56 protein-coding genes and 1 pseudogene (2 of these 57 only partly in view) are annotated in these 56,085 nt (G+C 64.6%); 44 read left to right on the top strand and 13 right to left on the bottom strand.

Annotated elements, in window-relative coordinates; genetic code table 11:
- On the top strand, positions 1 to 92 hold the 3' portion of the coding sequence (locus MRY80_RS01420; protein WP_293287163.1) for a GatB/YqeY domain-containing protein. Its footprint begins 361 nt before the window's first position; 92 of the gene's 453 nt are visible here — the last part of the coding sequence; its start codon lies off the left edge, out of view; it ends in the stop codon at positions 90 to 92.
- A gap of 40 nt (positions 93 to 132) precedes the next feature.
- Here the strand turns inward: MRY80_RS01420 and MRY80_RS01415 are convergent, their stop codons facing one another.
- From MRY80_RS01415 to MRY80_RS01405, 3 genes are read right to left on the bottom strand one after another with little or no spacing between them, the layout of a single operon-like run.
- Complete coding sequence (locus tag MRY80_RS01415) at positions 133 to 951, bottom strand: alpha/beta hydrolase (RefSeq protein WP_293287161.1); 819 nt, start codon at positions 949 to 951, stop codon at positions 133 to 135.
- A 20-nt stretch (positions 952 to 971) separates the two neighbouring features.
- Complete coding sequence (locus MRY80_RS01410; protein ID WP_293287159.1) at positions 972 to 1,706, bottom strand: LrgB family protein; 735 nt, start codon at positions 1,704 to 1,706, stop codon at positions 972 to 974.
- Positions 1,696 to 2,058, bottom strand: a complete 363-nt coding sequence (locus MRY80_RS01405) for a CidA/LrgA family protein (RefSeq protein WP_293287157.1) — start codon at positions 2,056 to 2,058, stop codon at positions 1,696 to 1,698. The genes MRY80_RS01410 and MRY80_RS01405 overlap by 11 nt, the downstream gene beginning before the upstream one ends.
- 167 nt (positions 2,059 to 2,225) lie before the next feature.
- Between MRY80_RS01405 and dnaG the strand changes: the two genes are divergently transcribed.
- The 6 genes from dnaG (at position 2,226) to MRY80_RS01375 (ending at position 8,743) form a co-directional block, all read left to right on the top strand.
- Entirely contained in the window at positions 2,226 to 4,145 is a 1,920-nt protein-coding gene (gene dnaG / locus MRY80_RS01400) for a DNA primase (RefSeq protein WP_293287155.1), read from the top strand.
- 311 nt (positions 4,146 to 4,456) lie between these two features.
- Positions 4,457 to 6,502 carry an RNA polymerase sigma factor RpoD gene (gene rpoD / locus MRY80_RS01395; RefSeq protein ID WP_293287153.1) on the top strand — a complete coding sequence of 682 codons (2,046 nt, stop codon included), beginning with the start codon at positions 4,457 to 4,459 and terminating at the stop codon, positions 6,500 to 6,502.
- 9 nt (positions 6,503 to 6,511) lie between these two features.
- Positions 6,512 to 6,778: a DUF4160 domain-containing protein gene (locus tag MRY80_RS01390; protein ID WP_293287151.1), complete on the top strand. Its 267-nt coding sequence runs from the start codon at positions 6,512 to 6,514 to the stop codon at positions 6,776 to 6,778.
- Positions 6,775 to 7,047, top strand: coding sequence for a DUF2442 domain-containing protein (locus tag MRY80_RS01385; RefSeq protein ID WP_293287149.1), 273 nt, complete (start codon positions 6,775 to 6,777; stop codon positions 7,045 to 7,047). The genes MRY80_RS01390 and MRY80_RS01385 overlap by 4 nt, the downstream gene beginning before the upstream one ends.
- A gap of 110 nt (positions 7,048 to 7,157) precedes the next feature.
- Complete coding sequence (locus tag MRY80_RS01380; protein WP_293287147.1) at positions 7,158 to 7,976, top strand: transglutaminase family protein; 819 nt, start codon at positions 7,158 to 7,160, stop codon at positions 7,974 to 7,976.
- Between the two features lie 26 nt (positions 7,977 to 8,002).
- Positions 8,003 to 8,743: a class I SAM-dependent methyltransferase gene (locus MRY80_RS01375; protein WP_293287145.1), complete on the top strand. Its 741-nt coding sequence runs from the start codon at positions 8,003 to 8,005 to the stop codon at positions 8,741 to 8,743.
- A 3-nt stretch (positions 8,744 to 8,746) separates the two neighbouring features.
- On the opposite strand, the gene MRY80_RS01370 is transcribed toward MRY80_RS01375, so the two are convergent.
- Positions 8,747 to 9,499 (bottom strand): SDR family oxidoreductase, encoded by a 753-nt coding sequence (locus MRY80_RS01370; protein WP_293287143.1) that lies wholly within the window; start codon positions 9,497 to 9,499, stop codon positions 8,747 to 8,749.
- A gap of 293 nt (positions 9,500 to 9,792) precedes the next feature.
- Between MRY80_RS01370 and MRY80_RS01365 the strand changes: the two genes are divergently transcribed.
- The 3 genes from MRY80_RS01365 (at position 9,793) to MRY80_RS01355 (ending at position 12,554) form a co-directional block, all read left to right on the top strand.
- Positions 9,793 to 10,776: a DUF930 domain-containing protein gene (locus tag MRY80_RS01365; RefSeq protein ID WP_293287141.1), complete on the top strand. Its 984-nt coding sequence runs from the start codon at positions 9,793 to 9,795 to the stop codon at positions 10,774 to 10,776.
- Between the two features lie 176 nt (positions 10,777 to 10,952).
- Positions 10,953 to 12,173, top strand: coding sequence for a Mur ligase family protein (locus tag MRY80_RS01360; RefSeq protein WP_293287139.1), 1,221 nt, complete (start codon positions 10,953 to 10,955; stop codon positions 12,171 to 12,173).
- 147 nt (positions 12,174 to 12,320) lie between these two features.
- Positions 12,321 to 12,554 carry a hypothetical protein gene (locus tag MRY80_RS01355; RefSeq protein ID WP_293287137.1) on the top strand — a complete coding sequence of 78 codons (234 nt, stop codon included), beginning with the start codon at positions 12,321 to 12,323 and terminating at the stop codon, positions 12,552 to 12,554.
- Between the two features lie 22 nt (positions 12,555 to 12,576).
- Here MRY80_RS01355 and MRY80_RS01350 read toward each other — a convergent pair whose 3' ends face one another.
- The 4 genes from MRY80_RS01350 to MRY80_RS01335 all read right to left on the bottom strand — a co-directional run bounded on the left by MRY80_RS01350 (position 12,577) and on the right by MRY80_RS01335 (position 15,858).
- Positions 12,577 to 13,179, bottom strand: coding sequence for a GNAT family N-acetyltransferase (locus tag MRY80_RS01350; protein WP_293287135.1), 603 nt, complete (start codon positions 13,177 to 13,179; stop codon positions 12,577 to 12,579).
- A 193-nt stretch (positions 13,180 to 13,372) separates the two neighbouring features.
- Positions 13,373 to 14,002 (bottom strand): LysE family translocator, encoded by a 630-nt coding sequence (locus MRY80_RS01345; protein WP_293287133.1) that lies wholly within the window; start codon positions 14,000 to 14,002, stop codon positions 13,373 to 13,375.
- A gap of 78 nt (positions 14,003 to 14,080) precedes the next feature.
- Entirely contained in the window at positions 14,081 to 15,307 is a 1,227-nt protein-coding gene (locus MRY80_RS01340) for a porin (protein WP_293287131.1), read from the bottom strand.
- 125 nt (positions 15,308 to 15,432) lie between these two features.
- The gene (locus tag MRY80_RS01335; RefSeq protein WP_293287129.1) at positions 15,433 to 15,858 is read right to left on the bottom strand and encodes a helix-turn-helix transcriptional regulator; all 426 of its coding nucleotides are present in this window, start codon (positions 15,856 to 15,858) and stop codon (positions 15,433 to 15,435) included.
- A 97-nt stretch (positions 15,859 to 15,955) separates the two neighbouring features.
- On the opposite strand from MRY80_RS01335, the gene MRY80_RS01330 reads away from it, so the two are divergent.
- On the top strand, positions 15,956 to 16,990 hold the full coding sequence (locus MRY80_RS01330) for an alpha/beta hydrolase fold domain-containing protein (protein WP_293287127.1): 1,035 nt from the start codon (positions 15,956 to 15,958) through the stop codon (positions 16,988 to 16,990).
- 67 nt (positions 16,991 to 17,057) lie between these two features.
- Here MRY80_RS01330 and ung read toward each other — a convergent pair whose 3' ends face one another.
- The 3 genes from ung to MRY80_RS01315 all read right to left on the bottom strand — a co-directional run bounded on the left by ung (position 17,058) and on the right by MRY80_RS01315 (position 18,781).
- Positions 17,058 to 17,741: a uracil-DNA glycosylase gene (gene ung, locus MRY80_RS01325; RefSeq protein ID WP_293287125.1), complete on the bottom strand. Its 684-nt coding sequence runs from the start codon at positions 17,739 to 17,741 to the stop codon at positions 17,058 to 17,060.
- 73 nt (positions 17,742 to 17,814) lie between these two features.
- Positions 17,815 to 18,294, bottom strand: coding sequence for a flavodoxin (locus MRY80_RS01320; RefSeq protein WP_293287123.1), 480 nt, complete (start codon positions 18,292 to 18,294; stop codon positions 17,815 to 17,817).
- Between the two features lie 19 nt (positions 18,295 to 18,313).
- Complete coding sequence (locus MRY80_RS01315) at positions 18,314 to 18,781, bottom strand: GyrI-like domain-containing protein (protein ID WP_293287121.1); 468 nt, start codon at positions 18,779 to 18,781, stop codon at positions 18,314 to 18,316.
- A 179-nt stretch (positions 18,782 to 18,960) separates the two neighbouring features.
- Here MRY80_RS01315 and MRY80_RS01310 point away from each other — a divergent pair, with 179 nt between their 5' ends.
- The 5 genes from MRY80_RS01310 to ppdK all read left to right on the top strand — a co-directional run bounded on the left by MRY80_RS01310 (position 18,961) and on the right by ppdK (position 27,120).
- Positions 18,961 to 19,572, top strand: coding sequence for a LysE family translocator (locus tag MRY80_RS01310; RefSeq protein ID WP_293287119.1), 612 nt, complete (start codon positions 18,961 to 18,963; stop codon positions 19,570 to 19,572).
- Positions 19,569 to 19,991, top strand: coding sequence for a secondary thiamine-phosphate synthase enzyme YjbQ (locus tag MRY80_RS01305; protein ID WP_293287117.1), 423 nt, complete (start codon positions 19,569 to 19,571; stop codon positions 19,989 to 19,991). The genes MRY80_RS01310 and MRY80_RS01305 overlap by 4 nt, the downstream gene beginning before the upstream one ends.
- 127 nt (positions 19,992 to 20,118) lie before the next feature.
- Positions 20,119 to 20,778: a DsbA family protein gene (locus MRY80_RS01300; RefSeq protein WP_293287115.1), complete on the top strand. Its 660-nt coding sequence runs from the start codon at positions 20,119 to 20,121 to the stop codon at positions 20,776 to 20,778.
- A gap of 63 nt (positions 20,779 to 20,841) precedes the next feature.
- On the top strand, positions 20,842 to 24,303 hold the full coding sequence (smc, locus tag MRY80_RS01295) for a chromosome segregation protein SMC (protein WP_293287113.1): 3,462 nt from the start codon (positions 20,842 to 20,844) through the stop codon (positions 24,301 to 24,303).
- 144 nt (positions 24,304 to 24,447) lie between these two features.
- Complete coding sequence (gene ppdK / locus MRY80_RS01290) at positions 24,448 to 27,120, top strand: pyruvate, phosphate dikinase (protein WP_293287111.1); 2,673 nt, start codon at positions 24,448 to 24,450, stop codon at positions 27,118 to 27,120.
- A 10-nt stretch (positions 27,121 to 27,130) separates the two neighbouring features.
- On the opposite strand, the gene MRY80_RS01285 is transcribed toward ppdK, so the two are convergent.
- Complete coding sequence (locus MRY80_RS01285) at positions 27,131 to 27,529, bottom strand: hypothetical protein (RefSeq protein ID WP_293287109.1); 399 nt, start codon at positions 27,527 to 27,529, stop codon at positions 27,131 to 27,133.
- Between the two features lie 220 nt (positions 27,530 to 27,749).
- Here MRY80_RS01285 and MRY80_RS01280 point away from each other — a divergent pair, with 220 nt between their 5' ends.
- On the top strand, positions 27,750 to 28,481 hold the full coding sequence (locus MRY80_RS01280; protein ID WP_293287107.1) for a DUF1499 domain-containing protein: 732 nt from the start codon (positions 27,750 to 27,752) through the stop codon (positions 28,479 to 28,481).
- 7 nt (positions 28,482 to 28,488) lie between these two features.
- On the opposite strand, the gene MRY80_RS01275 is transcribed toward MRY80_RS01280, so the two are convergent.
- Complete coding sequence (locus tag MRY80_RS01275; RefSeq protein ID WP_293287105.1) at positions 28,489 to 29,397, bottom strand: MBL fold metallo-hydrolase; 909 nt, start codon at positions 29,395 to 29,397, stop codon at positions 28,489 to 28,491.
- 131 nt (positions 29,398 to 29,528) lie between these two features.
- Here MRY80_RS01275 and MRY80_RS01270 point away from each other — a divergent pair, with 131 nt between their 5' ends.
- The 27 genes and pseudogenes from MRY80_RS01270 to MRY80_RS01140 all read left to right on the top strand — a co-directional run.
- Positions 29,529 to 30,116, top strand: coding sequence for a biotin transporter BioY (locus MRY80_RS01270; protein ID WP_293287103.1), 588 nt, complete (start codon positions 29,529 to 29,531; stop codon positions 30,114 to 30,116).
- Positions 30,117 to 30,208: 92 nt separating this feature from the next.
- Positions 30,209 to 31,138: an allantoinase PuuE gene (puuE, locus tag MRY80_RS01265; protein WP_293287101.1), complete on the top strand. Its 930-nt coding sequence runs from the start codon at positions 30,209 to 30,211 to the stop codon at positions 31,136 to 31,138.
- Positions 31,135 to 31,641, top strand: a complete 507-nt coding sequence (locus MRY80_RS01260; RefSeq protein WP_293287100.1) for an ureidoglycolate lyase — start codon at positions 31,135 to 31,137, stop codon at positions 31,639 to 31,641. The genes puuE and MRY80_RS01260 overlap by 4 nt, the downstream gene beginning before the upstream one ends.
- A 14-nt stretch (positions 31,642 to 31,655) precedes the next feature.
- Positions 31,656 to 33,071, top strand: coding sequence for a xanthine dehydrogenase small subunit (xdhA, locus tag MRY80_RS01255; RefSeq protein WP_293287098.1), 1,416 nt, complete (start codon positions 31,656 to 31,658; stop codon positions 33,069 to 33,071).
- Positions 33,068 to 35,404 (top strand): xanthine dehydrogenase molybdopterin binding subunit, encoded by a 2,337-nt coding sequence (gene xdhB / locus MRY80_RS01250; protein ID WP_293287096.1) that lies wholly within the window; start codon positions 33,068 to 33,070, stop codon positions 35,402 to 35,404. Before xdhA ends, xdhB begins: the two co-directional genes overlap by 4 nt.
- Positions 35,401 to 35,913, top strand: a complete 513-nt coding sequence (gene uraD, locus MRY80_RS01245) for a 2-oxo-4-hydroxy-4-carboxy-5-ureidoimidazoline decarboxylase (RefSeq protein WP_293287094.1) — start codon at positions 35,401 to 35,403, stop codon at positions 35,911 to 35,913. The genes xdhB and uraD overlap by 4 nt, the downstream gene beginning before the upstream one ends.
- A gap of 1 nt (position 35,914) precedes the next feature.
- The gene (uraH, locus tag MRY80_RS01240; RefSeq protein WP_293287092.1) at positions 35,915 to 36,280 is read left to right on the top strand and encodes a hydroxyisourate hydrolase; all 366 of its coding nucleotides are present in this window, start codon (positions 35,915 to 35,917) and stop codon (positions 36,278 to 36,280) included.
- Between the two features lie 329 nt (positions 36,281 to 36,609).
- Positions 36,610 to 37,143, top strand: a complete 534-nt coding sequence (locus MRY80_RS01235; protein WP_293287090.1) for a hypothetical protein — start codon at positions 36,610 to 36,612, stop codon at positions 37,141 to 37,143.
- A gap of 438 nt (positions 37,144 to 37,581) precedes the next feature.
- Positions 37,582 to 38,097 carry a transcription termination/antitermination NusG family protein gene (locus tag MRY80_RS01230; protein ID WP_293287088.1) on the top strand — a complete coding sequence of 172 codons (516 nt, stop codon included), beginning with the start codon at positions 37,582 to 37,584 and terminating at the stop codon, positions 38,095 to 38,097.
- A gap of 44 nt (positions 38,098 to 38,141) precedes the next feature.
- The gene (locus MRY80_RS01225) at positions 38,142 to 39,452 is read left to right on the top strand and encodes a sugar transferase (protein WP_293287086.1); all 1,311 of its coding nucleotides are present in this window, start codon (positions 38,142 to 38,144) and stop codon (positions 39,450 to 39,452) included.
- 167 nt (positions 39,453 to 39,619) lie between these two features.
- A complete protein-coding gene (locus tag MRY80_RS01220; RefSeq protein WP_293287084.1) occupies positions 39,620 to 40,966 on the top strand; it encodes a UDP-glucose/GDP-mannose dehydrogenase family protein in 1,347 nt (448 codons plus the stop codon).
- A gap of 34 nt (positions 40,967 to 41,000) precedes the next feature.
- Positions 41,001 to 42,023, top strand: a complete 1,023-nt coding sequence (locus MRY80_RS01215) for an NAD-dependent epimerase (protein WP_293287082.1) — start codon at positions 41,001 to 41,003, stop codon at positions 42,021 to 42,023.
- Positions 42,024 to 42,289: 266 nt separating this feature from the next.
- A complete protein-coding gene (locus MRY80_RS01210; RefSeq protein WP_293287080.1) occupies positions 42,290 to 42,667 on the top strand; it encodes a MarR family EPS-associated transcriptional regulator in 378 nt (125 codons plus the stop codon).
- Between the two features lie 7 nt (positions 42,668 to 42,674).
- Positions 42,675 to 43,766, top strand: coding sequence for a GDP-mannose 4,6-dehydratase (gene gmd, locus MRY80_RS01205; RefSeq protein ID WP_293287078.1), 1,092 nt, complete (start codon positions 42,675 to 42,677; stop codon positions 43,764 to 43,766).
- Positions 43,767 to 43,769: 3 nt separating this feature from the next.
- Positions 43,770 to 44,144 (top strand): annotated as a pseudogene (locus MRY80_RS01200) (glycosyltransferase); the annotation flags it as partial.
- A 387-nt stretch (positions 44,145 to 44,531) separates the two neighbouring features.
- Positions 44,532 to 45,494 (top strand): GDP-L-fucose synthase, encoded by a 963-nt coding sequence (locus MRY80_RS01195; RefSeq protein WP_293287225.1) that lies wholly within the window; start codon positions 44,532 to 44,534, stop codon positions 45,492 to 45,494.
- Between the two features lie 195 nt (positions 45,495 to 45,689).
- Positions 45,690 to 46,454, top strand: a complete 765-nt coding sequence (locus MRY80_RS01190) for a glycosyltransferase family 2 protein (RefSeq protein WP_293287076.1) — start codon at positions 45,690 to 45,692, stop codon at positions 46,452 to 46,454.
- A gap of 83 nt (positions 46,455 to 46,537) precedes the next feature.
- Positions 46,538 to 47,527 (top strand): NAD-dependent epimerase/dehydratase family protein, encoded by a 990-nt coding sequence (locus MRY80_RS01185; RefSeq protein ID WP_293287074.1) that lies wholly within the window; start codon positions 46,538 to 46,540, stop codon positions 47,525 to 47,527.
- A gap of 172 nt (positions 47,528 to 47,699) precedes the next feature.
- Entirely contained in the window at positions 47,700 to 48,848 is a 1,149-nt protein-coding gene (locus MRY80_RS01180) for a sugar ABC transporter substrate-binding protein (RefSeq protein WP_293287072.1), read from the top strand.
- Between the two features lie 177 nt (positions 48,849 to 49,025).
- The gene (locus MRY80_RS01175; RefSeq protein WP_293287070.1) at positions 49,026 to 50,252 is read left to right on the top strand and encodes a mandelate racemase/muconate lactonizing enzyme family protein; all 1,227 of its coding nucleotides are present in this window, start codon (positions 49,026 to 49,028) and stop codon (positions 50,250 to 50,252) included.
- A 42-nt stretch (positions 50,253 to 50,294) separates the two neighbouring features.
- Positions 50,295 to 51,893, top strand: a complete 1,599-nt coding sequence (locus tag MRY80_RS01170; RefSeq protein WP_293287068.1) for a GMC family oxidoreductase — start codon at positions 50,295 to 50,297, stop codon at positions 51,891 to 51,893.
- A 7-nt stretch (positions 51,894 to 51,900) separates the two neighbouring features.
- Positions 51,901 to 52,365, top strand: coding sequence for a hypothetical protein (locus MRY80_RS01165; RefSeq protein WP_293287066.1), 465 nt, complete (start codon positions 51,901 to 51,903; stop codon positions 52,363 to 52,365).
- A 15-nt stretch (positions 52,366 to 52,380) separates the two neighbouring features.
- Positions 52,381 to 53,307, top strand: coding sequence for a sugar ABC transporter permease (locus MRY80_RS01160; protein ID WP_293287064.1), 927 nt, complete (start codon positions 52,381 to 52,383; stop codon positions 53,305 to 53,307).
- The gene (locus MRY80_RS01155; RefSeq protein ID WP_293287062.1) at positions 53,304 to 54,164 is read left to right on the top strand and encodes a carbohydrate ABC transporter permease; all 861 of its coding nucleotides are present in this window, start codon (positions 53,304 to 53,306) and stop codon (positions 54,162 to 54,164) included. Before MRY80_RS01160 ends, MRY80_RS01155 begins: the two co-directional genes overlap by 4 nt.
- A gap of 38 nt (positions 54,165 to 54,202) precedes the next feature.
- Positions 54,203 to 54,874: a GntR family transcriptional regulator gene (locus MRY80_RS01150; protein ID WP_293287060.1), complete on the top strand. Its 672-nt coding sequence runs from the start codon at positions 54,203 to 54,205 to the stop codon at positions 54,872 to 54,874.
- A gap of 62 nt (positions 54,875 to 54,936) precedes the next feature.
- Complete coding sequence (gene ugpC / locus MRY80_RS01145) at positions 54,937 to 56,010, top strand: sn-glycerol-3-phosphate ABC transporter ATP-binding protein UgpC (protein ID WP_293287058.1); 1,074 nt, start codon at positions 54,937 to 54,939, stop codon at positions 56,008 to 56,010.
- A 53-nt stretch (positions 56,011 to 56,063) separates the two neighbouring features.
- Positions 56,064 to 56,085: the 5' portion of an aldehyde dehydrogenase family protein gene (locus MRY80_RS01140; protein ID WP_293287056.1), read on the top strand. Its footprint extends 1,412 nt past the window's final position; the window shows 22 of its 1,434 coding nt (coding positions 1–22); its start codon is at positions 56,064 to 56,066; its stop codon lies off the right edge, out of view.

Here is a 56,085-nt window from a genome sequence, read left to right as displayed (position 1 = left end):
GCAAATGCATGTCGACGCTGAAGGAGCGTTTCGCCGGCCAGATGGATTTCTCCAAGGCCTCCGGCGTGGTGAAGGGCATCCTGTCGCAATAGGCGCGGGCCCCGGCGGCCACCATTCGGTCCGCTTTGTCTCTCACATGTCGCGAACCTGCCGCAGCATGGCCGCAACGATGGCCTCCGGCCGGTCCTCCTGAACCAGGTGGCCGGCATCGGCGATCGCAATGACGTTGCCGTCGGAGATGAGGCCGGCCAGTTCCTGTCCCTTCGCGGAGGGGATCCATGCGTCCTCTTCGCCCCAAAGAACCGTGACCGGACAATCGAGCGGCCGATAGTGTGACTGGACCTCGTCGGTGAAGGCCTGGTCCATTTGCGCGATTTGCCGGTAGAAGGCCGGTTGCCCGATCTCTCCAAGCCATGGCGCCGAGTAGACCTCCAGCGCCTCTGCGGACAGTGGGCGATAGGCGGCGGTCTCCAGATAGGCTTTCAGAAGCGCCCGGTGCATGTAGTCCGGCATGCCGGCGAAGGCGGCTTCGTGCTGGCGCACATGCTGCACGAAGGGCGATCCCCAGGGCCGAAGCGCGACGGCGTCGAAAATGGTGAGCGACGCGTAGCGCAGCCCGTCGAGAAAATATCCGCGAAGCGCGGTCGCTCCGCCGAAATCATGTGCCAGCACATGCGGTCTCGACAGTCCCCATTCGGCGGTGAGCGCCGCCAGGATCCGGTTCTGAACCCCCAGCGACACGTCTTGTCCGGGCCGCATTTCCGATTGCCCATACCCGGCCATGTCGAAGTAATGCACGGTCCAGTGGTCGGCGAGGAGCGGGACGATCCGTCGCCAGACCTGCGAGGAAAACGGCGTGCCATGCAGCGCGATCAGCGGCGCCCCGCGACCGATTTTGCCCCATCGGATGGCGTTGCCCTCGACATGTGACGTGTGTGGCAGTTCGAGCATGGCGGCTCCCGGCCGTGGCCTTATCGTTGAAAGAATGCCCAGGCGAGCGGCAGCAATATGGCTGTCGCCAGCGCGTTGAGGCCCATGGCGAGGCCGGCGAATGCGCCGGCGATCTCGTTGACCTGCAACGCCCGCGCGGTGCCGATGCCATGGGCGCCGGTGCCCATGGCGAAGCCGCGCGACGCCCAGTCCTTCACCCCGGCCAGATTGAGCGCCAGCGGTCCGAGCGCGGCGCCGAGAATGCCGGTGGCGATCACCAGCACCGCCGTCAGCGACGGCAGTCCGCCAAGCCGTTCCGAAATGCCCATCGCGACCGCAGCGGTCACCGATTTGGGTCCGATGGAGAGGATGGTCTCCTCGCCGGCGCCGAGCGCCCAGGCGATCCCCATTGCGCTGATCGCGGCAAAGGTCGAGCCGACAAGCAGGCTCACCGCGATGGCGAGCGCCGATTCGCGCACCCGGTGAAACTGCCGATAGAGCGGTATGGCGAGCGCCACCGTCGCCGGCCCGAGCAGGAAATGCACGAACTGCGCGCCCTCGAAATAGGTCTCGTAGGATGTGCCGGTGGCCATCAGGATGCCCACCAGGACCACCACGGCGAACAGCACCGGATTGACCAGCGGGTTCATGCCCGCACGCCTGTAGAGCCACATGCCGGCCTGGTAGGCGGCAAGCGTCAGCGTCAGGTGCAGAAGCGGGCTCGCTGACAGGTAGACCCAGACGCCCTGCAATTCGGTTTGCAGATCACCCGGCATCGCTCTCGCCCTTCCGCTGGCGGGCCGTCAGCGCCTGCATCACCAGGCCGGTCACCGCGATCGTCGCAACGGTCGAGACGATCAGGGCCACCGACACCGCGACGCCGTCGCTGCCGAGCAGCGCCAGATGCACCATGATGCCGGTTCCCGCCGGCACGAACAGCAGCGACAGATTGGCCAGAAGCGCGCCCGACACCGTGTCGAGATCCTTCGGGATCGCGCCCTTGAACACGAGCCCGGCAAACAGCAGCGCCATGCCGACCACCGGCCCCGGCACGGGCAGCCCGGTCGCCGCGACGAAAGCCTCGCCGATCAGTTGGCACAGGAAGATCAGGGTGAGATAGTTCAGCATCGCGCACCTCCGTTCGGGGCATAATGCCGCTGCCGCAACGCCTTGTCCCCTGCAAAGAGGCGACGCGCTTTCGTGTCTCGCCTGTGAATAGCGGGCACGCGCGCCGCGCCGCTGGTTCGCATCCGGGCCGCCCTGTATAGAAGAACCGATTCCCACAAAGGACGCCGATGCGCTTTTCCCAATCCTTCCTCGACGAGATCCGCGATCGCGTGCCGATTTCCGACGTGATCGCGCGGCGTGTGGCGTGGGACAAGCGCAAGACGAACACCAGCCGCGGCGATTACTGGGCCTGCTGCCCCTTCCATGGCGAGAAGACGCCGAGCTTCCACTGCGAGGACAAGAAGGGTCGCTATCACTGCTTCGGCTGCGGCGTGTCGGGCGACCATTTCCGCTTCATCACCGAACTCGACGGCGTTTCCTTCCCGGATGCCGTCCAGCAGATCGCCGACATGGCCGGCGTGCCGATGCCGCAGCCCGATCCGGAGGCCGAGCGTCGCGAGCAGGTGCGCGCCACGCTCAACGACGTCATGGAGATGGCCGTGGCCTTCTTCGAGGCGAAGCTGCAGGACCAGCCCGGCGCCAAGGCCCGCGCCTATCTGCGCGATCGCGGCCTGACCGGCCAGACGCAGAAGAAGTTCCGCCTCGGCTACGCGCCGGACAGCCGCAACGCGCTGAAGGAGCATCTCGCGGGCCGCGGCGCGACGAAGGAACAGATTGAAGCCTGCGGGCTCGTCGTCTTTGGCGACGACATCCCGGTTTCCTTTGACCGGTTCCGCGACCGCATCATGTTTCCGATCGAGGATGCGCGCGGACGCACCATCGCCTTCGGGGGCAGGGCGCTGTCGCCCGACGTGCCGGCGAAATATCTGAACTCGCCGGAGACCGAACTCTTCCACAAGGGCCGGGTCCTCTACAATTTCCGCCGCGCCCGCGAAGCGGTTCGTGATGCCGGAACCATCGTCGCCGTCGAAGGCTACATGGATGTCATCGCCCTCGATCAGGCCGGCATCACCAATGCCGTCGCGCCGCTCGGCACGGCGCTGACGGAGGATCAACTGGCCCTGCTCTGGCGGGTGACGTCGGAGCCGGTCCTCTGTTTCGACGGCGACAAGGCCGGCCTGCGCGCCGCCTTCCGCTCGCTCGATCTGGCACTGCCCGGCATCAAACCCGGCCGTTCGGTGCGCTACGCCCTGCTGCCCGAGGGCAAGGATCCCGACGATCTGGTCAAGGCCGGTGGGCGAGAGGCCTTCGATGCCGTGCTGAAGGCTGCCAAGCCGCTGGCCGACATGCTATGGTCGCGCGAGACCGCCGGTCGTGTGTTCGACACGCCGGAGCGCCGCGCCGAACTGGAGAAGATGCTGCGCGAGGCGACGGCGCAGATCCAGGACGAGAGCGTGCGTCGCCATTACGGCCAGGCGATGCGCGAGCGCATCAACGCCCATTTCGGCGCCCCGCGCGAGAGCCGCCGTGGCGGTTCCAAGGGCGATGCGCGCTATGGCCGGGGTCGCGGCGGCGCTGCGGGCGGCCGGCTGGCGATTTCCGAAAGCCTGACCCGCTCGCGCCTGCTGTCGGCCGGCGGCGGCGAAATGCCATTGCGCGAGGCCGCACTCGTCTCCGCCGTGCTCAGCCATCCCGACATCCTGGCCGGCCATTTCGACGATTTCACGGGCCTCGAACTCGCCCACGCCGGCCTCGAACAGTTGCGCAGCGCCATTCTGGAGGCGTGCGCCACCGGCCGGCGGCGCAGCCGCGAGGAACTGCAGCAGCATCCCGCGCTGCAGCGCCAGGCCGAAACGGTCGCCGCGATGGATGCGCTTGTCCGCCGGGCCCGGCTGTGGACGGCCACCGAGGCTGCCGCCGACGAGGACGCGCTGGAAGGCTTCCGCCAGGCGCTGCGCCTGCATCGCCGCGCGCGTGCGTTGCGCCGCGAACTGCGTGCCGCCGAGGCGGCGCTCGCCAGCGACGCGACCGACTTCAATTTCGGCCGCCTTGCAGACCTGCGCAAGGAAATCGACGAAAGCGAATCGCTTGAGGCCCTGATCGAGGGCTTCGGCATCTCGTCGGGACGTCCAATGCGGTCCTTTTGATCGGCTTTTCCGCGTCAGGCGAGTTTTTTGCACGAATCACTCGCACAGGTGTTGACGCCCGGACGAATCGCGGGAATCAACAAGGGTCCGGGCCGGCCCCCGGGAAAAAGCGTGGTTTTGGGGATCAGATTCGGTCGCGCCAGCTTGGATTGGCGCGAAGCGCTCCTAGATTAGGGGTAATTGGCAGTTAACGACCTTCACGTATGGCTGGTCCCGGCTTTCCGGGATCGGGATGTGGCGTTCATCGAAACGTTGGATGGAACCGGGCGGGACTGCGGCCCTTAATCGCCTTCGTCGGAGACGAGACTTATATGGCAACAAAAGCAAAAGAAAAAACCGAAGCGGAAAACACCAGCGAGCAGGCGCCGGACGGCCCGCTGCTCGATCTGAGCGCCGACAGCGTCAAGAAGATGCTGCGCGTCGCCAAGAAGCGCGGCTACGTCACCATGGACGAGCTGAACGCGGTGTTGCCTTCCGAAGAGGTGACCTCCGAGCAGATCGAGGACACGATGTCCACTCTGTCGGAGATGGGCATCAACGTCGTCGAGGACGACGAGGTCGAAGGCGACAACGACAACTCCAACGACTCCAACGATGACGACAACGAGGGCTCGACCGAGCTCGCCACGTCGACCGGCAGCGCCGTCACCACCACCGCCAAGAAGAAGGAACCCACGGACCGGACCGACGATCCGGTGCGCATGTACCTGCGCGAGATGGGCACGGTGGAGCTGCTGTCGCGCGAAGGCGAGATCGCCATCGCCAAGCGCATCGAGGCCGGCCGCGAGACCATGATCGCAGGCCTGTGCGAAAGCCCGCTGACCTTCCAGGCCATCATCATCTGGCGCGAGGAGCTCAACGAGGGCAACATCCTCCTGCGCGATATCATCGATCTGGAAGCGACCTATGCCGGCCCCGAGGCCAAGCAGGCGCCCAAGGTGCCGACGCCCGAGGAGATCGAGCAGGCCAAGAAGGAGCGCGAGGAAAAGGAACGCGCCCTGCGCCAGCCGCGCCGCCAGTCCGACGACATCACCAATGTCGGCGGCGAGGGCCAGGCCGAGGAAGAGGAAGACGACGAGGACGAGGTCAATCTGTCGCTGGCCGCGATGGAAGCCGAACTGCGTCCCTCCGTCATGGAGACGCTCGACGTCATCGCCTCGACCTATGGCAAGCTGCGCAAGCTGCAGGACCAGCACGTCGAATCCTCGCTGTCGGACACCGACGCCCTGTCGCCCAGCCAGCAGAAGCGCCTGAAGGAGCTGAAGGACGAGCTCATTTCCGACGTGAAGAGCCTGTCGCTCAACAACCAGCGCATCGAGGCGCTGGTCGAGCAGCTCTATTCGATCAACAAGCGCCTGGTGCAGAACGAGGGCCGCCTGCTGCGGCTCGCCGAAAGCTACGGCGTGTCGCGCGACGAGTTCCTGCTGCGCTACCAGGGCTCGGAACTGGACCCCAACTGGGTCGACAACGTTTCCGGCCTGACCGCGCGCGGCTGGCGTGAATTCGCCAAGGAACTGGCGACCATCGACGAGCTGCGCTCCGAGATCCAGGAACTGGCGACCGAGACCGGCATCTCGATCTCGGAATTCCGCAAGATCGTCAACCAGGTCCAGAAGGGCGAGCGCGAGGCGCGTGTCGCCAAGAAGGAAATGGTCGAGGCCAACTTGCGCCTCGTGATTTCGATCGCCAAGAAATACACGAACCGCGGCCTGCAGTTCCTCGACCTGATCCAGGAAGGCAATATCGGCCTGATGAAGGCCGTCGACAAGTTCGAGTATCGTCGCGGCTACAAGTTCTCCACCTACGCGACGTGGTGGATCCGGCAGGCGATCACCCGCTCGATCGCCGACCAGGCCCGCACGATCCGCATTCCGGTGCACATGATCGAGACGATCAACAAAATCGTCCGCACCTCGCGCCAGATGCTTCACGAGATCGGCCGCGAGCCGACCCCGGAGGAACTGGCCGAGAAGCTGGCCATGCCGCTGGAAAAGGTGCGCAAGGTCCTGAAGATCGCCAAGGAGCCGATCTCGCTCGAAACGCCGGTCGGCGACGAGGAGGATTCGCATCTCGGCGATTTCATCGAGGACAAGAACGCCGTTCTGCCGATCGACGCCGCCATCCAGGCGAACCTGCGCGAGACGACGACCCGCGTCCTCGCCTCGCTCACTCCGCGCGAGGAACGCGTCTTGCGCATGCGCTTCGGCATCGGCATGAACACCGATCACACGCTCGAGGAAGTCGGCCAGCAATTCTCGGTCACCCGCGAACGTATCCGCCAGATCGAGGCCAAGGCGCTGAGGAAACTCAAGCACCCGAGCCGGTCGAGGAAGCTGCGGAGCTTCCTGGATAGCTGATCCCGAACGATGCCGACGATTTCGATCTTCTTCGGCATCGTCATCCAGATGTATTGGCGCGATCACAATCCGCCGCATCTGCATGCGATCTACCAGGGACAGGAAGCGCTTTTCGACCTCGCCACGGGCGAGGTCATTGGCGGGGCGTTGCCGAGAAAGGCCGAACGCATCGTGTCCGAGTGGATCGACGCGCGTCGGCCTGCCTTGTTGGACAATTGGGAACGTGGCAGACTTCACCAGCCTTTCAACCAGGTGCCCGGAGCCGACGTCGAATGATTGATATCGTCAAGATCGTCGAAGCAAAGCCCATTGCCGACCACCGGATCGACGTGCGTTTTTCGAACGGCGATGCGGGAGAGGCGGATTTCGGGTGGCTGCTCGATGCTCAGGGCGCGATGGTCGAGCCGCTCGCCGATACATCTGAATTCGCCCGTGTTTTCCTGTCGAACGGCGTTCTGACCTGGCCCAACGGCTTCGATGTGGATTCGATCAATCTGCACAGGGAAATGAAGGAACAGGGCCGCCTCCGCAGATCGGCCGCATAGGCGTATTTCCGCTCTTGTCCGACGGTTGAGTCCGCGGGAAAATTTGCCTTGTTCGTTGCCAAAGACACTGCATCCTGCTGAGTTTCGAACGGAACTGGGCAAGCGAAGCAATGCACCTCTCCGTCCATCACGAAACCGCCTACCGCTATTCCGCGCCGGTGCGGCTCGGAGATCATCTGCTGCGGCTTACACCGCGCGCAGATGATGTCGTCACGCTGTCCCAGTCCATCGAGATCGAGCCCGCGCCGGTGTGGCGGGAGGAGGGGATCGACGGCTTCGGCACGCCGGTCACTCGACTGGGCTTTGCCGGCGAAACCTCGATCCTGAAGATCGTGAGCCGGTTCGACTGCGAGACGTCCGCGCCACCAGCCATCGTGCAGGACCTGCCGCCTTTGCCATGGTCGCAGCCGTCGATGGCCGGCTTTCTGGCTCGCGAGGATGCGCCCTCCGTCGAGGCCTTTGCCAGTGATCTCGCCGCGGCATGCGGCTGGCGGGTCATGCCGTTTCTCGACGGTCTGAACGAGGCGCTGCACGAACGCATCGACCGGCACATCCGGCCGGACGGCGACGCCCACGGGGCAGCCGAGACCTTGCGGCTGGGCCGCGGGGCGTGTCGCGATCTCGCCGTGCTGTTCATGGAGGCCTGCCGCTCGCTCGGCATCCCGGCGCGCTTCGTCAGCGGCTACCAGGCATTTTCCGAGCGGCTCGATGGTCGCCGCCACATGCATGCCTGGCCGGAAGTCTTTCTGCCGGGGGCGGGGTGGCGCGGCTACGATCCGACCCATGGCACGCCCGTCGGCGACGGCCATGTCGGGCTCGCCGCCGCCCCTGACCAGGCCTCGACCATGCCGGTCGAAGGCGGGTTCTGGGGTTCCGACATTTCATCGACGCTGGACTATCGTCTCAAGATCGAGGCAAAACCGTCCTAGGGGCCGTGCAGCGAGAGGATCGCGCGATGACTGCAGGAAGGCCGCCGCAGCTTGGCAAGCTCGATATTGTGAAGATCCTGGCGCGTCGCTTCGGCTACCGCACCTATCTGGAGATCACCACCGGATTGACGGGTGGCATCTACCCGGCTGCGCGCCGGTCCGGGTTCGAGACCTGCCGCCGCATTGTCTATCGCCAGGACGTCAAGCCGGCCGATGACGGTGAGCCGGTCGATTATCCCGTGGGTGGAGAGGACATCGCCGATGCGATCGCGCGCATTCGCGCCGACGGTCCGACCTTCGACGTCATCATGGTCGACGCGCATCACACCTATGCCTGCGCGATCCGCGACATCGCGGCGTCATTCGCGCTTGTCCGCGACGGCGGCGCGCTGGTGGTGCATGATTGCGACCCGCCGGATGCGGATCTTGCCCGGCCGGATTTCGTCGAGGGCCCCTGGTGCGGCGTCACCTACAAGGCCTTCCTCGATTTCGTGCGCGACAATGACGATCTCTTCTATGTCACCGTCGATACCGATTATGGCTGCGGCGTCGTGTTCAAGGGCAGGCGGCGCGGCATTCGGGAATGGCTGGCCCATCGCCGCGCCGGAATGAGGAGCGCAGCCGGGGAACGCGCCCTGACGGCGGCATGGCGCGAGGTCGGCGACGATTTCGCCGCTGCCTTCGCCATGCTTCGCGGCAACAGGAAGCGCCTTTTACGGCTGATGAGCCCGCGCCGCTTCACCTCCGTCTACGGCAAGCCTGCCTGACGGTCAGAGCTTGGTGATGGAGTTGCCGCCGTCGGCGAGCATGGCCGTCCCGGTCACGAAGCTCGATTGGTCGGACAGAAGGAACATCGCCGCGCGCGCGATCTCCTCGGGGTCGGCCATGCGCTTCAGCGCGTGCATCTGCCGTACGGCGTCATGGAACTGCGCGTCGTCGCCGGCCATCTCGGTCATTGTGCCGCCCGGCAGCAACGCGTTGACGCGAATGCCGTCCGCGCCGTGCTCGGTCGCGAGCACCTGGGCGAGGCCGACGAGCCCCGCCTTGGCCGCGGCATAGGCCCCCATGCCGGGCAGGCCGATCGTGTGACCGACGAAGGAGGAGGTGAAGACGATCGAGCCGCCGCCCTGTTGCTTCAGTGCGGGGATCTGATGCTTGGCGGCGAAGAAGGCGCTGTCGAGATTGACCGCCAGTACGGAGCGCCAATTGTCGCGGTCCATCTGCGCGACCGGGCCGAGACGGCCCGTGGTTCCCGCATTGTTGAACGCGCCGTCCAGCCCGCCGAACTCACGGCGTGCGGTGTCCACGAGCCTGGCCGCGAAGGCCTCGTCGCGCACGTCGCCGTCAAGCGCGATCGCCTTGCCGCCCTTGCGGGCGATGTCGGCGGCGACCGCTTCCAGCCGGTCCCTGCGCCGCGCCGCGATCACGAGCCGGGCTCCCTTGGCGGCGAAGATCGCGGCCGCCGCCGCGCCGATGCCGCTGCTGGCGCCGGTGATGATGATCGTCTTGTCTTCCAGTTGCATCGCATGTCTCCCTTGCGTGACTGCACGGGCGCACAGGGAACCCGGAACCATGGCTGCCGACACCCGATTCCTGCCCGAGGCGGCAGCGCAGGGGAGACGCTGTGTTCACCGGAGATGGTCGGCGCTTTTGCCGTTCTTTGGCGCCACCTCTTGCCGGGGTCACGGGCAGGCCACAAATGGGCCGCAAAGACGCCGTCAACGCGATCGTGTCGCCCACGCCCGTCGACGACCCGACCTCATCCCGATATGCAGGCCTTCGATGCATACGGTCCACGAAACGGTAATGATCGGCCATGTCTGAAGACATCCGCTCCAAGGACGCCATTCCGGATGTCGTGCCCGCCCCGCAGGCGGCAGACCCGGCGGATGCGCCTGCGCTGTCGATCGAGATGGCCGGCCCGGATCGTGACGAGCCGTCGCCGGCAGCTTCGCGCCGCCGCGGCGGCTGGGGCGTTCCCGTCTCCGTCGGCGTGCATGCGCTCATCGCCCTGATCCTCGTTTTCGGCCTGCCGCTGCCGCAGGTGGAACCGCAACAGCCGCAGGCCATAGCCGTCGCGCTGGTCCCGCCGCCGGAACCAGAGGCGGCGCCCGAGGAGGAACAGCAGGAAGAGGAGCCTCCGCCGGAAGAGACGCCGGCCGAGGAGGAGCAGACGGAAGAAGAGCAGCCCCAGGAAGAGCAACCCCAGGAAGAGCCCGCTCAGCAACAGGCCAGCGCGGGGGAGGAAGACCAACAGGTGCCCATCCCCACCCTGCGTCCGGTCTTCGAGTTCGGCGAGCAGGATTCCGGGCCCCGCGCCACCGAGGATGGCGGCACGGCGCGCGAGCCGGAGACGCCGCCCGACGAACCCGCTCCGGAAGAGCCCCAGACCGAGGATGCCGGAGAAGCCGAGATCACGCTGGTCGAGCCGCTGCCCGAACTGGAGGAGGCGCGCACGCTCTATTCGGAGGCGGCGACCGGCAGCGTCGTCGCGACCACGGCGATGGCCGGCCTGCCGCGCGGCCTGCGGGCCGGCGAATTGTGCGCCAGCGAGCTGCGCGAACAGTTGCGCCACGCCACGCCGCCGCTCTGGCCCGACATCCTGCCGACCTACCGCCTGCCGGAGGGCACGGTGATGGAGGTGCGCCGCGGCGCCTTCCGGGCGACCGGGCAATGGTACGATCTGAGCTTCCTCTGCGAGGTCGACGAGGACGTCACGCGGGTCGTCTCCTTCGCGCTGCATGTCGGCGCGCCGATCCCGCGCAGCCAATGGGAGAGCCGCGGTTTCCCGGCCTATTGAACTGTGCGCATCGCACGAACACGCTTGGCGCTGAACGGTTCCTCGCTGTATGGGGATGATCCGGGGCAGGATGCGCAGAGACGGGGAGGTTTTCCCAGGTGAAGCGGCGCAATAGGTTCCAATTGGGCTTGCAGGCGGCCGAACGGTTCTTCCGGCTTCGTATCCGCAATCAGGTCATGTCGCGCCTGCGCGGCCTGCGCTTCGCCCATCTGCCCACCTTCATGATCACCGGCACCAAGGGCAAGACGACCACCTCACGCCTTGTCGCAGCGATCCTGACGGAAGCCGGCCATACGGTCGGTCTGGTGACGACCGACGGCGTGTCGGTTGCCGGAAAGGTCGTCGCGACGGGCGATCAGGCCGGCGTTCGCGGCCACAGGATCGTGCTGCGTGACGACCGCGTCACCGCCGCCGTGCTGGAGACGGCGCGCGGCGGGCTGAAGCGCAACGGCCTGTCGATGCGTCCTGTCCGAGCGGCGGCGCTGCTCAATGTCGGCTATGATCACGTCGGCGCCGACGGCATCGCCACCCAGGACGCGATGGCCCGCCTCAAGGCGCGGGTCGCGGACAATGGCCGCCATGTCGTTCTCAACGCCGAGGACGCGCGTTGCCTTGCGCTTGCCGCCCGCTACCGGCCGCAGCGCGTCACCCTGTTCGCCCGCCGGATCACCCACCCCGCGCTGGCCGCGCACGCCGCCGCCGGCGGCCACATCGTCGGCGCCGACGACGCGGATGTCGTCGTCTGGCGCCAGGCGGGACATGAGCCCGTCGTCATCGCGCCGCTCGCCGACATGCCGGTCACCCTTTCCGCGATGTCCGACATGTTCATCGACGACGTACACGCCGCCGCCGCCCTAACCCTGTCGATTGGCGTAGAACCTGCCGCAGTACGGGACGGCCTCGTCGGCTTCCAGGGCGGCCGCGAGCACAATCCCGGTCGGTTGACCTTCTTCAACGGCCATCCGTTTACGCTGGCGGTCGATCGCGGCTTCGAAGCCTCCATCATCGCTAATGCCGCGGGCACCGTGGCCCGTTTCTCTGGAGGCGGCCGGCGCGTCGCCGCCCTGTCCTGCGTCGGCAATCGTCCTGACGAGCATCTGCGCAGGATCGGCGACGTCGCGCGCGAGAATTTCGATCACGTCATCCTCTATGAGGAACCGACCTATCGTCGCGGCCGGGCCGCGGGCGAGATCGCGGGCTTGCTCGCCGAAGGTCTTGACCGATCGGGCTTTCCGCGCAACGCCTGGGAACAGGCCGACGACACGGAGCAGGCTATGGCGCGCGCCATCGCGCTCGGTGAGCCTGGCGGCGTCGTCTTTCTGATGAGCACACGCTCCGACGCGGTCGAACTCGTCGAGCGCATCCTGCGCGACGCCCAGCCGGGCGAGGGCGTTTGAAGTCTTCAGCATGCGATGGCCGATAGAGGCCTCCGCACTTGCGGCAAAATGGCCCAGCGTCACTGACCGCCATGGTAATCGGAACCGACCGGCCCGATATCGCGATCGACCACTTCGCCCGTTCGCAAACCGGAGTTTCGCCGCCCGATGCAATCGCTTGCCAATCTGCTCGACCAGCTTCCCTGGAGCATCGTCATCATCGCCTGCCTGACGCTCGGCCTCGCACCCTTCGTGCCGGAGCCGCATATCTGGGAGAAGCTCAAGATGCTGGCAGCCGGGACGCTGGCAAAGCCGATCGACATCTTCGACCTGCTCATGCATGCGACACCCTTCATCATCGCCGGTCTGAAGCTGGCGGCGCCGCTGGTCGCCGCGAAATAGGGCTCACGGCACCGTCCATGCCTCAGATGTCCTTCAGCATCAGCACGATCCGCCCGTCATAATAGGGCTGGCAAGGGTGCAGCAGCACCGGTCGGGCGTCGGCGATCGCATATCCGAGCCGTTCGTAGAGCCGCACCGCGCCCGTATTCTGCTCATAGGCCTGGATGCTCATTTGCCGAATGCCGGCCGCCGCCGCTTTATCCTCGGCGGCTCGCAGGAGCTTGCTTCCGAGGCCGTATCCGCGTCGGCCGGGCAAGGTGGCGAGTGCGTTCACATAAAAGCTGCCGACGGAGCGGTGCTCCAGTTCGATGAACGGGCGGAAGGCCTCCGGCATGTCAGGCGTTGCGGCCAGGTTGGCGTCGGAGGGGGCGGTGATCTCGTAGCCGAGCATCATCGCTGCGATGTCGCCGTCGCGTTCGGCGACGAGCGCGTTGCGCCAGGAAAACCCGCCGGTGTCGCGCCGCGCGCGTTCCGTGCCGAGTTCGAGCGCTGATTGGCCGTCTTCGGCCATGCCAGACCAGAGCCAGTTGGGAATGCCTTCGCCGGCGATGTCGATGAGCCGCGCCAGGATCGGCGCGTCCTGCGGCGTCGCCGCGCGGATGAGGGGATGGGAATGCATTGTCATGTCGTGTCTCGTCTGAACGCTTCGTTTTGATGCGCCAACCATGCAACGACACGCCATCGGGCGATAGAAAGCCCGTGGTCCAGCAACTGCGAAAAGAATTATCCTTCTAAATCAGTTAGTTGCCTAGAGCGGCGCCCGGCGGTCTGCGGCGAGCCGCCGAATTACTGTACCGGCAGTGCAGTTTTCGACCGGCCTAGACAGCCGGCCGGCGCGCCAGGGCCAGCAGCAGGCCGAAGCCGATCATCATGCCGCCGCTCGTCCGGTTCAGCCAGTCGCCGGCACGCGGGTGCCGGGCGAAGCGGCCAAGATGCCGACCGGCATAGGCATACGCGGCGACAGCGCACATTTCGAACAGGAGGAACAGCCCGCCAAGCAGCGCGAAGCTTGCCATGTAGCGCTCCGCATCGACGAATTGCGGAAAGAAGGCGGTGAAGATGACGATCGCCTTGGGATTGCTGATCCCGACGAGGAATTCCTGCCGGGCGAGGCTGGCGAGAGGTCGGCGCGGCGTCGCGGCCGGATCGGCACCGGTCAAGGTCGACTTCGAGCGCATGATTTTCACGCCGAGCCAGACGAGATAGGCCGCGCCTGCCCATTTCACGACGGAGAACGCCGCCGCCGAGGTCGCCAGCAGCGCACCGAGCCCGACGCCGGTGATCGCGATCAGGGTCGCATAGGCGACCATGCGGCCCAGCGCCGCGGTCGCCGCTCGCCCGACGCCCTCGCGCACGCCATTGGTCAGCGCCAGCAGGTTGCTCGGCCCGAAGGTCATGTTCAGGGCGAAACAGGCGGGAATGAAGACAAGCAGCGTGTCGAGGCTCATGGAGGGGCTCCGAGTGAGACCTGACCGCTATCACGCCGGCACGCGCCGGAAAAGACGGGGCGCGAAGGCCCCGTCCGGTCAGAACGAGCGCGTCAGCCGGATGCCGGTGAAGATGCGCGTCGCACGCTCGGAGGAGAAGCCGGCATAGTCCTGCTCGTCAGGGTTCTGCGGCGCCTTGAAGCTGGTCACGTCCGGCAGGCAGGACCACTCCGCATTCGCACCGATTTTCCATCCCGAGGCGAATTTGTAGGTCGCTGAGGCCGACAGACCTGCGCCGACGGTGAACCCGTCCTTCGAATAGCTGTCGGTCTGGGTCAGCGGCGAGCCGCTCACCTCGGTGTATTGCGAGTAATAGCCTTCGCCGGTGTGGTAGCCCAGATAGAGATCGCCCGACACGGCGAACCGCAGCTTGCCGTCCAACTGCGAGGGCAGGCTCACCCGCGTGCCGAGGCGCATGCCGACATAGCGGTCCTTGGCGTCCAGCTCGTAGCTCTGGTTGTAGCCGGAATAGACCGATCCGCCATAGGTGAGGTCGGTGCGCCCGGAGGCCTCGGTGTCCAGCGTCTCGATGAAGGCGCCGATGCGGTGCTTGATCTTGAAGCCCGCATAGCCGCTGCCGTCGTCCGACGGCGCGGCACCGAACGGGCTTGCGATCTTCAACCCGAGATTGACGCGATGCCAGCTGTTGTTCAATTCGCCATCGGATTGCAGGCCGAAGCCCGGATCGTCGGCGATGACGCCCGTGTTCGGCCCGGGGAGCGGTTGAAGATAGGTGAAGCCGACGGCGGTGACGTCGTCATAGCCCACCATCGGATTGTCGGAATAGCTTTCCTTGCCCCAGGCGCCCTCATAGCCGCCATAGATGTCGAAGCCGCCATAGCTGTCCTTGCGGGTGGCGTCCCGGACGCTGGCGCGGAAATCCAGCTTCATGCCGTCACGTTCGATCCAACTGCCGAAGCGCGCGCCGAAGACTTCCAAGCCCGGTCCCCCGCCCGAAAGCACCTTCGTGCCGCCGCCCACGGAATGGGTGTTTTCTATTCTCGAGTACTGGTAGTCGACGCCGCCGGTGATCCTCAGGCAGGTTTCCGTTCCCGGGATATAGAAAAAGCCGCCGCTATAGGTCTCGCAGATGCGGACATATTCCGCAGTTGTGGCGGCGTCCGGCGGCGGCCCGTCTTGACCCGCCAAGATGCGCGCCAGAATGCCGAAATCGCGATCGACGACTTCCTCGGCCAGCGCCGCGCTCGATACCGTGATCCCCAGCGCTGCAGCCGGAATCGCCGCAGCCAATGCGTAGTGTCTCATCGAGGTCCCCCGCCGCTGATGGTTGCCGATTGGGAGACAAGCGGATTTGGCGGGGTGCTGCGTCATGCATATGCATTACGCATGGTCAATTTGTTGCCGTCCGGCGGCGGGTTTGCGCCGGTGTGTCAGGCAAGCAACATGCGCACGAGTTCGGCCTGGCGGCGTGCGCCGGTCTTTTCCAGCACGCGCTGCATGTGCACACGCGCCGTATTGTTGGAAATGCCGAGCGATTCGGCGTGTTCGGCGACACTGGCGCCTGCAAGCAGGCTTTCGACCAGCCGTGTTTCTGCCGGCGTCAGCCCGTGATCGGCGGCGAAGGTTTCCAGATCGGGCGCCGCGCCGCTGGTCCCGACCCGCGAGACGGTGTCCAGCATTTCCTTGCGCATGGGGTCCGGCAACCAGGTGATGATCTCGCGGACGCGCTCTTCCCACAGGGGCTCCGAGCGCAGCGGCGTGCCATTGAAGTGCAGCTTCGCGAAAAATGCACCCAGTTGGTCGGTCTCTACCAACTTTCCGCCGCTGGTCCGGTCGTCGTCGTCTTTTTTGCCCAATGTCACCCCCGTGCTATTCCTGCCATGAAGCCGATAGGAGAATGGTGCCGTGGCTGTTGCGGGTCAGATTGCCTTACCTCACGACGCTGATAACACATTGAGGGCGCTGGAGGCCCGCGAAATCGCCTTTCGCGTCGGCCGGGCGACCGGTCCGGCTTTGAAGGCGGCCGACACGCTGATGGCGCGCGGCGAGAATCTGATCACAAAATGGTGGCTCGCCCGGCTGATCCGCCGCGCCGTGGCGATCGAGAACGATGCCGCAGCGCTCGCATGGCTTGAGCGCCTGCGCACGGCCACCGCGGACGGCGCCTGGTCCATCCTGCCGGAAGGCGACGGCATCCTGTACATGGCAAGCCACATGTGGCCCGCCCGGTTGCGTCCGGCGACATCGGCCGCGGCCCTTGTTCAAGGCGCACGAGATCCTGCGCAGCCGCTCTTCTTCTATGTCGCTGGTGGCGGGTTCATGCTTCCGCCGACGCCCCGCCAGAAGGCGATCGCCGACGACATCGCCGCCGGTTTCGACGCGGTCGCCGTGATGGGCGAGCACCGCCTTGCGCCCGAAAACCCGTTCCCGCTTCCGGTAGAGGATTTGTGCGACCACTACCTGTCGCTGGTCGGGGAGGGGCATGCGCCATCGCGTATCGTCGTCGGCGGTGATTCCGCTGGCGCGACCCTGCTCCTGTCGATGCTCGTCGAACTGCGCGGACGCGGCGCACCGATGCCCGCCGGCGCGCTCCTGTTCTCGCCCTGGACGGATCTGGCCATGCGTGGCTGGTCCTATGTCACCAAGGGCGTGTCCAGCGACAGTCCGTTCCGCATGGAAACCGCCGCCTTCGCCGCGCGGCTCTATCTGGGCGAGACCTTGCCGACTGACCCGGCGGCCTCGCCGGCCTATGCCGAACTGCAGGGCTTCCCGCCGATCGCGGTCCACTGTAGCCGCCACGACATGCATTTCGACGACGCCGTGCGGCTCGCCGAACAGGCGGATGCGGCCGCCGTACCCGTGCGTGTCAACTATTGGGACAGCCCCCGCCACCACCTCGAACGTTTCCGCTCCCGCCAGGCGCGCCAAAGCATCGCGCTCGCCGCGGGGATCGCGAAGGGCTGGATCGATAGCGGATGCAAGAGATGAACGGGGCACTTGCCGAGGAGCTTGCCAATCGTTGAACTGTCTTGCGGGTGCACCGTTCCCCGTCCGCTTACTCCGCCGCTGCCGGCAATTGCCAGTCGATCGGCGCCATCCCGTGGTCTTCCAGGAAGCGGTTGGTCTGCGAGAAGGGCTTCGAACCGAAGAACCCGTTATGCGCCGACAGTGGCGAGGGGTGCGGCGATTTCAGCACCAGATGGCGGGTGCGGTCGACGAAGGCGGCCTTCCTTTGCGCATAGGAGCCCCACAGGATGAAGACGGCCGGCTGGTCGCGGTCGTTGACGAGCCGGATGACGGCGTCCGTGAAACGCTCCCAGCCCTTGCCCTGATGCGAGGCGGCGCGGTGAGCTTCCACAGTCAGCACCGCGTTCAAGAGCAGCACGCCCTGGTTCGCCCAGGCCTCCAGATTGCCGTGTGTGGCCGGCGCGATGCCCAGATCGTCGCGCAACTCCTTGTAGATGTTGACGAGGGAGGGCGGGATGCGAACGCCGGGCCGCACCGAGAAGCACAGGCCATGCGCCTGACCAGGCCCGTGATAGGGGTCTTGGCCGAGGATCACCACGCGCACCTGGTCGAGTGGCGTTGCGTCGAGCGCGTGGAACCATTCGCCACCGGGCGGAAAGATCTGCTTGCCGGCCGCCTTCTCGGCGACGAGGAAGCGTCTCAGCTCGCCCATATAGAGGCTGTCGAATTCGCCTTGGAGCGGCGTCAGCCAGCTCGAGTTCAGCTTGATCATGCGCCTGGCGATGCCTCGTGCCTGTTGCCCCGGTCGTCGGTGCCGGCAGGCTAACCGACACGGCACGGCTTTGTCAGGCCCGCCGGACGATTTCCCCGGCGAAGCGCTCGAACTCATCCTTCCAGGCGCCGGAGCGCAACTCCCCTTCGGTGGCCGAGAAGGTGGCGAAGGCGGGCGTGCCGGCGGCGTCGGCCATGCGCTGCAGCGTCTTCTGCGCGCCCGATCCGCCCAGCGTCACGAAACAGGCGATCGCCTTGAGTTCGTTCTTGTGAGCGGCAAGGAAGGCAAGCATTGGCGTTGACGGGCGCGACGCCCAGACCGGCGACCCGAGCACGACGATGTCGTAGTCCGCCGGGTCGTGGCTGACAGGCTCGATGGCGGGCAGGATGCCGAGAAAGGCCTCGCGGCCCGATTTCCAGTATTCCCAGAAACCGCGTCTCTTGCGCGGTTCGCGGATTGGGTCGATGTCGGCCCCGAGCTTGTCGGCGAGCGCCTTGGCGACGCCTTCGGTGTGTCCGGTGCGGCTGTAATAGACCACGAGGCATTTGGGCATGGCGGGCGATCTCCTTCAGTCAGGCGAGGCCGACATAGATCTCGGTGACAAGCTGGTCTTCAGGCACGGTTTCCGGGCCGTTGGTGTAGACCTCCCAGGTCGGCGATCCAAGCGGCAGGCCCTCCTGTTCCAGCCAGACCATCAACGCGCCATAGCTTTCCGAGAGCTTCGCATAGGAGCCGTGGTGGGTGAAATGGACCACGCGGCCGGCCGGCGTCACGTCGCCCTTGACTGCGCCGGAGGCTTTCTTCGCGTCTTCGGCCGAGACGAAGAACCCGACGCGGAAATCCACCGTCTCGGGATTGTAGGTGTAATAGACCGACAGCGCGCCGTCCGTTGCGGTCAGGCCGTTCTCCTGCATGAAGCCGAAGACGGTCTGGAAGGCCTTGCCCATGGTCTCGCTAATGGCCGGAGGATCCATCGCGCATGAACAATCCACATAAACATAGGGCCGTTCCTGGACCTCGATCAGCTTGAAATCGGGCATTGCGGCGCTCCACTTTTCCTCGCGTCCCGCAACTGTGAAGGATGCAGCGGCGATGTCGTTGACGATTGTCAGCGTCGCGCCGAAATTGCCGACGGCTGTCGCGCATCAAGGGTGCGGCGTGTGGTTGACAGGCTGCGCGGCATCGCTAGCGTCCGGCCATTCAACCACGAGGCAAGCCCATGAGCCCGGAATTCCTTCTGACCGCCCTGATCGTCGTCGTCGCGCCCGGAACCGGTGTGGTCTACACGCTGGCGGTGGCGCTGGCGCGGGGGCGCATGGCCAGCGTCGCCGCAGCCTTCGGCTGCACCATTGGCATCCTCCCGCACATGCTTGCCGCCATTCTCGGCGTCGCAGCGCTGCTGCATGCCAGCGCCCTTGCGTTCCAAGTGGTGAAATTCGCCGGCGTCGCCTATCTGCTCTGGCTCGCCTGGCAGACCGTGCGCGATCGCGGCGCCCTGAAGATCGAGCCCGGCAATGAGCCGGCCGGCCTGCCGCGCATCGCGGTCACGGGAACCTTGATCAACGTCCTCAACCCGAAGCTCTCGATCTTCTTCCTCGCCTTCCTGCCGCAATTCGTCGATCCGGCCGCCGCCAACGCGCTCGCCGTGATGATCGAACTCTCGGCGGTCTTCATGGCGATGACATTCGTCGTCTTCGTCGGATACGGGTTTGCGGCCGCAGCCGTGCGCGCGCGTGTGCTGGCAAGCACCCGCATCATGGCCTGGATGCGTCGCAGCTTTGCCGCGGCCTTCGTGGCGCTCGGCGCCAAGCTGGCGTTCACGGCACGATGACGCAGACGACGATTACGGTCACGACGGAGGGCCCCGGCCTTTACGAGTTCACCGGCCGGGTGGCCGGTTTCGTTGCCGAATGCGGCGTGCGGGAGGGACTTCTGACCGTCTTCGTGCGTCACACCTCCTGCTCGCTGCTCATCCAGGAGAACGCCGATCCCGATGTCCAGCGTGACCTGGATGCCTTCTTCCGCCGACTCGTGCCGCCGTCGAACGACCCGTCGATGCGCTGGATCACTCACACCACCGAGGGGCCGGACGACATGCCGGCCCACATCAAGGCGGCCCTGACGCAGGTCTCTATCGGCATTCCGGTGGCTGACGGCCGCCTCGCGCTCGGCTCCTGGCAGGGCATCTACCTGTTCGAACATCGCGACCGTCCGCACCGCCGGCAGGTGGTGCTGCATCTGTCAGGATAACGCTTTGTTGACGCAGCGTTGACCGAAACGAGACGTTCAGGTCGGGTTCAGCAGAAAAAGGCCATGGTCCTGACCCAATCCTTGCCATATATCGGCTCAAACCAAACGATTTCGGAGACTGACCCCGATGGCTGACATCTTCCCGACCCGCCGCACCGTATTGCTGACTGCCGCCGCGGCTGGCGCGACCCTCGCTGCCCCGAGCCTCGCCCTTGCCCAGAAAGCGCCGGAGGCCAAGGGCACCGTCGATATGGACGATCTCCTGAAGCCGGGCGTGCTCGAGGATCAGGTGGAAGGCGCCGAGGATGCGCCGATCACTGTCGTGGAATACGCGTCGATGACCTGCAGCCACTGCGCTCATTTCCACGCGACGACGTTTCCGACGATCAAGGAAAACTACATCGACACCGGCAAGGTGCGGTTCATCCTGCGCGAATTCCCGCTCGATCCGCGCGCCGCGGCCGGTTTCATGCTGGCCCGCTGCGCACCGGAAGGCAAGTATTTCGCGATGGTTGACGTGCTGTTCAAGCAGCAGGCGCAATGGGCTTTCGTGCAGAACGCCCGCCCGCCGCTGGAGAACATCGCCAAGCTCGCCGGTTTTACACAGGAGAGCTTCGAGGCCTGCTTGACCAACCAGAAGCTTCTGGATGACATCAATGCCACGCGGGATCGCGCTTCCGACGAGTTTGGCGTCAATGCGACCCCGACGTTCTTCATCAACGGAACCAAGTATTCCGGAGCCCTGACTGTTGACCAGATGTCGGCCATTCTCGACGCACTTGCCTGACGACGGGAATGGATGCCCGCGCGTCATGGTCGCGCGGGTCCGGCATGACGGGCGGGGGCGCTGATGCGCTTTGAGAAGCTCCGCCTTCTGGGGTTCAAGTCCTTCGTCGAACCGACGGAGTTCATCATCGAGAGCGGCCTGACCGGCGTGGTCGGGCCGAATGGCTGCGGCAAGTCCAATCTTGTCGAAGCACTGCGCTGGGTGATGGGGGAGAACTCCTACAAGAACATGCGCGCGTCCGGCATGGACGACGTGATCTTCTCTGGCTCGGGCACGCGTCCGTCGCGCAACACGGCCGAAGTCTCGCTGTTCCTCGACAACACCGACCGCACGGCACCGGCGGCCTTCAATCATGACGACCTGCTGCAGGTCACCCGGCGCATCGAGCGCGAGGCGGGATCCGCCTACAAGATCAACGGCAAGGATGCGCGGGCAAAGGACGTCCAGCTTCTGTTCGCCGACCAGTCCACCGGCGCCCGATCGCCCTCCATGGTCGGACAGGGCCGCATTGGCGAACTGATCCAGGCAAAGCCCCAGGCGCGCCGCGCGCTTCTGGAAGAGGCAGCCGGTATCTCCGGCCTTCATTCTCGCCGCCATGATGCAGAACTGCGCTTGCGTGCCGCCGAAACCAATCTCGAACGTCTCGAAGACGTGGTCGGCGAACTGGAAAGCCAAATCGAGAGCTTGAAGCGACAGGCCCGTCAGGCCAACCGTTTCAAGGGGCTGTCTCGCGACATTCGCGAAGCCGAAGCGACGCTCCTGCATCTAAAATGGACCCTTGCGAAGGCCCAGGAAGCGGACGCCCAGTCGACCCTCGCCAAGGCCACGTCGCTGGTCGGCGAACGGGCACAGCTTCAGATGGAGGCTGCCAAGGTCCAGGCTATCGCGCAGCGCAAACTGCCGGAATTGCGGGAAGCCGAAGCGGCGTCCGCCGCCGCGCTCCAGCGGCTGACAATCGCGCTCAGTCAGCTCGACGAGGACGCGCGCCGGCAGGAGGCGCGCCGCACGGAATTGCAGAGCCGGCTGTCGCAGCTCTCCGCAGACATCGCCCGCGAGGAGGCGATGAAGCAGGAGAACGCCACGGCGATCGGCCGTCTCGACGCTGAAGAGTCAGAACTCTCAGGTCTGGAGGAATCCACCGGCGAGCGCGAGACGGAACTCAAGCGGCTGTTCGAACAGGCGGAAGCCGCTCTCGGTCGCTCCGAGGCCGAACTTGCCCGACTGACTGGTGAACGGGCGGAAGCCGGAGCGCTTCGAACGCAGCTGGAACGCCGCATTCGCGAGACGCGCGAGCGCTCCGACCGGCTGGTCGCGCAGCAGAACCGGCTTGCAGGCGAGTTGGCAGATATCGAGGGCCGCATCAAGACGTTGGCCGATCCGGCCGAAAAGCGTGTGTTGCTGGAAGCTGCCGAAGCCGCCGTGGTGACTGCCGAGCGGGTCGCTGTCGAGGCGGAGCAAGCCGTATCCGCCGCCCGCGAGGCCGAGAGCGCCCGCCAGCCTGCCCTGCAGGACGCAAAGGCGGCTCTCAACCGGCTGGAAGCCGAAGCGCAGACCCTGGCGAAAATGCTCAATGCGGGCGGCAGCAGTCTCTTTCCTGCCGTCGTCGAACAGATGAAGGTCGCCAAGGGCTTCGAGGCCGCGCTCGGTGCCGCGCTGGGCGACGATCTTGATCTTCCTCTCGATTCCAGCGCGCCGGCCTTTTGGGCAGGGATCGCTCCGCTTGAGGACGATCCTGACTTGCCGTCGGGCGTGACATCGCTCGCCGCCCGTGTCGATGCGCCACCGGCATTGCACCGTGCCTTGAACCAGATCGGCATCGTCGACAGCGTCGAGCAGGGCGAGGCGCTCCACGCGACCCTGAAGGCGGGGCAGCGGTTGGTGACCAGGGACGGCGCCCTGTGGCGTTGGGATGGTTACACCGCCCGTGCCGATGCGCCGACACCGGCTGCCCAGCGGCTCGCGCAGAAGAACCGCTTGGCCGAGCTGGACGCCGAGATCGTCGAGGCTACGAAGGCCTTGCGGTCCTGCGAGGCCGACGTCGCCGAACGCAAACAGGCGACCGCTGCTGCTGTCGAGGCGGAGAAGAACGCACGCGAGGCATTGCGCGGTGCCCAGAAGGGGGCGCGAGACGCCCGGGAAGCATTGACGGCCGCCGAACGCGCCACCGGCGAATTGTCGAAGCGCAAGGCCGTGCTCGAGGAGAGCCTCACGCGCGCCAAAGCCGACATCGAGGAAGCGGCCGGAGTCCAGGCGGAGGCCGAAACGGCGTTGGCCGCCGAGCCGGACCTGTCAGCCCTCGACACGGCCGTCGAGAAGCAGTCCGTCATCGTGACGACCGAGCGCGCGGCCTTGACGGAGGCGCGTGCCAATCACCAGTCTTTCGCCCGTGAGCGCGAGTCGCGCCAGCGCCGACTGACCGCCTTGCGGTCCGAGCGCGAGAACTGGCGATCGCGCGGCGCCAATGCCGACAAGCAGATGGGTGTCCTTGCTGCACGACGAGACGAAACCGGCAAGGAATTGGCCGCGCTGGAAGATGCGCCTGACGAGATGCCGTTGCGCCGACGCCAGTTGGTGCGCGAGATCGAGACGGCCGAACAGGCACGCAAGGAAGCAGGCGACAAGCTGGCGCTCGCAGAAACGGCGTCGCGCGAGGCCGACAAGGCGGCGACCGACGCCATTACCGCGCTGTCGGGCGGCCGCGAGGAACGCGCCCGTGCCGAGGAGCGCCTGACCGCATCCGTGGATCGTCGCAAGGAAATCGAGGGCCGCATCCATGAGGCGCTGAACTGCGCCCCGCATGAAGCCGTGAAGCTCTCAGGCCTCGCGCCCGACGCGCCGCCGCCCGATGTCGACAACGTCGAGCGTCGGCTCGAACGCCTCAAGATCGAGCGCGAACGGCTCGGCGCGGTCAATTTGCGCGCAGAGGAAGAGCAGGCCGAACTGATCGAACGTCTGGAGACACTCGTGCGCGAGCGCGACGACGTGATCGAGGCGATCCGCGAATTGCGTGCTGCCATCGGCAGCTTGAACCGCGAGGGCCGCGAGCGGCTTCTGGACGCGTTCGGCGTGGTCGATGAGCATTTCCGTCGGCTGTTCACCCATCTGTTCGGCGGCGGCACGGCGGAATTGCAGCTCATCGAAAGCGACGATCCGCTCGAGGCAGGTCTTGAAATCATCGCCCGTCCGCCCGGCAAGAAGCCGCAGACCATGACGCTGCTATCCGGCGGCGAGCAGGCGCTGACCGCCATGGCGCTGATCTTCGCCGTCTTCCTGACCAATCCGGCGCCGATCTGCGTGCTCGACGAGGTCGACGCCCCGCTCGACGACCACAATGTCGAGCGGTACTGCAATCTGATGGACCAGATGTCCAAGGATACCGACACGCGCTTCGTCATCATCACGCACAACCCGATCACCATGGCGCGCATGGACCGTCTGTTCGGCGTCACCATGGCCGAGCAGGGTGTCTCGCAGCTCGTGTCGGTCGATCTCCAACAGGCCGAGGAACTGCGCGAGGCGGTCTGATCGCCGCGCATCGGTTAACCGCGAATGCTGCACTGCAAAAAAGTTCTCGCGCGGTTCACCCCGAATACGCTATGCAAGGGGCTTCGGTGAGGCGGCATGGAGGATGCCGCGCGTGAAGACCGGGAGAGGAATGGCCGAGGCCGCATGACGAACTGGATTTGTGCTTTCGGAGGAGGAAAGGCGGACGGCAGCGCGCGCGATCGCGATCGGCTGGGCGGAAAAGGCGCCAGCCTCGCGGAGATGGCGCGATTGGGCCTGCCCGTGCCCCCCGGGTTCACCATCGCCACCGACGCCTGCCGACACTACTACGCCCACACCCACACCCTTCCCGACGAATTGCGGCGGGACGCCGATCGCGCGCTCGAGGTGTTGGAACGGCTGACCGGAAAGGCGTTCGGCGGCCAACGCAATCCGCTTCTGGTCTCGGTGCGTTCCGGATCCCGCGAGTCCATGCCCGGCATGCTCGACACCGTCCTCAATCTAGGCCTCAACGATGAAACCGTCGAGGCGCTGGCGGAAGCGAGCGGCAATTCGGCTTTCGCCTACGATTCCTATCGCCGTTTCATCCAGATGTACGCCAATGTCGTCATGGGTCTCGATGTTTCTGTGTTCGAGGACGTGCTCGACGCGGCGAAAGAGAAACGCGGCGTCAGCCGCGACGGCGATCTCGACGCAGCGGACTGGAAGCGGGTGATCGGGGAGTACAAGAGCGCGATCGCTCGTGAACTGGACGAGGAATTCCCGCAAGATCCTCGCGACCAGCTCTGGGCCGCGATCGGCGCCGTCATGCGCAGCTGGATGAACCCGCGCGCGGTGACGTACCGGACGTTGCACAACATCCCGGAAGGCTGGGGCACAGCCGTGACAGTCCAATCCATGGTGTTCGGCAATCTGGGTGAGGGGTCGGCGACCGGCGTGGCCTTCACGCGCGATCCTTCGACCGGAGAGAACCATCTCTACGGCGAGTACCTGCCGAATGCGCAGGGCGAGGACGTCGTCGCCGGATTGCGCACGCCGCATCCCTTGACCAAGGCGCAAGCGGCCGGCACTGGCCTGGTCGCCATGGACGACGCCATGCCGGTCACGTTCCAGGAGCTGAAAGAGGTAGCCCTGCGGCTGGAAAACCATTTCCGCGAGATGCAGGACATCGAATTCACCGTCGAAGCCGGCAAACTATGGCTCCTCCAGACCCGCGACGGAAAGAGGGGGGCTCGGGCTGGGGTTTGTATAGCGGTGGCGATGGCGAACAACGGGTTGATCTCCAAGACCGAGGCGCTCAGGCGGATCGATCCGGCGTCGCTGGAGCAGTTCCTGCACCCGGCGATCAGCCCGGATGTCGAGCGGACCGTCATCGGGCGCGGGCTGGCGGCTTCGCCGGGGGCGGCGACGGGCGAGATCGTGTTCACCTCCGAGGACGCAGTCGAGGCGGCGAGCCAGGGGCGCAAGACCATCCTCGTGCGGCCGGAAACGAGCCCGGAGGACATCCACGGCATGCATGCCGCCCAGGGCATCCTGACGACCCATGGCGGCACGACCAGTCATGCGGCGGTGGTCGCGCGCGGCATGGGCAAGCCCTGCATCTCGGGCGCCGGCGCCATCCGCATCAACACCGAACGCGGCGTGATGCTGACCGGCGGCCGCACGCTGAAGGCCGGCGACATCATCACCATCGACGGCACCGAGGGCCAGGTGCTGCTCGGCGCCCTGCCGACCGTGCAGCCGGAACTGTCCGGCGATTTCGCCACGCTGATGAAATGGGCCGACGAAATCCGCCGCATGACCGTGCGCGCCAATGCCGAGACCCCGGAAGACGCCAAGACGGCGCGCGGCTTCGGCGCGGAGGGCATCGGCCTGTGCCGTACGGAGCGCATGTTCAACGACGAGGACCGCATCCGCGCGGTCCAGAGCTTCATCCTCGCCGACGACGAAGGCGCGCGCGAAGAGGCGCTGGCCGCCATGCAGACGGCGCAGGAGGCCGATTTCCTCGAACTCTTCGAGATCATGCGCGGCCTGCCGGTGACCATCCGCCTGTTCGACCCGCCGCTGCACGAATTCCTGCCGCGCCCGGGCCGCGAACTGGACCACGTCGCCGAGGCGCTCGGCATCGACGCGGAACGCATCCGCCAGAAGGTCGAGGACCTGCACGAGATCAACCCGATGCTCGGCAATCGTGGCGTGCGCCTGGCGATCTGCTATCCCGAGATGATCGAGATGCAGGCGCGCGCGATCTTCAAGGCGGTGATGGAAGCGGGCGAGAAGACCGGCGAAAAGGTCGTGCCGGAAATCATGGTGCCGCTGGTCGCCTATGAGCGCGAACTCAAATTCGTCAAGGACCGCATCGACGTCGTCGCCGACGCGGTGATGAAGGAATGGGGCGGCAAGATCGAGTATCTGGTCGGCACGATGATCGAATTGCCGCGCGCGGCGATCCGCGCCGACAAGATCGCCGAAAGCTCCGAATTCTTCTCATTCGGCACCAACGACCTGACGCAGTCCACCTTCGGCATCTCGCGCGACGACGCGGGCCTCTATCTGAACGAATATCTGCGCAAGGGCGTCATCGATCGCGACCCGTTCATCACCATCGACGTCGAAGGTGTCGGCGAATTCATCCAGATGGCGGCCGAACGCGGCCAGCGCACGCGGCCGGACATCACGCTCGGCATTTGCGGCGAGCATGGCGGCGAACCCGCGTCGATCCATTTCTGTGAGACGGTCGGGCTGCACTACGTGTCGTGCTCGCCCTATCGCGTGCCGGTCGCACGCCTTGCCGCCGCGCAGGCGACGCTCGCCAACGGAACCGGCGAGCGCCCCTGAGAAAGCGCGGTCAGCTCTGCTTGTCGCCGATCCGCAGGAACACGTCCATGAAGGATTCCGCGAAATCGCGGATCTCGGCGCGCATGGCTTCTTCGGGGATGATTTCGATCTCGGCGCCGGAATCGCCCAAGACCGCATAGAGAAGGTCACGGCCGCTGTCGGTCGACAGAACCGCGATGCGCTGTCCCGGCACCTGGTCGAAGGCCGGAAGCTGGAACAGGAAGTCGAACCCGGTGGCGCGTGCGGCCGCCTTGAGACAGTCCTCGAAACCGGCGTCGCGCAGGATGTTCGGATCGATCGCCAGTTCCAGTTCGACGGAATCCAGATCGACGAAGTTCTTCTCGCCAGTGGCGATTTGCGTTCCGGCTCGCTCGATCATGATCGTCTCCAGCGTGTTTGAAGGCTGCATGAGCGCGTTTTCCTTTTCTTCTTCTTGGGCCCGCCAGCGGTCTCTAACTCGCCTGACGGTTTGGCCGCAATTGGGCGGGCCGACATTTCATGGGGCACTTTTTCGATCAGCTTTACACAAAGCGTGTTTTCGCGGTAACGCCGCTGCCATGGCCACTTTGAGAGCGGGACGAAAGCGGAAGCCTCTGACCCTGCGCCCCCTGCCGGAGCGCAGGCGCTCCGTGTCCGCCGGCTGGTCGCTGCGTTTCGCCATTTTCGCGCCCGTCCTGGCGCTGATTTCGCTGCTCGCCCACTACCAGGGATGGGTCGACACGCCGACCTTCTTCAACCTCGTCGCCAGCGCGGTGACGATCGCGCTGGTCGGACTGGTGCTGATCATCATGGCGCTGCACAGCCTGTGGATGCGCGGAACGATGGGCGGACGCCGGGCGATCCTGGCGCTGTTCCTGACCGCCTTCACGCTGGCCCCCTTCGTGCTCGCCGGCGTCGGCTGGGTGTTGCGGCCGCACCAGGCGGATGTCTCGACCGACCTGATCGACCCGCCGCTTCTGGAGGCGGAGGTGCGGGTGACGGACGACAACCCGGCAGCCATCGTCGCCTCGCGGATGCGGGACGGCTACCCGCATCTGGCCGGCCGGCGCTTCAAGGCGCCGCCGGAGGCGATCGAGGAGACGATCCTGACGGCGGCCGCCAACCAGGGCTGGACGCTGGCGTCGCGGCGCGGCCGCATCGGCGCCGATGACGAGCTGATCTTCGAATTCACCTACACGATCCCCGTGCTGGCGATCCCCGGTTCGGTGGTGCTGCGGCTGACGGACGAGGGCGACACCAGCTTCATCGACATGCGCGCACGCACCGATTTCGTGTCCCACGACCTCGGCTGGAACGCCCGCCTGATCGCGCGCTATCTCGACACGCTGGACTTCCAGCTGATCGGCATCGTCGAAGCGTGAGTTCCGCTCAGGCTGGGTAGAAGATGCCTTCGATGGCCGGCGGGCCGTCGGTCTGCACCACGCCCCGGGCGACGAGATCCTCCAGATGCGCCAGCACCGAAAGGCCGGCTGCGCCGTGCAGGCGCGGATCGGTGTCGCGATAGATCTCGCGCACCATCTCGGCGATCGTCCGGCTGCCCTTGCGGACGCGGTCGAGGATCGCCGCCTCGCGCATCTTGCGGTGCGTCCTGAGCGCGCGGACGAAAGGCCCGGGCTTCGTGACGGGGCCGCCATGACCCGGCAGATAGAGGCGGTCGTCGCGTGCCGCGAGCTTCTCCAGCGAGGCCATGTAATCGGACATCGCGCCGTCGGGCGGCGCGACGATGGAGGTCGCCCAGGCCATCACGTGGTCGGCCGAAAAGACGATGCCGGTGCCCTTGACCGCGAAGGCCATGTGATTGGCGGCATGGCCCGGCGTGGCCACCGCCTCGATGGCCCATTCGCCGGTGTCGATGATGTCGCCGTCGGCCAGGCGGATGTCGGGGCGAAACGCGGTGTCGGAGGAGGCGTCGAGCGGATGGACCTCGCCGATATGCAGCGGCCGTGCGGCGCGGTGCGGGCCTTCGGCCGCCGTGACGGCGCCGGATTCCTGCTTCAGCCGCTCGGCGAGCGGCGAATGGTCGGCATGGGTGTGACTGACGAAGATGTGGCTGACCGGTCGACCGCCGATCGCGTCGATCAGCGCGGCGAGATGCGCGTCGTCGACCGGTCCCGGATCGATGACGGCCAGCGTGTCGCGCCCGATGATGTAGCTGTTGGTGCCGTGAAAGGTGAACGGGCTCGGATTGTTGACGGTGACGCGGACGATATTGTCGGCCACGGGCACGGCCTGGCCATGTGCCGGCTCGAAGCGGCGGTCGAATTCGATGTCGGACATGCGTGTCTGGGGATCCCTTTTCACAGGCCGGGCTGCCGGCCGCCTTGCTGATTATCAGCTTCACCGATATAGGCAAGGAAGGCCCATTTTTCCGACGGGCCGGGAAACAGACACTCAACAGGGCATCCGATATGGCAATCTCCCATGCATCCAGACCGTTGATTCACCAGGCGCTGCCGCGCGAGACGCTGACGCGCTATGCCATGTATGCGTTCCTGGCCATCGCCGGCTCGCTGCTGATCGCGGTCGCGGGGCAGGTGAAGGTGCCGATGTGGCCGGTTCCGACCACGATGCAGAGCCTTGCGATCTTCACGATCGCCGCCGTCTACGGCCGCAAGCTCGCGGTTGCCACCCTGCTCGCCTATCTCGCCGAGGGCGCTGCGGGCCTTCCGGTCTTCACCAATGGCGGCGGTCTGGCCTATTTCGCGACGAGCGCGACCACCGGCTACCTGATCGCCTTCGTGCTGGCCGCCGGCCTGACCGGCTGGGCCGCCGATCGCGGCCTGTCGCGCAACCCCTTCGCGCTGGCCGCCACCAACGTCGTCGGCGCCCTGATGATCCTCGTGATCGGCGCGCTGTGGATCGCGTTCCACCCGGCCTACGGCGTCGAGAAGGCCTGGGCATGGGGCGTCGGGCCCTTCATCATCAGCGACATGATCAAGGCGGTTCTCGCCGGCGCGCTGGTTCCCGCGCTCTGGAGCCTCTTCGGGCGAAAATAATATTCCGCCATCGGGCGAATCGAAGCCGCGGCATCGTCCGCGGCTTTTTTTTGCGCTTGCGAACAACGCGAATCCGGGGTCAAAATTAGACCATGTATTCAAAAACCGATTATCCAAGAGATCTCGTCGGATACGGCCGCACGCCGCCCGATCCCAAATGGCCGGGCGGCGCCAAGCTGGCGGTCCAGTTCGTCGTCAATTACGAGGAGGGCGGCGAGAGCAGCATCCTCGACGGCGACCCCGCCTCCGAAAAGCTGCTGTCGGAAATCGTCGGCGCCGACGCATGGCCGGACCAGCGCAATCTCAACATGGAATCGCTCTACGAATACGGCTCGCGCGCCGGGTTCTGGCGCCTGTGGCGGCTGTTTACCGAGCGCTCCATGCCGGTCACGGTCTATGGCGTGACGGTTGCCATGATGCGAAATCCCGACGCGGTCGCCGCCATGAAGGAGGCCGGCTGGGAAATCGCGAGCCACGGCCTGCGCTGGCTGGAATACAAGGATTTCGACGAGGCGACGGAACGCGCCCACATCCACGCGGCGGTGCGCCTGCACACCGAGATCACCGGCGAGCGGCCGCTCGGCATCTACCAGGGCAAGCCCTCCGACAACACGCTGAACATCGTGATGGAGGAGGGCGGTTTCGTCTATTCGGCCGATTCCTACGCCGACGAACTGCCCTATTACGTGGACGGGCCGAACGGGCCGCATCTGATCGTGCCCTATACGCTCGACGTCAACGACATGCGATTCGCGACGCCGCAGGGCTTCAATTCCGGCGACCAGTTCTTCACCTATCTGAAGGACTCCTTCGACCTGCTGCTGGAGGAAGGCCGTGCCGGGGCGCCGAAAATGCTCTCCGTCGGCCTTCATTGCCGCCTTGTCGGCAAACCCGGCCGTGCGGCGGCGCTGGCGCGGTTCCTCGATTACGTGAAGAGCCATGACGACGTCTGGGTCGCCAGGCGCATCGAGATCGCGCGGCACTGGTGGGACACTCACCCGCCGAAGCCGGAGAACGCATGACGGTCGTCCCGCTTACCGTCCGTCCCCTGTCGAAGGACGCGTTCGCGCCTTTCGGCGACGTCGTCGAGACCGAGGGCGCGGAACTGCGGCTCATCAACCAGGGCTCGACCGAGCGCTTCCACGACCTGGCCGGCATCGACGTGACCGACGGGGGCGGGCGCGCCATCGTCAGCGTCTTCCGCGGACAGGCCTTCGCGCCGCCGATCGACATCAAGATGATGGAACGCCATCCGCTTGGCAGCCAGCTGTTCTTCCCGCTCTCGCCACGGCCGTTCCTCGCCGTGGTGGCGGTGGACGAGGACGGCGCGCCGGGGGTGCCGCAGGTCTTCATCTGCCCGCCGGGGAAGGGCGTCAACTACGCCAGGAACACCTGGCATCACCCGCTGCTGTCGCTCGAAGAGGCGAGCGATTTCCTGGTCGTCGACCGGGATGGCGCGGGAAACAATCTGGAGGAGCACGACTATGAGGGCGTCCGCTATCGCATCGACGTCCTTTCCAGTTGAAAGGCGAGCCGAGCATGACATCGCAACACGCATCTGAAGACGGCATCCGTTTCGTCCTGAACGGCAAGGCGGTCAGTTTCGCCGGGCGGCCGGACACGACCGCGCTGGACGTGATCCGCAACCATTTCGGCCTGAAGGGCACCAAGGAAGGCTGCGCCGAGGGCGATTGCGGCGCCTGCACCGTGCTGCTTCGCCGCGACGGCGCCGCCCGTCAGGCGGCGAATGCCTGCATCATGACCGCGGCGCAGCTCGACGGCGTGGAACTGACCACCGTCGAGGGCCTGAAGCGTGACGGTGTGATGACCCCGCTGCAGGAGGCGATGGCCTCCAACGGCTCATCGCAATGCGGCTTCTGCACGCCGGGCATCGTGATGTCGCTGACCGGGCTGATCGAGAACACGCCGCAGCCGGAAGAAGAGGCGATCCACGACGCGCTCGCCGGCAATCTGTGCCGCTGCACCGGCTACAAGCCGATCGTCGAGGCGGCCCGGACCGCGGCGGCGGCAGGCCTCGAACCGGCAATGGCGGCGGACCTGCCGGACTGGCACAGCGAGGTGTCGTCGGACGGCTCCGTGCTGCACCAGCCGGCGACGCTGGACGAACTGACCGCGCTGCGCGCCGCGCATCCCGACGCGGTCATCCTCGCCGGCGGCACAGATCTCGGCGTCGCGCGGGCGGATTATCACTCCGACTGGGACCGCATCGTCTCGACGCGCCGGACGCGCGAACTGCGTGCGATCGACGAGACGGCCGACGCCTGGACCTTCGGCGCCGCGGTGACATGGGGCGAGATTCTGGAGGCCGTGCGCGAGGACTATCCGAGCTGGGCCACCCTGATCCGGCGTTTCGGCTCGACGCAGATCCGCGCCATGGGCACGGTCGGCGGCAATATCGGCACGGCAAGCCCGATCGGCGACGGCCCGCCGGCCTTGATCGCGCTGGGCGCGACCATCACGCTGGCCTCGCAGGCGCGGGGAAGCCGCAGCCTGCCGCTGGAGGATTTCTTCCTCGATTACCGCAAGACGGAGCTGAAATCCGACGAGGTGATCGTCTCCGTCACCGTGCCGCGCCCGAAGCCGGGCGAGGCCTTCCGCGTCTACAAGCTGTCGAAACGCTACGACCAGGACATCTCCACGGTGTGCGGGGCGTTCTGGCTCGCCATGGAAGACGGCAAGGTGACCGCCTGCCGCTTCGCCTATGGCGGCATGGCGGCGATCCCCAAGCGGGCGAGGGCGTCGGAGGACAAGCTCCTGGGCCAGCCGCTCGACGTGAGTGCGCAGGCCGAAGCCGTCGCGGCCTTGTCCGAAGATTTCGCCCCGCTGAGCGACTGGCGCGGCAGCGCCGATTACCGCATGCGAACCGCCGGCGCGCTGGTGCAGCGGCTCGCGCGCGACCTGGCCGGCGAAACCGTGGAGGTGATGGCGCTATGACGATCGACGTGAAATCCGTCCAGCGCACGGTCGTCGGCCACGGCCTCGCCCATGACAGCGCGGCCAAGCAGATCGCCGGCGAGGCGTCCTATATCGACGACATGGTGGAACTGCCGGGCACGTTGCACGCGGCCCTCGTCGTCTCCCCCGTCGCCCATGGCCGTCTGAAGGGCGTCGATCCGGCCAGGGCGCTGGCGATGCCGGGTGTCGTCGCCTTCGTCGCCGCCGGCGACATTCCCGGCGACAACGACATCGGCCCGATCCTGTCCGGCGAGCCGCTGTTTGCCGAAGACGTCGTCGACTATGCCGGCATGCCGATCGGCGCGATCGCGGCCACGACCTACGAGCAGGCGGTCAAGGCCGCCCGAGAGGTCGCGCTTGACATCGAGGAACTCGAACCCGTGCTCGACGTGGAGACGGCGCATGCGCGCGGCTCCTACGTCATGGCGCCGCAGATCTTGCTCGAGGGCGACATCGACGCGGCGCTGGCTGAAGCCGAGCGCGTCATCGAGGGCCGGCTCGAGATCGGCGGCCAGGACCATTTCTACCTGGAAACCCACATCGCCTACGCCGTCCCCGGCGAGGACGGCGACATGGTCATCCATTCCTCCACCCAGCACCCGACCGAGGTGCAGCATCACGTCGCCCATGTTCTGGGCGGGCTCGCCAATTCCGTCGACGTGTTCACGCGCCGCATGGGCGGCGGGTTCGGCGGCAAGGAAAGCCAGCCGACGATCATCGCGTCGGCCGCCGCGCTGCTCGCCAGAAAGGCCGGCAAGCCGGTCAAGATGCGACTGAAGCGCTCCACCGACATGTCCGCGACCGGCAAGCGCCACGACATGGTCGCGTCCTGGAAGGTGGGCGTCGACGCAGACGGGCGCATCAGAGGGCTCGACATCGAATACCTGGCGCGCGCCGGCAACACGCCGGACCTGACCGGTCCGGTGATCACCCGCACGCTCACCCACTCAGACAATTCCTATTTCGTCCCGGCGGCGCGCCTGGTCGGCCATGCCTGCAAGACCAACACCGTCTCCAACACCGCTTTTCGCGGGTTCGGCGGGCCGCAGGGCATCATCGGCATCGAGGCGATCATGGACCAGATCGCCCGCGAACTGCAGCTCGACCCGACCGCGGTGCGCATGCGCAACTATTACGGCCCGGAAACCGGTGAGGTGACGCCCTACGGTCAGCCGGTCGAAACCAGCCAGAACCGCCTGACCTGGGTGACCGAATCGCTGCTCGGCTCATCGGAATGGGAACGCCGCCGCGCCGAGATCGACGCGCACAACGCCGCCGACCCGCTGTTGCGGCGCGGGCTTGCCTTCATGCCGGTCAAGTTCGGCATCTCCTTCAATCTGACCTCGCTCAACCAGGCCGGCGCGCTCGTCCATGTCTACCAGGACGGCTCGGTTCACCTGAACCACGGCGGCACGGAGATGGGCCAGGGCCTGTTCATGAAAGTCGCGCAGGTGGTCGCCGAGGTGTTCCAGATCGGCATCGACCAGGTGAAGATCACCGCGACGACGACCGGCAAGGTGCCGAACACCTCCGCCACCGCCGCTTCGACCGGCTCGGACCTGAACGGCATGGCGGCCTACAACGCGGCCACCGCGATCCGCGGCCGCATGGCCAATGTCGCCGCCGGACATTTCGACGTGGCGGCAGAGGAAATTGTCTTCCGCGAGGAGCGCGTCCACGCGGGTAACCGCTCGGTGTCCTTCGGCGAACTGGCAAAGCTGACATGGGCGGCGCGCGTGCAGCTGTCGGAGGCAGGCTATTACGCGACGCCGAAAATCCACTGGGACCCCAAGACGCTGAAGGGCCGGCCCTTCTTCTACTATACCTACGGCGCGGCGGTGGCCGAAGTGGCCGTCGATACGCTGACCGGCGAAAGCCGCTGCCTGCGCGCCGACCTGCTGCAGGATTGCGGCGCCTCGCTCAATCCGGCGATCGACCTCGGCCAGATCGAGGGCGCCTTCGTTCAGGGCATGGGCTGGCTGACCTGCGAGGAATTGTGGTGGGACGACAAGGGCCGCCTGCGCACGGTCGGTCCGTCCACCTACAAGATCCCCGGTTCGCGCGACGTGCCGCCGGAGTTCAACGTGGCGCTGCTCGACAACGCAGCGAATGGCGAGGAGACGGTCTATCGCTCCAAGGCGGTGGGCGAACCGCCGCTGATGCTGGCCGTCGCCGTCTGGCTTGCCATCCGCGACGCGGTCGCCTCTTGCGGCGCGGCCGGCCTGTCGCCGAATCTCAAGGCGCCGGCGACGCCGGAAAACATCCTGGCCGCCATCGACGACATGCGCGCCCGAAGCGGGGCGGCCACGTGACGATTGCGCTCGACGATCTCAACACGTGCTCGGAAGCCGAGTTCGTCGATGCGCTCGGCGCGGTCTTCGAGCATTCGCCCTGGGTGGCGGAGGCGGTGAGCGGCGAACGTCCCTTCGCCTCGATCGAGGCCTTGCATGCGGCAATGGTCGTCGCGATCGATCGTGCCGGCCGCGAGCCGCAACTGGCGCTGATCAAGGCGCATCCGGATCTCGCCGGCAAGGCGGCGCTGGCCGGCGAGTTGACGGCCGAATCGACCTCCGAACAGAAGGGCGCCGGCCTGGATCGGTTAAGCAGCGACGAGTTCACCCGGTTTCACGCGCTGAACGACGCCTACAAGGCGCGCTTCGGTTTCCCCTTCATCCTTGCCGTGCGCGGCCACGACAAGCAGTCGATCCTGGCGTCGTTCGAAGCACGGTTGAATCACGCGCCGGAAGAGGAGATGACGGAAGCGCTAGCGCAGATCGCCAGGATCGGCGCGTTTCGTCTGAACGATCTGATAGAGGCCTGACATGCCCGGAAAACTCTCCACCCACGTCCTCGACACGGCCACCGGCAAGCCCGCACAGGGCATGCGGCTGACCCTCTACAAGGCGCCGCCCGGCAGCGGGAAGCTCGATCTGGTCAAACAGGCCATCACCAATGCGGACGGGCGCACCGACGAGTTGCTGCTCGGGCCCGACGAGATGGAGAAGGGCGTCTACGAACTGCATTTCGAGGTGTCCGTCTATTTCACGGAAAAAGGCGAGCCCGAGCAATCCGACCCGCCCTTCCTGGATGTCGTGCCGCTCCGATTCGCCATTTCGGACCCGCAGGCCGGCTATCACGTGCCCCTGCTCGTCACGCCCTGGAGCTATTCCACCTACCGGGGAAGCTGATCGCGTGCGAAACGGCGTATGGCGGCGGTTGTTACAATTCTTGATTGCAGCGGCGGCTGAAACGTCTGGATCAGGGCAAGCCATTGACGCGTCTGCCATTGTGGTTTCGCGCTGCGGCATGTACAAACAAAAACACATCAAGATCGCTGCATGTGGCGTTTCGGCGCACGGAACGCTCGTTGCGTGCATGTCACACTTCTTCAATAGTGTGCACTTGCATCGAGTAATGGCAAGAAATGGCAATCCTTTCGGATTGATTCACGGTTTGTCATGATGTTAACGATCAATATGGTGTTCATGTGCCAAGCCAAGGTCCGAGGCTTCGATCAATGAGAATATTCAAGGCAGCCCTTGCACTCTCCTTCCTTGCGACGGTGACTGTTCCCGTCGCAGCTCAGGATGTGTCCTGCACCTGCACCGTACCTCTCGGCGATGTGACCGAAGCGATCGGCCGGATCGATGCCGGATCGGGCCAGGTTCTCGCCTCGGTCGAGGACGGTCTGGCCCAGGCCAAGGAAGGCCAGCCCCTGTTTCTCGGGTCGCAAGTCCTGACGGGCGCCAACGCCTCTGCAAAGATCAGCATTTTCGCCTCTTCCAGCGCCGGCGGGACCGGTTGCAAGGTGAATATGGGCGCAAGTTCGGAACTGGCCCTGTTCGCCACGAGCGAAAAGCTCTGTGCCATGCTGACCCGTGTTGAGCCTGCACCGGCGCCGGCCCCTGATTCCGGCACTGCAGCCGCCGCGGGCGCTGGTTCTGCCGGAGGCGGATCGGGCGCGGCTGCCCTTCTCGCTCTTGGCGGGATTGCCGGCATCGCCGGGATCGCGTTCGGGCTGAGTGGTGGCGACAGCGCGTCGAGCAACTGAGTCTTGCAGGGTCTGCAAGGTTCCGCTTCTCCATAGGCTTCAAGAGTACGAATTTTACGGGGTTCGAGTCTGTGACTCGGAGCCTAGATGCTTGCCTTTGGGGTGATCTCATGCGCACGGCAAGATGTTGCGGTTGATCTTTACGGGCCGGTAGTCTTTTTTCGCCTGAATCGAGCAGAAACGGTCCGGAAATGTCTGCGGGGAGGGAAGTGTCGATCGCCTATTCGGTCGCGAAATACATTCCGGTATAGGCATATTTAGGCTGTTTCAGAATTCATCACAGAGATTTGAACGCCTTAGAATTGACGGTCTTTTGGTTTTGATTGGATGAGAGGCGTGTCCTTGAATTCCATTTGTGTGCATGCGTGTGGTACTGACCGACAGGGCATCGGTTAGAAATTTGATATTTCCGGTTGGCGACGTTTGGTTGTGGGGCATATGCCGTTCGAAACAGGAAAAACAGATGCTCGTTGGTATGTCGTCGCGACGCGACCGGCACGCGAGGCTCTGGCCGCCCAGCAACTCGAGAACCAGTCTTTCGAGGTCTTCCTGCCGAAGCGCAAGGCGACGATCCGCCATGCCCGCAAGCTGATCACGAAGACCGCGCCGCTGTTTCCGGGCTATGTCTTCGTGCGCATGTGCGTCGATACTGTGCGCTGGCAGTCCATCAACGGAACGATGGGCGTCAAATTCATTTTGATGCAGGACGAACGCCCCATCGCGTTGCCCAAGGGCTTCGTGGAGTCGCTTCAGGGTTTCTCCGACGCGGAGGGTTTCGTCAGCTATGCGCCGCAACTGAAGGTCGGTGACACCGTCACACTGATGTCAGGCCCGTTTGCCAAACAGGTCGGCGAACTGATCTCCATGGACGACAGGGGGCGGGTCGAGGTGCTGATGCGTTTCGTTTCGTCAATCGCGGTCAAGACGTCGCAAGACAACCTCATTCCGGCGTGAGCTAGGCCTATGCGCAACCCGATGCAACGGCGAGAGAAAGACCGATGAACGTCGCGTTTTCGCTGCACAATGCCAGGTCGGAAACGGCGCGCGACCGCACGTCGTCCGTGCCCCGCTTCGTCACGCGCATCCGTTTCCAGCTTCCGATGGCGCTGCTGTTCTGTGTCATCGTTCCGGTCATGTTGCGTGGCCAGTATTGGCCGAATGGCCGCGTACCCGACACGATCTTCTATGCGACGCTCGGATCCGGTCTGGCGGTGCTGGCCACCTTCGTCCTGCTCCGCCGCCTCTACAATTTTCCAGGCGTGCAGACGGGCATCTACACCTTCGTGACGGTGAGTATGCCGTTTGCAGCCCTTGCCGCCGTTCTCCTGGTCTTCCGCTTCGATTACAGCCGCTTCGTCCTGCTGACGAGCTACGGGTTCTCGCTCGTCTGGTTCACGTTCATCCAGCTGGTCAACGAACGCTTCATCGCGCCCAAGCTTGCCGTCGTGCCGGGGGGCAACGCCGACGCCTTGATGGCGTTGGGCAACGTGAACTGGATCCGGCTTTCCGACCCGTCGCAGGAACTGCCCTATGTCGGCGGTGTCGTTGCCGACTTGCGGTCGGACCTGTGCGACGAGTGGGAAAAATATCTCGCCGACACCACCCTGGCGGGCATTCCCGTCTATCACACCAAGCAGGTGGCGGAATCGCTGACCGGTCGCGTCCAGATCGAACATCTGTCGGAAAACACCTTCGGGTCGCTCCTGCCGAACATGCTCTATATCAACGCCAAGCAGGTCATCGACTGGACCGCCGCGCTGATCGCCTTGCCGTTCTTCGGCCTGATCGTCGCCATCGTCGGCCCGATCATCAAGATGACCTCCGACGGCCCGATCTTCTTCTGCCAGTCGCGCATCGGCTATCGCGGCGAGGAGTTCACTGTCTACAAGTTCCGCACGATGGCGGACGGGCCGACGGATGCGAGCGACCGCGAGGCGGCCAAGACCAAGAATGACGACCAGCGGATCACGCCGGTCGGCCGCTTCCTGCGCAAATACCGCATCGACGAGTTGCCGCAGATCCTCAACATCCTGAAGGGCGAGATGAGCTGGATCGGTCCGCGTCCCGAGGCGGTGCCGCTCTCCCAATGGTACGAAGAAGAACTGCCCTTCTACCGGTACCGCCACGTCGTCAGGCCCGGCATTTCCGGTTGGGCGCAGGTCAATCAGGGCCATGTGGTGGAATCCGGCGACGTGCTGGAAAAGCTGCAATTCGACTTCTTCTACATCAAGTACCTGTCGCCCTGGCTCGACGTGCTGATCTTCATGCGCACGATCGAGACCATGTTCAGAGGTCAAGGCTCCAAATAGGCGACAGCTCGTCGATTGGTCTCGGTTTGCGGGGAGCGTCGATGAGACGCGTTTCGGGCCGGCCATCGAACTGTTGCGGGCAGGCCTCGGGGCGTTCATAAGCAGGATTGCGTTTTGACGGTTGCCGCGCGGGTGCGCGGCACGCTCGGAAAGTGCGAGGAACGACCATGAAAGTCACGATGATCGGCGCCGGCTATGTCGGCCTTGTTTCAGGCGCCTGTTTTGCCGATTTCGGCCACGCGGTGACCTGCATCGATCACGATCCGGCCAAGCTGGAGGCGTTGAGCGCCGGCCGCATTCCGATCTACGAACCGGGTCTCGACACGCTTGTGGCGGCCAATGCCAGGCAGGGCCGGTTGCGCTTCAGCGGCGATCTGGCTTCCGCCGTGGCCGATGCGGATGTCGTGTTCATCGCCGTCGGCACACCCTCGCGCCGCGGCGACGGCTATGCGGACCTGTCCTATGTCGAACAGGCCGCCCGCGAGATCGCCAACGCCATGTCGGGCTTCACCGTCGTCGTGACGAAATCGACGGTTCCGGTCGGCACCGGCGACGAGGTCGAGCGGATCATCCGGCGGGAAAATCCCGAGGCGGATTTCGCCGTCGTCTCCAATCCGGAATTCCTGCGCGAAGGGTCGGCGATCGACGATTTCAAGCGGCCGGACCGGATCGTCATCGGCACGACCGAAGAGCGTGCCAAGGCGGTCATGCAGGAGCTCTATCGCCCGCTCTTCCTCAACGCCGCGCCGGTGCTGTTCATGGAACGCCGCACCGCGGAACTGACCAAATATGCGGGCAACGCCTTCCTGGCGATGAAGGTGACCTTCATCAACGAGATCGCCGATCTGTGCGAGCGCGTCGGCGCGAATGTGCAGGACGTGGCGCGCGGCATCGGCATGGACGGCCGCATCGGCCCGAAATTCCTGCATGCCGGTCCTGGCTACGGCGGCTCGTGCTTCCCGAAGGACACGCTGGCGCTGGTCAAGACGGCGCAGGACGCCGAAAGCCCGATGCGCCTGATCGAGACCACCGTCGCCATCAACGACCAGCGGAAGCGTGCCATGGCGCGCAAGGTGGTGCGTGCATGCGGCGGCGCCGTCCGCGGCAAGACAATCGGCGTTCTGGGCCTGACGTTCAAGCCCAACACGGACGACATGCGCGAGGCGCCGTCGCTCAGCATCATCCAGGCGCTGCAGGACCATGGCGCCAACATTCGCGCCTATGATCCGGAAGGCATGGAGCAGGCTGCGCCGTTGTTGAAGGACGTGGCGTTCTGCGCCGACACTTACGAGGTGGCGGAGGGGTGCCACGCCCTGGTGATCGTCACCGAATGGGACGCCTTCCGCTCGCTCGATTTTGCGCGCCTGCGCGGAACGATGGCCGAAGCGGTCCTCGTCGATCTGCGCAACATTTACGATGCGAGCCAGGTCGAGAGCGCCGGATTTGCCTATGAAGGCGTCGGCCGCGCATCCACTGGCTGGTTGGCCGACGCGGCGAGCCAGGCAGCCGAGTGACAGTGTCTCTGCGTTTGCAACGGGTCGCGACCCGATGAAGATCCTCGTCACCGGCACGGCCGGCTTCATCGGTTTCCACGTCGCCAGGCGCCTGCTGGAACGCGGCGACACGGTTGTCGGCATCGATTCCGTCAACGACTATTACGATCAAGCGCTGAAGGAAGCGCGGCTAGCCGAGCTCGACAAGGTCGCTCGCTCCACCAATGCCGGCTACGGATTCATCCGGGGCGACATCGTCGATACGGCGCTGGTGAACGCCTGCTTTGCCGAGCACGCACCGGACCGGGTCATCCATCTGGCCGCCCAGGCGGGGGTGAGGTATTCGCTCGAGAATCCGATGAGCTACGTCCAGACGAATGTCGTCGGTTTCGCCAACATGCTGGAGGCGTGCCGCCACAGCGGTGTCGCGCATCTGACCTACGCCTCCACTTCGTCGGTCTATGGCGCGAACACGCAGATGCCCTATAGCGAGCATCATTGCGTCGGCCATCCGCTGCAGCTCTACGCCGCGACCAAGCGTTCCAACGAGTTGATGGCCCATTCCTACAGCCATCTCTTCCGCCTCCCGACCACCGGGCTGCGCTTCTTCACCGTCTACGGTCCCTGGGGGCGACCGGACATGGCGCCGATGAAATTCGCCAGGGCGATCTTCGCCGGCGAACCGATCGAACTCTACAACAACGGCGATCACAGCCGCGATTTCACCTTCATCGACGACATCGTCAGCGGCATCGTGGCGGCCAGCGACCAGCCGGCCGAGCCGGACCCCGACTGGTCGGGCGACGCGCCCGATCCCGCGACTTCACAGGCGCCGTTCCGCATCTACAATATCGGCAATTCGACGCCGGTTCAGCTTATGGATTTCGTGGGTGCGCTGGAAGAGGCGATCGGCCGGCCCGCTCAGCGTGTCATGCTGCCGCCGCAGCCGGGCGACACCCATGCCACCTGGGCGGACGTGTCGAGCCTGAAGAGCGCCGTGGGCTACACGCCAAAAGTGTCCGTCAGGCAGGGCGTCGCCCGCTTCGTCGACTGGTACCGCGGATATCACGGCCTGTAGGCCGCGGGTCGCGCGGCTGTCACATTTGGCCGCTATCTGTTGCTCGTCGAAGGCTTGCCCGGGTCTCTTCTGGCACACTCTCCATGACCCCGAAAACGAACACCCCCAATAATCAGGGGTTGTATCTGCGGGAAGAACGGGTAAGCGTTCATGCGTGAACAGGCATGATTGACTGTCGCGACATTTGCCGGAAACGCACTCCCGGGCGGTCCACGAAGTGACCCTCGCTGCGGTAGCTTTGGCTTTCTGACGGGCTTGCTTTCCTCGTGACGGCGAGCCGGATCCAAGATCAGCGCGAAGACGTACGCTTCCGTGTCCTGCGGCTCCTGCAGGACAATCCGGAATATTCGCAGCGCGACATTGCCCAGGCGCTGGGCGTCAGCCTCGGCGCGGTGAATTTCTGCCTGAATGCGCTGGCGGAAAAGGGGCACGTGAAGGTCAAGAACTTCCGTGCCGCCGACAACAAGCTGCGCTATGCTTACCTGCTGACCCCGAAGGGTGCCTCGGAAAAGGCCGCGCTGACGGCGCGGTTCCTGAAGCGGAAACTGCGTGAATTCGAGGCGCTGAAGGCGGAGATCGAGGCGCTGCGGGACGAGCATCAGGACGATGCCGACATCCTGTTGGACCTCAAGATAAGAGACTAGGCAGCCGATGACGAAGACAGCGCTGATTACCGGGATCACGGGCCAGGACGGGGCCTATCTGGCGGAGCTGCTGCTCGACAAGGGCTATCACGTCCATGGCATCAAGCGCCGGTCGTCCTCCTTCAACACTGGCCGGATCGACCATCTCTACCAGGACCCGCATGAGCGCGACGTGCGCCTATCGCTGCATTATGGCGATCTGACCGACGCGACCAATCTCATCCGCATCGTCCAGGAAGTGCAGCCCGACGAGATCTACAATCTTGCCGCCCAGTCGCATGTGCAGGTCAGCTTCGAGACGGCGGAATACACCGCCAATGCCGACGCGCTCGGCACGTTGCGCCTGCTGGAGGCGATCCGCCTGCTCGGCCTGAAGGACAAGACGCGTTTCTACCAGGCCTCGACCTCCGAGCTCTACGGCAAGGTGCAGGCCGTGCCGCAAAGCGAGACGACGCCCTTCTATCCGCGGTCGCCCTATGCCGCCGCCAAGCTCTATGCCTACTGGATCACGGTGAATTACCGCGAGGCCTACGGTCTGCACGCCTCCAACGGCATTCTGTTCAACCACGAGAGCCCGCTGCGCGGCGAAACCTTCGTGACCCGCAAGATCACCCGCGCCGCAGCGTCGATCTCGCTGAGGCTTCAGGAGCGGCTCTATCTCGGCAATCTCGACGCCGAGCGCGACTGGGGCCATGCGCGAGACTATGTCGAGGGCATGTGGCGCATGCTGCAACAGGACGTGCCCGACGACTACGTGCTGGCGACCGGCAGGAAGACGACCGTGCGTGCCTTCGTGGAGGCGGCCTTTGCAGAAGTGGGCGTGACGCTCGACTGGAGCGGCAAGGGCGTGGACGAAACCGGCGTCTGTGCCAGGACGGGCAAGGTGCTGGTCTCGGTCGACCCGCGCTATTTCCGGCCGACCGAAGTCGATCTTTTGCTCGGTGACCCTTCCAAGGCGAAGCAGGCGCTTGGATGGGAGGCGACGACCTCGCTCGATGAGATGGTCCGGGAGATGGTCGAGGCCGACATCGACGCGGTGAAGCGCGAAGCCGAATGGCGTCGCCTCGACGAGGAGCTTGGCCGCCACGCGGCCGAGTGAACGATGAAGATTTCCGTCCTGACGGTGTCCTACAATTCGGCCGCGACGATCGCTCATACGGTCGAGAGCTTCCTGGCGCAGGATCATGCCGACAAGGAGATGATCCTGATCGACGGCGCCTCGCGCGACGAGACGGTCGACATTGTCCGGACCTTCGGAAGCGAAAGCATCAGGATCGTCAGCGAACCGGATGACGGCATGTATGACGCCCTCAACAAGGGGCTCGGGCTCTTTGCCGGAGACGCGGTCGGCGTGTTGAATTCCGACGACACCTATCATGACGCGTCGGCGCTCTCGCGGATCGCGGACGCTCTGGAGGCGTCGGACATCGTCCACGGCCATCTCGATTTCGTCGAGGATCACATCTCGAAACGCCCCGTGCGCCGCTGGCGCGCCGACGCGAAGCCGGGCAGGGGCTTTCGCACCGGCTGGATGCCGGCGCATCCCACCTTCTATGTCCGCCGTGCCGTCGCCGAGAGCGTCGGGCCCTTCGATCTGACGCTGAAGACCGCTTCCGACTATGACTGGATGCTGCGCGCGGTGGAATTGCACGACCATTCGGTCGGCCATATCGACCATGTGCTGATCGACATGCAGCAGGGCGGCAAGAGCACGGCCGGCCTGGGGTCGCATGTGGCACACAATCTGGAGGCGCTGCGCGCCCGGCGGCGCTGGCTGAACGCGGGCATCGTCGATTATGCGCTGGTCGCCAAGCCGGCGCGCAAAATCGCGCCAGTTCATCGGCGTCGGCGCAAGGGCCGAGGCATGACCGGCATGCTTTATGATCTGGGCGGCAAGCGCGTCTTCGTCGCCGGCCATCGCGGCATGGTCGGTTCCGCCCTGACGCGCCGGCTGGAACGCGAGAATGTGGAGTTGCTGACGGTCGGTCGCGGCGATGTCGATCTGCGCGACCAGGCCGCCGTCAATCGCTGGATGCAGGCGGAAAAGCCGCAGGCCGTCTTCCTGGCCGCCGCCAAGGTCGGCGGGATCGCTGCCAATGACCGGTTTCCGGCGGATTTTCTCTACGACAACCTGATGATCGAGGCGAATGTCATCCATGCCGCGCACGCCGTCGGCGTGGAAAAGCTGCTGCTCCTCGGCTCCACCTGCATCTATCCGAAGCTGGCGCCCCAGCCGATCCCCGAGAGCGCGCTGCTAACTGGCCCGCTGGAGCCCACCAACGAGTGGTACGCCATCGCCAAGATCGCCGGCATCAAGCTCTGCCAGGCCTATCGCAAACAGCACGGCAGCGATTTCATCGCCGCCCAGCCGACCAATCTCTACGGCCCCGGCGACAATTTCGACCTGGAGACAAGCCACGTCCTGCCGGCGCTGATGCGCAAAGCGCATGAGGCGAAGCTGTCGGGCGCGAAATCCATGACGGTCTGGGGCACCGGCACGCCACTGCGCGAATTCATGCATGTCGATGACCTCGCCGACGCGCTGGTGTTCCTGATGCTGCACTACTCCGGCGAAATGCACGTCAATTGTGGAACGGGCGAAGAAGTTTCGATCCGGGAGTTAGCCGAAGCAATCTGCGAGACGGTCGGGTTCGGCGGCACGCTTGAGTTCGACGCGACGAAGCCGGATGGCACACCAAGGAAGCTGTCGGACGTAACGAAGCTGCACAAGATGGGCTGGCAGCACCGCATTGGCTTGGACGAGGGGCTGGCGAGCACCTATGAGTGGTTGTTGGAGCCGCATGAGGGTGTTCGTGCTGTCGGGTGAAATGTCTTGGCTCGATTGTCGCCTGCGAAATCTCCGGACAGCGGCTTGCCGCTTGCGAACAAGAGGAAAAGAGTTTGCGTTATCGGGCGTTTGGGGGTGTTGCCCATCTGCTGCAATTTGCAAATACCGGCGAACGCGGCATCTGATCGCTCGTCCGCCGAGCACTAGTGAACTGATGAATTTGGTTGCAAAAAAATGATGATCTCGGTCGTAACGGTGGTTTTCAATCGTGCCAACGTCATTAAGGACGCTTTGGAGAGCGTTCAGCGGCAGAGCTATCGCGACTACGAACATGTCATACAGGATGGCGGCTCAACTGATGGAACGCTCGAGATAATCGAATCCGTTGCGAACGAGAAAACACGAATAGAAAGCGCGCCCGATGGCGGGATTTACGATGCCATCAACAAGGGCATCGCTCGATGCCGCGGGAATGTTGTCGGTCTCATGCACTCCGACGATTTTTTTGCGGACGATGATGTTCTCAAGCGTGTCGCAGATGTCATGACGACGCAGGACGTAGATGGCGTATATGGCGACCTTCAGTACGTCTCAGCCAGTAGCGAACGAAAAGTGATCCGCCACTGGTCATCGGGAACCTACACGCGATCCAAATTACGAAATGGCTGGATGCCTCCCCATCCGACGCTTTATCTCAAGCGCGAGGTCTTTGAGCGATATGGTCTTTACGATACCGAGCTCTTTATCTCTGCAGACTATGAGGCAATGATGCGATGGCTTTACAAGCATGAAATTCGCCTCGCCTACATTCCTGAGGTGCTAATAAAGATGCGGGTTGGCGGAGCCAGCAATGGCTCCGTAAAACAGCTTATCGAGAAAAGCCGTCAGGATCTGATAGCCATCCGTCGCCATGAAATTGGCGGGCTCAGGACGCTCGCGTCTAAGAATCTTCGAAAACTGGATCAGTTCTTGAAGCGCCCAGCCGGCTCGGGCCAATAACGCGAGCACGCCTTTGTCGCGCGCGTGTTTGGCAAAGTCCGATCACTACACACTACTGAAACATCTATTTCTGAGGTTACAACATGACCAAGACCGCTCTCGTCTGCGGCGCCGGTGGATTCATCGGCGGCCACCTTGTGCAACGACTCAAACGTGAAGGGTTCTGGGTCCGAGGAGTCGATCTCAAGTTCAACGAACACGAACAAACGGCCGCGGACGACTTCGCGATTGGCGACCTGCGCGACATGGATTTTGTTAAATCGATCGTCGACCGCCGTTTTGATGAGGTTTACCAACTGGCGGCGGATATGGGCGGGGCCGGATACATCTTTACTGGCGAAAACGATGCACAAATCATGCACAATTCAGCGACTATCAATCTAAATGTCCTCGACGCCTGCCACAAGAGAAATATCAGGCGCGTTTTTTATTCATCTTCAGCCTGCATGTATCCGGAATTCAATCAGCTTGATCCCGAAAATCCAAATTGCGCAGAGGACAGCGCGTATCCCGCCAACCCTGACAGTGAGTATGGCTGGGAGAAGTTGTTCTCGGAAAGATTGTATTTGAGTTACAATCGCAACTATGGGATGGAGTGCAGAGTAGCCCGCTATCACAATATCTTTGGGCCAGCGGGAACCTGGGAGGGCGGAAAGGAGAAAGCGCCTGCGGCTCTTTGTAGAAAGGTCGCGATGGCCGAAGAGGGGTCCGAGATAGAAGTGTGGGGCGATGGCCTGCAAACCCGATCATTTCTCTATATAGACGAGTGTCTCGAGGGAACGACCCGATTGATGCGCTCCTCTTTCGAAGGGCCGGTCAACGTTGGATCTGATGAGATGATCACCATCAATGATCTCGCCAGGATGGTGATTGAGATCTCCGGAAAAAATATCGGTGTGAATAACATTCCCGGCCCACAGGGTGTCCGCGGTCGAAATTCTGACAATCGGCTTATAGAATCAGAACTCGGTTGGCGGCCAACACGATCTTTGCGGCAGGGTATGGAACTTACATATAAATGGATTAACCAAGAAATCAAAAAACGTCACAATTTGTTATCATGTGACAAATAATATACAGTCATGAATATCAGTATATTTTAGGTGCTCCCTCATGAAGTGGGAAACATTCGATGCGCTGTTATTTGATGTCCTGGACGAATATGAGGCGGCGGTTCGTGACGGCGCGAATGACGAGGAGGCAAAAATCCGATGTGCTGCCTTGCTCGCTGTTCACCGTGATGACTTGCCTTACCCGAACGTCAATGTCGTCTTCGACGGCGTTCCCTACACCGAGCTGCTGGCGAAGATGATGCTCGACGCCACCAGCCCGGACCCGGAATATGACGTTCTGCTCGTCGACGATCCCTGGGTTCCGCAGCTCGCCGGCATCGGCGCGCTGGTGGACCTGAAGGGGCCGGAAGTCTCGGCGATCACGGACGAGGGCTATGACTGGGCCGACTTCAACGCCGCGCCGCTCGCGGCCGGCGAGTGGCAGGGCGTGCAGTATGCGGTGCCGGTTCGCTCCAACATGCTGCTGCGCTTCTACAACCGCACGCTCTACGAACAGGCGGGCCTGCCCGAGCCGACCCCGGCGCAGACCTGGGACGAGTTCTTCAGCGATGCCGAGAAGCTCGTTCGTGACACGGACGGCGACGGCAAGGACGACGTCTGGGCGATCGACACCTATTTCGTTCGCGAGCCTCTGACGCCCACCATCTGGCAGTCGATCCTCAATGCGAATGGCGGCAGCCTGCTCGACGACAGCGGCGTGCCGGCCTTCGCCAACGAGATCGGCGCGAAGTCGCTCGAAACCCACAAGCGCATGCTGGACTACGCACCGCCCGGCGCGCTGGGGCATGGCTTCTCGGAATCGCTGCAGGCGTTCCGTCAGGGCCTTGTCGCCAACATGTTCAACTGGGGCAGCGTCTACAAGTCGACGGCCGTCGATCCGAAGTCGACGACCCTGACGGTCGACGAGGTCGGCATCCAGGTCCTGCCGGTCGGTGATGTCCAGGCGGGCGCGCACCGTGGCATCTGGATCGCCGGCATCAGCAGCAAGACCGACGAGCTGAACGCCTCCTGGGCCTTCCTGCAATGGCTGACGTCCAAGGAAGGCGAGAGCATCAACGCCTCGCTCGTCGGGTCCTTCCCGGCACGCAAGTCCACTTTGAGCGGCGAGCCTGCCGAGCCTTGGCTCGGACCGGTCTACGAGACCCTGCAGAACGCCTACGAAGTGGCGGGCGAGGGGCATATGTGGCGCATTCGCAGCCCGAAATCCGACGCTGCCCAGCAGATCCTCGCCGACGAGATCGCGCGCGGTCTGGCCGGCCAGGCTTCGCCGGACGAGGCGCTGGGTGTCGCCGCCAAGAAGATCGAGCGCGCCCTGAAGTAGCGCGGGCATCGATCCATCCGGACATGGGCGCAAGCGCCCATGTCCCACCGGACCGAGCGGCCGGGATTGTCTCAAGAAGAAATTGACTGCGCCGACACCGGTGCGAAACCGCGGCGATGCCTGGCGCATCGCGCAGAGTGGCCGGCTTTTGCCTGGCCGGACAGGATTGGGAACGCGATGTCGTCGAAAGCAATTGTGAGTGAGGTCAAGACGCTGTCTTGCAGCAACTCCTGGCGCAACTATTACTTCCTCAAGATCACCACCGAGGATGGCATCGTCGGCTGGAGCGAATTCGACGAGAATTTCGGCTCGCCGGGCGTGTCCTTCATCATCAACGAGCTGTCGCATCGCCTCATCGGCCAGAGCGCCATGCAGCACGAGCATATCCGCGAAGATCTGCGCAATGTGACCCGGCCGGGGTCCGGCGGGGTCATCGGCCAGGCGCTCGGTGCGATCGAAAACGCGCTGCTCGACGTCAAGGCCAAGGCCCTCGACGTTCCGTGCCATGTGCTGCTCGGCGGCAAGGTTCGCGACAGGATCAGGGTCTACTGGTCGCATTGCGTCTCCTACCGCACCCGCACCCAGCATTTCACGCCGGGCATCGTCGATGAGAGCGGCGTTCGGCAGATCGCCCGCGAAGTCGGCGAGCGAGGCTTCACCGCGTTGAAGACCAACATCTTCCACTATGACGCCGAAGGGCGGATCGAGGGGTGGTCGCCGGGCTTCAGCCGGCCGCACGAACCCGGCCGCAACGTGGAACGCAAGACGCGCCGGGACCTCCGCAAGCATCTGCAGATCATGCGCGAGGAAGCCGGGCCGGACGTCGATATCCTGCTCGACCTCAATTTCAACGGAAAGACCGAGGGCTACCTCAACATGCTCCGCGAGGTCGAGGATCTGGACTTGTTCTGGGTCGAGATCGACACGCTCGATCCGAAGGCGCTGGCCTACATCCGGTCGCAGAGCCGTCATCCGATTTCCTCGTGCGAGACATTGATCGGGCTCCAGCAGTTCCTGCCCTTCTTCCGGGAACAGGCGATCGACGTTGCGATCATCGACACGCCGTGGAATGGCGTTTGGCAATCGCTGAAGATCGCGGCTGCCGCCGAGGCGCACGAGATCAATGTCGCCAGCCACAATTTCTATGGTCATTTGTGCACGATGATGAACGCCCATTTCAGCGCGGTCGTGCCGAACATGCGCATCATGGAAACCGATATCGACCGGATCGCGTGGGACAGCGAGATTTTCACCCATGCGCCCGACATCAAGGACGGTCATCTCACCGTTCCGGACCGTCCGGGCTGGGGCACCGAGCCGATCGAGGCCGCACTTGCCAAGCATCCGCCCTTGCCGGAAGTCGACATGCCGAAACGGACGCCCATTCCCCGGCTTTCGGTTTAGGATCGAACAAGCGCAACCCATGCCGCATCTGGTCACACTCTCATGAGCGAACCTGTCGACGTTCTCATCATCGGCGCCGGCGCCTCTGGCGCCGCGGTCGCCTGGAGTCTTGCCGACACCAGGATGCGCATTCTCTGTCTGGAGCAGGGGGATTGGCCGAAATCGACCGATTTTCCCGCCAATGGCCGGGATTGGGAAGCACGGATGCTGGAGGACTATGCGCTCAGTCCCAACAGGCGCGGGTCCAGGGCCGACTATCCGATCAATGACGACAACTCGCCGATCAAGATCGCCAATTACAACGGCGTCGGCGGCGGCACCGTCTTCTACGCGGCGCATTTTCCGCGCCTGCTTCCGTCGGATTTCCGTGTGCGCAGCCTCGATGGCGTCGCCGATGACTGGCCGATCGACTATCGCACGCTGGAACCCTTCTATGCGCTGAACGACCGCATGAGCGGCGTGTCGGGCCTTGCGGGCGATCCGGCCTATCCGCCCAAGGAGGCGGTGATGCCACCCATCCCGCTCGGAAAGACCGGCGAGACGCTGGGCGCGGCGATGAACCGGCTCGGATGGCATTGGTGGCCGTCCGATGCGGCCATCGCCACCGAGACATATGAGGGCAGGGCGCCCTGCATCAATCTGGGTCTGTGCGGCGCCGGATGCGCTCAAGGCGCCAAGGCCAGCACCGACGTGACCTATTGGCAGGAAGCGATGCGCGCCCGCGTCGAACTGCGCACCAATTGCCGTGTCAGCCGCATCGAGACCGACGACAGCGGCATGGCCACGGGCGCCGTCTATTTCGACGAGGACGGCGTGGAGCGCTTTCAGCCGGCCGAGATCGTGATCATGGCCGGCAACGGGATCGGCACGCCGCGCCTGCTGCTCAATTCCGCCTCGGGGCGCTCCCCCGGCGGCCTGGCCAATTCGAGCGGATTGGTGGGCCGGAACCTCATGCTGCATCCCTATGCGCAGATTCGCGGGCATTTCGACGCGCCGCTCGACGGCCATCGCGGTCCGCCGATCTGCGCCTGGAGCATGCAGTTCTACGAGACGGACGAGGCGCGCGACTTCCTGCGCGGCTACAGCTACCAGTTCTCCCGGGGGATCGGGCCGGCGCGCACCGCGATGACCGGAATGGCCGACGGCCTGATCCCATGGGGCGAAGGCCATCACGCCGCCTTCCGCAAGGTGTTCGGCCACAGCGCGGGCATGGTCTCGATCTGCGAGGACCTGCCCGAGGAAACCAACACCGTGACGCTGGATCCCGAATTGGCCGACGCCGACGGGATCCCGGCGCCGAAGATCGACTATGTCCTGTCGGAGAATTCCCGCAGGATGCTCGACCATTCCGTCGCCCGCGGCGTGGAAATCCTGAAGGAAGCCGGCGCGCATGACATCACCACGAGGGCGCCCTTGCCCTATGCCGGCTGGCACCTGATGGGCACCGCGCGCATGGGCCTCGATCCCGAGCGCTCCGTCGTCAACGAATGGGGCCGCAGCCACGACGTGAAGAACCTGTTCATCGTCGACGGAAGCGTCTTCGTGACCTCCGGCGGCGTGAATCCGACATCGACGATCCAGGCCTTCGCCCTCTACGTCGCCGACCAGATCAAGTCCCGCATCTACACGCTGTTCGATTGAGGTTCCGATGACGCCGCGACAGACAGCAGACACATTCACCCTTTCGGACGCCGAGCGCGAGACGCTGGCCTGCATCGTCGGCCACATGATCCCGGCCAGCGCTCAAGCCGGCATGCCCGGCGCGGACGATCCCGCGATCTTCGCCGACATCATCGCCACTATCCATAGAGACGCCCCCATGCTCGAACAGGCGTTGAACATGGTGAATGACATTGCCGGTGGCCGGTTGTCCGATCTCGCGAGCGACGAACAGGTCGCGCGACTGTCGACGTTTCGGGCGAGGCATCCTGAACTCGCAGGCGTGATCGAAGCACTGACCGCGCGCTGCTACTATCGCGACGACCGGGTGCTGGCGGCGATCGGCATGCCGCTTCGTCCGCCTTTTCCGCAGGGCTATGAGGTGGAGCAGGGCGATTACGCGCTGCTGGACCCGGTTCGCGCGCGCGGGCGCATATACAGACAAGCCGACTAGGTGGGAGGAAGCAACATGGAACCCGGAAAACCGTCCGGCAACGGCTCCGTCCGCGTCGCGCGGGAAAGGCAATTGGGCGATCTGCTCGTGCGCTGGTCGTTCATGGCGCCCGCGATCGTGCTGCTGCTTGTGCTGCTTGCCTATCCGATCTTCTACACGATCGACATCAGCTTCTCGCGCTTCGACATCGCCACGTTCGGCGCAGGCGCCTGGGTCGGTTGGGACAATTATCGCGAGGTGATGAGCGACTACCGGTTCTGGGAGTCGTTGAAGGTGACGATGATCTATCTCGCCTTCGCGCTGCCCATCCAGGTCGTGGTCGGCTTCGGCATCGCCTATCTGATCAACGCTGAGTGGGCGGGACGCGGCATCATACGCGCGCTGTTCATCATCCCGATGGTCGTCGCTCCGGTCGTCGCCGGCGGTATGTGGCGCATGATCCTCGACCCGCTCTGGGGCTTGATGAATTACTGGCTCGGCTTCATCGGCATCGGCCCGCTCGACTGGTTCGGCGATCCGAACCTCGCTATGGCCGCCGTCATCATCATCGACACTTGGCGCTGGACCCCCTTCATCGTACTCATCGCGACCGCGGCGATGCTCGCCCTGCCCAAGGACGTCTTCGAGGCCGCCCGCATCGACGGCTGCAACTGGTGGTCGACACTCTGGTCCGTTGCGGTGCCGCTCCTGGTCCCGGTCATCGCGGCCACCTTCGTCATCCGCTGGCTGGGCGCGGTGAAGATGTTCGACATCGTGCTCGCCGCCACCTATGGCGGCCCGGGCAAGGCGACAAACGTCGTCAACCTCTTCATCTACGAAGAAGCGTTCCGGTCGCTGCGCTTCGCGGAATCGGCGGCCATGGCCGTCATCGTCCTGATCCTGACCATGGTGCTGACGGGGCTCTTCCTGCGCGCCAGCCGGAAGCTGGAGGAACTGTTTTGACCGCCGCCGCAACCGTCGCGCCGCAACGCGTGCGCAGCCAGCTCGGACACAGGATCCGCATCATCGCCGGAGTCCTTGTGAGCGTCGTCTTCCTGTTTCCGGTCTACTGGATGGTGCTGACCTCCTTCAAGAACCAGGTCGACATCTTCACCAATCCGCCGACCTTCCTGTTCACCCCGACGCTGGAAACCTACATCGAGTACATGTCGCGCGCCGACGTGATGCGAAGGCTGGCGAACACCGTGATCGTCGCCACCGGCGCGGGCCTGCTGTCGATCGTGGTCGGCTCGATGGCCGGCTATGCGCTGGCGCGGGTCCGGATCCGGGGGGCAGCGACCTTCGGGCTTCTGATCTTGCTGTCTCGCGGCGTGCCGCCTATCGCGCTTGCGGTGCCGATGTTCCTCGTGGCGCGCAAGCTCGGCCTGACGGACAAGCACATCACGCTGATCCTCGCCTACAGCACCTTCCTCATCCCTTATGTCATGTGGCTGATGCGCAGCTTCTTCCTGTCGCTGCCGCGCGAACTGGAAGAATCCGCGATGATCGACGGCTGCTCGAGATATGGCGCCTTCTTCAAGATTATCGTGCCGATTTCCCTTCCGGGCCTGCTGTCGACCCTGATCTTCTCGATGATCCTGGCATGGGAGGAACTGCTCTTCGCACTGGTCCTGACGAACAGGCACGCAACCACCATTCCCGTCGCCATTGCCGGCATCGCCGGGGACACCGTCAACGGCGCCAATTGGGGCGCTCTCACCGCCGTCGGCACGATCACCGTCGTACCCGTCGTGATCTTCGCTCTGATGGTCCAGAAATGGCTGATCAAGGGTTTGGCGGAAGGGGCGACTAAGGGATAATCGCGGATCTGACGTCGCTCGGAACTGGGATGAAGCGGATGGAAAAGAAGAACAACTACATGACCAAGGCGGAGATCGCGCGCCGCCACGTTCAGTCGATGATCCTCACCGGCGAGGTCGGTCCCGGAGACCGGATCACCACGCGCGAGGTGTCCGATGCGCTCGGCATCAGCGAGACGCCGATCCGTGAAGCGATCCGCGGTCTCGCATCCGAGGGATGGCTCGACGTTCAGAGCCATATCGGCGCGGTCGTGCAGGGGCTGAAGACCGAGCAAATCATCGAGATCAGTGCCTTGCGAGGCCTGATCTGCGGATTGGCGATCGAGCTTGGCGCGTCCTCTTTCGACAAGGAGCGGCTTGCCGAGATCGACCGGAATATCGACGCCTATGACGAGGCGCTCGACGAGAAGGATTATGATCGCGTCGCGCAGCTCAACCACGATTTTCACGAGCTGCTTTGCGATAATCCGCGCTCGCCATGGTGCCACCGGCTCCTGGAGAACATGCACGGGCTGATGTCGGCGCAACGCCATGGAATTCCACCGCAGCACGATCGGCTCGCTGCCGCACTACGGGAGCACAAGAGCATACGCGACATGCTGAAGACGGGCGATTTCGCGGCCGCGGCCGTCCTGGCCAAGCAACACGAAAAGAATACCGGCGACTTCCTGATCAAGGTGATCAGCGAGATGCCGGACGTGGAGAAATAGCGGCGCGCCCACGTGGCTCGCCCATCGCTCGCGACTGGCGGGCATGACGAGGAGGATACTGCATGGGAACCGTGCACATACGCGACGTTCGCAAGTCATACGGTGCTGTCGAAGTGCTGCACGGCGTGTCGATCGACATCGAGGACGGTGAGTTCGTCGCGCTCGTCGGACCGTCCGGTTGCGGCAAGTCGACATTGCTGCGGATGATCGCGGGGCTCGAGGACATCACTGGCGGGGAAATCCTCATCGGCGATCGCGTGGTGAACGGCGTGGCGCCGAAGGATCGCGACATCGCAATGGTGTTTCAGAACTACGCCCTCTATCCGCACAAGAATGTCCGCGAGAACATGGGCTTCGCCCTGCGCCAGCGCCGTGTCGCGAAAAGCGAGATCGCGGAACGGGTCGACAATGCCGCGCGCATCCTCGGCCTTGAGCCATTGCTGGATCGCAAGCCGCGGCAGCTCTCCGGCGGGCAACGCCAGCGCGTGGCTATGGGGCGGGCGATCGTGCGTGATCCGAACGTGTTTCTCTTCGACGAACCCTTGTCGAACCTGGACGCCAAGCTGCGCGTGCAGATGCGATCGGAGATCAAGGAACTGCACCAGCGTCTGAAGACGACGACCATCTATGTGACGCATGACCAGATCGAGGCCATGACGCTCGCCGACCGCGTCGTCGTCATGAATGGCGGCGTCATCGAGCAGGAAGGGCCGCCGCTCGAACTCTATGACAATCCGGCAAGCCTCTTCGTCGCCGCCTTCATAGGATCGCCGCCGATGAACTTCCTCGAAGGCGATCTCGTCCAGCCGACGGTGCTGCAACTCCAAGACGGAACCCGCCTGAACCTTCCCGTCGGCGACCGGAAAGGGCGTCCGAGGGTCACGATCGGCATCCGGCCGGAACACCTGACCGTGGCGCAGTCGGGTTGGCCGGCGACGGTTTCGGTGGTGGAGCCGACCGGGTCTGAAACACAGATCACGGCGCGGTTTGCCGGACATCTGATCCGTGTGATCATGCGTGGCCGCACGTCGGTCCGGCCCGACGAAACGATCCATCTCACCTTCGATGAGCGAAATCTCCATTTCTTCGACGCGGCCCCGGTGCCCGAAGTTGCGGAGATGGAGGACGTCGCCTGACGAGGCCAATGCCACAAAGCGACCGTTCACGAACACAACAGGGAGTTTGAGAAGTGCACGAGCTTCGGGAGCACT

The sequence above is a fragment of the Oricola sp. genome (assembly GCF_022763245.1).
GTDB lineage: Bacteria > Pseudomonadota > Alphaproteobacteria > Rhizobiales > Rhizobiaceae > Oricola.
This window is presented reverse-complemented; position numbering and strand designations above follow the sequence as displayed.

What these genes read in the sequence shown, in the direction of transcription:
- MRY80_RS01415 (WP_293287161.1), bottom strand. Translation starts at nt 951, where the DNA reads ATGCTCGAACTGCCACACACGTCACATGTCGAGGGCAACGCCATCCGA.
- MRY80_RS01410 (WP_293287159.1), bottom strand. Translation starts at nt 1,706, where the DNA reads ATGCCGGGTGATCTGCAAACCGAATTGCAGGGCGTCTGGGTCTACCTG.
- MRY80_RS01405 (WP_293287157.1), bottom strand. Translation starts at nt 2,058, where the DNA reads ATGCTGAACTATCTCACCCTGATCTTCCTGTGCCAACTGATCGGCGAG.
- dnaG (WP_293287155.1), top strand. Translation starts at nt 2,226, where the DNA reads ATGCGCTTTTCCCAATCCTTCCTCGACGAGATCCGCGATCGCGTGCCG.
- rpoD (WP_293287153.1), top strand. Translation starts at nt 4,457, where the DNA reads ATGGCAACAAAAGCAAAAGAAAAAACCGAAGCGGAAAACACCAGCGAG.
- MRY80_RS01390 (WP_293287151.1), top strand. Translation starts at nt 6,512, where the DNA reads ATGCCGACGATTTCGATCTTCTTCGGCATCGTCATCCAGATGTATTGG.
- MRY80_RS01385 (WP_293287149.1), top strand. Translation starts at nt 6,775, where the DNA reads ATGATTGATATCGTCAAGATCGTCGAAGCAAAGCCCATTGCCGACCAC.
- MRY80_RS01380 (WP_293287147.1), top strand. Translation starts at nt 7,158, where the DNA reads ATGCACCTCTCCGTCCATCACGAAACCGCCTACCGCTATTCCGCGCCG.
- MRY80_RS01375 (WP_293287145.1), top strand. Translation starts at nt 8,003, where the DNA reads ATGACTGCAGGAAGGCCGCCGCAGCTTGGCAAGCTCGATATTGTGAAG.
- MRY80_RS01370 (WP_293287143.1), bottom strand. Translation starts at nt 9,499, where the DNA reads ATGCAACTGGAAGACAAGACGATCATCATCACCGGCGCCAGCAGCGGC.
- MRY80_RS01365 (WP_293287141.1), top strand. Translation starts at nt 9,793, where the DNA reads ATGTCTGAAGACATCCGCTCCAAGGACGCCATTCCGGATGTCGTGCCC.
- MRY80_RS01360 (WP_293287139.1), top strand. Translation starts at nt 10,953, where the DNA reads ATGTCGCGCCTGCGCGGCCTGCGCTTCGCCCATCTGCCCACCTTCATG.
- MRY80_RS01355 (WP_293287137.1), top strand. Translation starts at nt 12,321, where the DNA reads ATGCAATCGCTTGCCAATCTGCTCGACCAGCTTCCCTGGAGCATCGTC.
- MRY80_RS01350 (WP_293287135.1), bottom strand. Translation starts at nt 13,179, where the DNA reads ATGACAATGCATTCCCATCCCCTCATCCGCGCGGCGACGCCGCAGGAC.
- MRY80_RS01345 (WP_293287133.1), bottom strand. Translation starts at nt 14,002, where the DNA reads ATGAGCCTCGACACGCTGCTTGTCTTCATTCCCGCCTGTTTCGCCCTG.
- MRY80_RS01340 (WP_293287131.1), bottom strand. Translation starts at nt 15,307, where the DNA reads ATGAGACACTACGCATTGGCTGCGGCGATTCCGGCTGCAGCGCTGGGG.
- ung (WP_293287125.1), bottom strand. Translation starts at nt 17,741, where the DNA reads ATGATCAAGCTGAACTCGAGCTGGCTGACGCCGCTCCAAGGCGAATTC.
- MRY80_RS01320 (WP_293287123.1), bottom strand. Translation starts at nt 18,294, where the DNA reads ATGCCCAAATGCCTCGTGGTCTATTACAGCCGCACCGGACACACCGAA.
- MRY80_RS01315 (WP_293287121.1), bottom strand. Translation starts at nt 18,781, where the DNA reads ATGCCCGATTTCAAGCTGATCGAGGTCCAGGAACGGCCCTATGTTTAT.
- MRY80_RS01310 (WP_293287119.1), top strand. Translation starts at nt 18,961, where the DNA reads ATGAGCCCGGAATTCCTTCTGACCGCCCTGATCGTCGTCGTCGCGCCC.
- MRY80_RS01305 (WP_293287117.1), top strand. Translation starts at nt 19,569, where the DNA reads ATGACGCAGACGACGATTACGGTCACGACGGAGGGCCCCGGCCTTTAC.
- MRY80_RS01300 (WP_293287115.1), top strand. Translation starts at nt 20,119, where the DNA reads ATGGCTGACATCTTCCCGACCCGCCGCACCGTATTGCTGACTGCCGCC.
- smc (WP_293287113.1), top strand. Translation starts at nt 20,842, where the DNA reads ATGCGCTTTGAGAAGCTCCGCCTTCTGGGGTTCAAGTCCTTCGTCGAA.
- ppdK (WP_293287111.1), top strand. Translation starts at nt 24,448, where the DNA reads ATGACGAACTGGATTTGTGCTTTCGGAGGAGGAAAGGCGGACGGCAGC.
- MRY80_RS01285 (WP_293287109.1), bottom strand. Translation starts at nt 27,529, where the DNA reads ATGCAGCCTTCAAACACGCTGGAGACGATCATGATCGAGCGAGCCGGA.
- MRY80_RS01275 (WP_293287105.1), bottom strand. Translation starts at nt 29,397, where the DNA reads ATGTCCGACATCGAATTCGACCGCCGCTTCGAGCCGGCACATGGCCAG.
- MRY80_RS01270 (WP_293287103.1), top strand. Translation starts at nt 29,529, where the DNA reads ATGGCAATCTCCCATGCATCCAGACCGTTGATTCACCAGGCGCTGCCG.
- puuE (WP_293287101.1), top strand. Translation starts at nt 30,209, where the DNA reads ATGTATTCAAAAACCGATTATCCAAGAGATCTCGTCGGATACGGCCGC.
- MRY80_RS01260 (WP_293287100.1), top strand. Translation starts at nt 31,135, where the DNA reads ATGACGGTCGTCCCGCTTACCGTCCGTCCCCTGTCGAAGGACGCGTTC.
- xdhA (WP_293287098.1), top strand. Translation starts at nt 31,656, where the DNA reads ATGACATCGCAACACGCATCTGAAGACGGCATCCGTTTCGTCCTGAAC.
- xdhB (WP_293287096.1), top strand. Translation starts at nt 33,068, where the DNA reads ATGACGATCGACGTGAAATCCGTCCAGCGCACGGTCGTCGGCCACGGC.
- uraH (WP_293287092.1), top strand. Translation starts at nt 35,915, where the DNA reads ATGCCCGGAAAACTCTCCACCCACGTCCTCGACACGGCCACCGGCAAG.
- MRY80_RS01235 (WP_293287090.1), top strand. Translation starts at nt 36,610, where the DNA reads ATGAGAATATTCAAGGCAGCCCTTGCACTCTCCTTCCTTGCGACGGTG.
- MRY80_RS01230 (WP_293287088.1), top strand. Translation starts at nt 37,582, where the DNA reads ATGCCGTTCGAAACAGGAAAAACAGATGCTCGTTGGTATGTCGTCGCG.
- MRY80_RS01225 (WP_293287086.1), top strand. Translation starts at nt 38,142, where the DNA reads ATGAACGTCGCGTTTTCGCTGCACAATGCCAGGTCGGAAACGGCGCGC.
- MRY80_RS01220 (WP_293287084.1), top strand. Translation starts at nt 39,620, where the DNA reads ATGAAAGTCACGATGATCGGCGCCGGCTATGTCGGCCTTGTTTCAGGC.
- MRY80_RS01215 (WP_293287082.1), top strand. Translation starts at nt 41,001, where the DNA reads ATGAAGATCCTCGTCACCGGCACGGCCGGCTTCATCGGTTTCCACGTC.
- gmd (WP_293287078.1), top strand. Translation starts at nt 42,675, where the DNA reads ATGACGAAGACAGCGCTGATTACCGGGATCACGGGCCAGGACGGGGCC.
- MRY80_RS01195 (WP_293287225.1), top strand. Translation starts at nt 44,532, where the DNA reads ATGACCGGCATGCTTTATGATCTGGGCGGCAAGCGCGTCTTCGTCGCC.
- MRY80_RS01190 (WP_293287076.1), top strand. Translation starts at nt 45,690, where the DNA reads ATGATGATCTCGGTCGTAACGGTGGTTTTCAATCGTGCCAACGTCATT.
- MRY80_RS01185 (WP_293287074.1), top strand. Translation starts at nt 46,538, where the DNA reads ATGACCAAGACCGCTCTCGTCTGCGGCGCCGGTGGATTCATCGGCGGC.
- MRY80_RS01175 (WP_293287070.1), top strand. Translation starts at nt 49,026, where the DNA reads ATGTCGTCGAAAGCAATTGTGAGTGAGGTCAAGACGCTGTCTTGCAGC.
- MRY80_RS01170 (WP_293287068.1), top strand. Translation starts at nt 50,295, where the DNA reads ATGAGCGAACCTGTCGACGTTCTCATCATCGGCGCCGGCGCCTCTGGC.
- MRY80_RS01165 (WP_293287066.1), top strand. Translation starts at nt 51,901, where the DNA reads ATGACGCCGCGACAGACAGCAGACACATTCACCCTTTCGGACGCCGAG.
- MRY80_RS01160 (WP_293287064.1), top strand. Translation starts at nt 52,381, where the DNA reads ATGGAACCCGGAAAACCGTCCGGCAACGGCTCCGTCCGCGTCGCGCGG.
- MRY80_RS01150 (WP_293287060.1), top strand. Translation starts at nt 54,203, where the DNA reads ATGGAAAAGAAGAACAACTACATGACCAAGGCGGAGATCGCGCGCCGC.
- ugpC (WP_293287058.1), top strand. Translation starts at nt 54,937, where the DNA reads ATGGGAACCGTGCACATACGCGACGTTCGCAAGTCATACGGTGCTGTC.